At 30.1% G+C, this 45,542-nt stretch carries 40 protein-coding genes; 24 read left to right on the top strand and 16 right to left on the bottom strand.

Annotation, left to right across the window (positions count from 1 at the left end):
* Positions 1-61: 61 nt before the first annotated feature.
* A complete protein-coding gene (locus VJY32_RS13765; RefSeq protein ID WP_353678511.1) occupies positions 62-535 on the bottom strand; it encodes an aminoacyl-tRNA deacylase in 474 nt (157 codons plus the stop codon).
* 238 nt (positions 536-773) lie between these two features.
* Here VJY32_RS13765 and VJY32_RS13760 point away from each other — a divergent pair, with 238 nt between their 5' ends.
* Genes VJY32_RS13760 through VJY32_RS13740 form a run of 5 tightly spaced genes read left to right on the top strand, consistent with a single transcriptional unit; the run spans position 774 to position 6,012 of the window.
* A complete protein-coding gene (locus tag VJY32_RS13760) occupies positions 774-1,694 on the top strand; it encodes an N-acetylglucosamine kinase (RefSeq protein WP_353678510.1) in 921 nt (306 codons plus the stop codon).
* Entirely contained in the window at positions 1,691-3,490 is a 1,800-nt protein-coding gene (locus VJY32_RS13755) for an MFS transporter (protein WP_353678509.1), read from the top strand. Before VJY32_RS13760 ends, VJY32_RS13755 begins: the two co-directional genes overlap by 4 nt.
* A gap of 53 nt (positions 3,491-3,543) precedes the next feature.
* Entirely contained in the window at positions 3,544-4,467 is a 924-nt protein-coding gene (locus tag VJY32_RS13750; protein ID WP_353678508.1) for an ABC transporter ATP-binding protein, read from the top strand.
* Entirely contained in the window at positions 4,464-5,300 is an 837-nt protein-coding gene (locus tag VJY32_RS13745; protein WP_353678507.1) for an ABC transporter permease, read from the top strand. Before VJY32_RS13750 ends, VJY32_RS13745 begins: the two co-directional genes overlap by 4 nt.
* Positions 5,301-5,307: 7 nt before the next feature.
* Positions 5,308-6,012: a hypothetical protein gene (locus VJY32_RS13740; RefSeq protein WP_353678506.1), complete on the top strand. Its 705-nt coding sequence runs from the start codon at positions 5,308-5,310 to the stop codon at positions 6,010-6,012.
* Between the two features lie 140 nt (positions 6,013-6,152).
* On the opposite strand, the gene VJY32_RS13735 is transcribed toward VJY32_RS13740, so the two are convergent.
* Positions 6,153-6,788 (bottom strand): YceI family protein, encoded by a 636-nt coding sequence (locus VJY32_RS13735; protein ID WP_353678505.1) that lies wholly within the window; start codon positions 6,786-6,788, stop codon positions 6,153-6,155.
* Positions 6,789-6,972: 184 nt separating this feature from the next.
* Between VJY32_RS13735 and VJY32_RS13730 the strand changes: the two genes are divergently transcribed.
* Complete coding sequence (locus tag VJY32_RS13730; protein WP_353678504.1) at positions 6,973-8,154, top strand: HDOD domain-containing protein; 1,182 nt, start codon at positions 6,973-6,975, stop codon at positions 8,152-8,154.
* On the opposite strand, the gene VJY32_RS13725 is transcribed toward VJY32_RS13730, so the two are convergent.
* Positions 8,132-8,395, bottom strand: a complete 264-nt coding sequence (locus VJY32_RS13725) for a hypothetical protein (protein ID WP_353678503.1) — start codon at positions 8,393-8,395, stop codon at positions 8,132-8,134. The genes VJY32_RS13730 and VJY32_RS13725 overlap by 23 nt on opposite strands.
* A 131-nt stretch (positions 8,396-8,526) precedes the next feature.
* Between VJY32_RS13725 and sucC the strand changes: the two genes are divergently transcribed.
* The 6 genes from sucC (at position 8,527) to rfbA (ending at position 14,339) form a co-directional block, all read left to right on the top strand.
* On the top strand, positions 8,527-9,747 hold the full coding sequence (gene sucC, locus VJY32_RS13720) for an ADP-forming succinate--CoA ligase subunit beta (protein ID WP_353678502.1): 1,221 nt from the start codon (positions 8,527-8,529) through the stop codon (positions 9,745-9,747).
* 76 nt (positions 9,748-9,823) lie between these two features.
* The gene (locus tag VJY32_RS13715; RefSeq protein ID WP_353678501.1) at positions 9,824-10,195 is read left to right on the top strand and encodes a hypothetical protein; all 372 of its coding nucleotides are present in this window, start codon (positions 9,824-9,826) and stop codon (positions 10,193-10,195) included.
* A gap of 66 nt (positions 10,196-10,261) precedes the next feature.
* Positions 10,262-11,596, top strand: coding sequence for a cytochrome ubiquinol oxidase subunit I (locus tag VJY32_RS13710; RefSeq protein ID WP_353678500.1), 1,335 nt, complete (start codon positions 10,262-10,264; stop codon positions 11,594-11,596).
* Positions 11,593-12,612 (top strand): cytochrome d ubiquinol oxidase subunit II, encoded by a 1,020-nt coding sequence (cydB, locus tag VJY32_RS13705; RefSeq protein ID WP_353678499.1) that lies wholly within the window; start codon positions 11,593-11,595, stop codon positions 12,610-12,612. Before VJY32_RS13710 ends, cydB begins: the two co-directional genes overlap by 4 nt.
* Positions 12,613-12,692: 80 nt before the next feature.
* On the top strand, positions 12,693-13,460 hold the full coding sequence (locus VJY32_RS13700; protein ID WP_353678498.1) for a hypothetical protein: 768 nt from the start codon (positions 12,693-12,695) through the stop codon (positions 13,458-13,460).
* A gap of 15 nt (positions 13,461-13,475) precedes the next feature.
* Positions 13,476-14,339, top strand: a complete 864-nt coding sequence (gene rfbA, locus VJY32_RS13695; RefSeq protein WP_353678497.1) for a glucose-1-phosphate thymidylyltransferase RfbA — start codon at positions 13,476-13,478, stop codon at positions 14,337-14,339.
* Positions 14,340-14,352: 13 nt separating this feature from the next.
* Here the strand turns inward: rfbA and VJY32_RS13690 are convergent, their stop codons facing one another.
* The 7 genes from VJY32_RS13690 to VJY32_RS13660 all read right to left on the bottom strand — a co-directional run bounded on the left by VJY32_RS13690 (position 14,353) and on the right by VJY32_RS13660 (position 26,091).
* Positions 14,353-14,817 (bottom strand): YbhB/YbcL family Raf kinase inhibitor-like protein, encoded by a 465-nt coding sequence (locus VJY32_RS13690; RefSeq protein ID WP_353678496.1) that lies wholly within the window; start codon positions 14,815-14,817, stop codon positions 14,353-14,355.
* A gap of 70 nt (positions 14,818-14,887) precedes the next feature.
* Positions 14,888-15,637, bottom strand: coding sequence for a cytidylate kinase-like family protein (locus tag VJY32_RS13685; RefSeq protein WP_353678495.1), 750 nt, complete (start codon positions 15,635-15,637; stop codon positions 14,888-14,890).
* Between the two features lie 154 nt (positions 15,638-15,791).
* Positions 15,792-17,435, bottom strand: coding sequence for an amidase (locus VJY32_RS13680; RefSeq protein WP_353678494.1), 1,644 nt, complete (start codon positions 17,433-17,435; stop codon positions 15,792-15,794).
* A 24-nt stretch (positions 17,436-17,459) separates the two neighbouring features.
* The gene (locus VJY32_RS13675; RefSeq protein WP_353678493.1) at positions 17,460-20,684 is read right to left on the bottom strand and encodes an alpha-mannosidase; all 3,225 of its coding nucleotides are present in this window, start codon (positions 20,682-20,684) and stop codon (positions 17,460-17,462) included.
* A 334-nt stretch (positions 20,685-21,018) separates the two neighbouring features.
* Positions 21,019-21,318, bottom strand: a complete 300-nt coding sequence (locus VJY32_RS13670; protein WP_353678492.1) for a hypothetical protein — start codon at positions 21,316-21,318, stop codon at positions 21,019-21,021.
* The gene (locus VJY32_RS13665; RefSeq protein WP_353678491.1) at positions 21,315-22,913 is read right to left on the bottom strand and encodes a sodium:solute symporter family protein; all 1,599 of its coding nucleotides are present in this window, start codon (positions 22,911-22,913) and stop codon (positions 21,315-21,317) included. Before VJY32_RS13665 ends, VJY32_RS13670 begins: the two co-directional genes overlap by 4 nt.
* A gap of 97 nt (positions 22,914-23,010) precedes the next feature.
* The gene (locus VJY32_RS13660; protein ID WP_353678490.1) at positions 23,011-26,091 is read right to left on the bottom strand and encodes a ligand-binding sensor domain-containing protein; all 3,081 of its coding nucleotides are present in this window, start codon (positions 26,089-26,091) and stop codon (positions 23,011-23,013) included.
* Between the two features lie 125 nt (positions 26,092-26,216).
* Here VJY32_RS13660 and VJY32_RS13655 point away from each other — a divergent pair, with 125 nt between their 5' ends.
* The gene (locus VJY32_RS13655; protein WP_353678489.1) at positions 26,217-26,852 is read left to right on the top strand and encodes an HAD family hydrolase; all 636 of its coding nucleotides are present in this window, start codon (positions 26,217-26,219) and stop codon (positions 26,850-26,852) included.
* 79 nt (positions 26,853-26,931) lie between these two features.
* Here VJY32_RS13655 and VJY32_RS13650 read toward each other — a convergent pair whose 3' ends face one another.
* On the bottom strand, positions 26,932-27,759 hold the full coding sequence (locus tag VJY32_RS13650) for a M23 family metallopeptidase (protein ID WP_353678488.1): 828 nt from the start codon (positions 27,757-27,759) through the stop codon (positions 26,932-26,934).
* Between the two features lie 91 nt (positions 27,760-27,850).
* Here VJY32_RS13650 and VJY32_RS13645 point away from each other — a divergent pair, with 91 nt between their 5' ends.
* From VJY32_RS13645 to VJY32_RS13605, 9 genes are all read left to right on the top strand, one after another.
* On the top strand, positions 27,851-29,110 hold the full coding sequence (locus VJY32_RS13645) for a toxin-antitoxin system YwqK family antitoxin (RefSeq protein ID WP_353678487.1): 1,260 nt from the start codon (positions 27,851-27,853) through the stop codon (positions 29,108-29,110).
* A gap of 96 nt (positions 29,111-29,206) precedes the next feature.
* Positions 29,207-30,886 (top strand): hypothetical protein, encoded by a 1,680-nt coding sequence (locus VJY32_RS13640; protein ID WP_353678486.1) that lies wholly within the window; start codon positions 29,207-29,209, stop codon positions 30,884-30,886.
* A gap of 13 nt (positions 30,887-30,899) precedes the next feature.
* Complete coding sequence (locus VJY32_RS13635) at positions 30,900-31,610, top strand: GDSL-type esterase/lipase family protein (RefSeq protein WP_353678485.1); 711 nt, start codon at positions 30,900-30,902, stop codon at positions 31,608-31,610.
* A gap of 32 nt (positions 31,611-31,642) precedes the next feature.
* Complete coding sequence (locus tag VJY32_RS13630; RefSeq protein WP_353678484.1) at positions 31,643-33,058, top strand: SGNH/GDSL hydrolase family protein; 1,416 nt, start codon at positions 31,643-31,645, stop codon at positions 33,056-33,058.
* On the top strand, positions 33,059-34,792 hold the full coding sequence (locus VJY32_RS13625; protein WP_353678483.1) for an AMP-binding protein: 1,734 nt from the start codon (positions 33,059-33,061) through the stop codon (positions 34,790-34,792).
* Positions 34,792-35,025, top strand: a complete 234-nt coding sequence (locus VJY32_RS13620; RefSeq protein ID WP_353678482.1) for an acyl carrier protein — start codon at positions 34,792-34,794, stop codon at positions 35,023-35,025. The genes VJY32_RS13625 and VJY32_RS13620 overlap by 1 nt, the downstream gene beginning before the upstream one ends.
* A 28-nt stretch (positions 35,026-35,053) precedes the next feature.
* Positions 35,054-36,553, top strand: coding sequence for an MBOAT family O-acyltransferase (locus VJY32_RS13615; RefSeq protein WP_353678481.1), 1,500 nt, complete (start codon positions 35,054-35,056; stop codon positions 36,551-36,553).
* Positions 36,554-36,698: 145 nt separating this feature from the next.
* The gene (locus tag VJY32_RS13610) at positions 36,699-39,599 is read left to right on the top strand and encodes a tetratricopeptide repeat protein (RefSeq protein WP_353678480.1); all 2,901 of its coding nucleotides are present in this window, start codon (positions 36,699-36,701) and stop codon (positions 39,597-39,599) included.
* 20 nt (positions 39,600-39,619) lie between these two features.
* Positions 39,620-40,027: an acyl-CoA thioesterase gene (locus tag VJY32_RS13605; protein WP_353678479.1), complete on the top strand. Its 408-nt coding sequence runs from the start codon at positions 39,620-39,622 to the stop codon at positions 40,025-40,027.
* Positions 40,028-40,852: 825 nt separating this feature from the next.
* On the opposite strand, the gene VJY32_RS13600 is transcribed toward VJY32_RS13605, so the two are convergent.
* Positions 40,853-41,065 carry a hypothetical protein gene (locus VJY32_RS13600; RefSeq protein WP_353678478.1) on the bottom strand — a complete coding sequence of 71 codons (213 nt, stop codon included), beginning with the start codon at positions 41,063-41,065 and terminating at the stop codon, positions 40,853-40,855.
* 222 nt (positions 41,066-41,287) lie between these two features.
* Here VJY32_RS13600 and VJY32_RS13595 point away from each other — a divergent pair, with 222 nt between their 5' ends.
* Both VJY32_RS13595 and VJY32_RS13590 read left to right on the top strand, forming a co-directional pair.
* Positions 41,288-41,797, top strand: a complete 510-nt coding sequence (locus VJY32_RS13595; RefSeq protein WP_353678477.1) for a hypothetical protein — start codon at positions 41,288-41,290, stop codon at positions 41,795-41,797.
* Between the two features lie 84 nt (positions 41,798-41,881).
* Entirely contained in the window at positions 41,882-42,733 is an 852-nt protein-coding gene (locus tag VJY32_RS13590) for a DUF3078 domain-containing protein (RefSeq protein ID WP_353678476.1), read from the top strand.
* A 445-nt stretch (positions 42,734-43,178) separates the two neighbouring features.
* Here VJY32_RS13590 and VJY32_RS13585 read toward each other — a convergent pair whose 3' ends face one another.
* The 4 genes from VJY32_RS13585 to VJY32_RS13570 all read right to left on the bottom strand — a co-directional run bounded on the left by VJY32_RS13585 (position 43,179) and on the right by VJY32_RS13570 (position 45,222).
* Positions 43,179-43,733, bottom strand: coding sequence for a hypothetical protein (locus tag VJY32_RS13585; protein ID WP_353678475.1), 555 nt, complete (start codon positions 43,731-43,733; stop codon positions 43,179-43,181).
* A 258-nt stretch (positions 43,734-43,991) separates the two neighbouring features.
* On the bottom strand, positions 43,992-44,117 hold the full coding sequence (locus VJY32_RS13580; RefSeq protein ID WP_353678474.1) for a hypothetical protein: 126 nt from the start codon (positions 44,115-44,117) through the stop codon (positions 43,992-43,994).
* A 233-nt stretch (positions 44,118-44,350) separates the two neighbouring features.
* Positions 44,351-44,920, bottom strand: coding sequence for a T9SS type A sorting domain-containing protein (locus tag VJY32_RS13575; RefSeq protein WP_353678473.1), 570 nt, complete (start codon positions 44,918-44,920; stop codon positions 44,351-44,353).
* Positions 44,908-45,222 carry a hypothetical protein gene (locus VJY32_RS13570; protein ID WP_353678472.1) on the bottom strand — a complete coding sequence of 105 codons (315 nt, stop codon included), beginning with the start codon at positions 45,220-45,222 and terminating at the stop codon, positions 44,908-44,910. The genes VJY32_RS13575 and VJY32_RS13570 overlap by 13 nt, the downstream gene beginning before the upstream one ends.
* Positions 45,223-45,542: the final 320 nt, after the last annotated feature.

The following is a 45,542-nucleotide window of genomic DNA, read 5'->3' as shown; positions in this document are numbered from 1 at the left end:
CACATTATAGAAAAAATCTACTTTTTAATGTCCTATATCGGATTTTAGATTATTAGTTAAATTATAGTTTTGAAATATGAGAAAATTTCATTTTCTTTGGTTTTACAAGTCTTTCAAAATCTTCGTAAGACATTTGAATAAGTTCAACATGAGTCCCTGCATTAAATGCAATTTCTTTGTCTTCGGATAAAGTTTCGTCAACATAAACTTCCATATTATAAAGATTTCCGAAAGGCGGCATAGCACCCACTTCACATTCAGGAAACTTATCAAGGAATTCCTGCTCGTTTGCAAGCCGAACATTTTCTTGGCCTAATGCATTTTTGAGTAAATCAAAATCAACTTTATGAGTAGCAGGAAGAACAAGCATTGCCATTTTGCCGTTGATTTTAATTAATACTGTCTTTGCCAGATTCTTCCCTTTAATATGAGCCGAAGCAGCAATTTCCTGAGAAGTATAGGCAAGTGAATGTCGGATTGTTACATATTTTACATTATTTTGATCCAGAAACTCTTTTAATTTTTTTGAAGGCATTGTCCCTCCATAATTATTTATTAACTAATCCTGCAGCAAAAACAATTTCAATCATAAATAGAAAGCAACATTCTCACATTTTCTTAAGAGAATTAATATTCAAATGAGGCGAATGAAAATTAGCAACAATAATCAACGAATTCAATTATAATCTTATGTTTACAAAATTTTTATCTGTCAATTTTTTATTCTTTTTAATTTTTCCATATCTTAGCGCTTAAATATTTCTACTTAATCAATGGACTACTTCTTAGGGATAGACGGCGGCGGAACAAAAACTAAATGTGCATGCATCAATAGTAATCTTGAAGTAATATTTGAACTTGAGGGGGGTCCTTCTAACCCGTTGATTGTTGGTTATGAAAATTCTGCTTCTTATTTAATCAATTTAATCGAGAAGGTTATTAAGAAACATAAAATTTTACATTGCACATTGGGAATTTCAGGCTGCGGTAGAAAGGAAAATTCAGAAAATTTAAGAAAAGCAATGATTAAAAAATCAAAAGAGAAAAAAATCAAACTTCCTAATTTCAATATAATTAGCGATATAGAAATTGCACATGAAGGTGCATTTAACGGAAATGAAGGAACTATTTTAATTATAGGAACAGGTTCAATATTATTTTCAAAAAATAAAAATGGAGAAATATTTATTGCCGGAGGCTATGGCAGATTAATTGGTGACGAAGGAAGCGGATATTCAATTGGGAAAAAAGGATTGCAAGCAGTTACAAAATGTTTTGATGGAAGAATTAGCAATACAATTTTGACTGATATTCTAAAGAAAAAATTTTCCATTAAATGCCGCGACGAACTTATAAAAAATATTTACAACAATAAATTAGAAATACAAAACTTTGCTCCTTATGTAATTCTAGCTGCAGAAAAAAAAGACAGAATTGCACAATCAATCCTAGAAGAAGAATCAGACGAAATCATACTTCTTATCAAATCTGCAACAAAATTTTTAGGAGAAAATTTTAAGCTCTGCTTAATTGGAAATTTAATATCTGACAATAATTTTTATTCAAAATCAATTAAAGGAAAGATTAAAAAGAAATTCAAAAGAATAAAAATTATTAAACCGAAATATCCACCTGAAATTGGAGCTGCATTATTAGCTAAAAAACTGATTCATCAAAAACAGATTGAAAAATGATTATTAAAAAATCTTACAACAAAAAAATTGCAAAAACTAAAAATCCATGGTTCTGGGTCCCAACTTTGTATTTTTCAGAAGGACTTCCGTATGTAATTGTAATTACTGTTTCTGTTATAATGTATAAAAGACTTGGCATTTCAAATGCAGATATTGCTCTTTATACAAGCTGGCTTTATCTTCCCTGGGTTATCAAACCTTTATGGAGTCCATTTGTTGATATATTCAAAACAAAACGGTTCTGGATACTTTCTATGCAGCTCTTGATTGGAGCAGGATTAGCAGGAGTTGCCTTTACAATCCCGGTCCCTGATTTTTTTCAATTCACTTTAGCATTTTTCTGGTTAATAGCATTTAGTTCTGCTACACATGATATATCTGCAGACGGATTTTATATGCTGTCGCTTTCTGAAAATCAGCAATCTTTCTTTGTTGGAATTAGAAGCACTTTTTATCGAATTGCAATGATTGCAGGTCAAGGATTACTTGTTATTGTTGCAGGATACTTAGAATCAACTTTATCAGTTACACCTGCAGAAGTAAAATTAATTGTCTCTCCAGAAAAATTTTTCGAAAACACAATCCAAATTGATTCATCAAAAGTCTTGCCTGTTGAAGGTAAATTGAAAATTATTGCCAGACCTTCAATTCTCGAAATAAGCACACATCCTCAAACAAAAGAAACAGTTAATTTCTTTGTAAACTTTGCACAAAAGTTTAACATTATAAATGGATTCACTCAAGAAAGATTATCTATTCCCGATACAACAAATTCTCATGAATTAGTTGGAAATATTGGATTAATTTCTTTTCATCTTTCAAAGAAGCCGGATAAAGATAAGAATTATAAAATTACTCTTGACTTTGCCAATGGTTCTTCCGGTTTTTCTATTTTAACAGGCAGGTCAATCACTTTCAACTCAACCAACTGGAATAAATTAGCGTATGCGGTTGTTCAAATTGACCCTTTAGTTCAAAAAAAATCTGAAGCAATCTTAAAAATTCAATCAGAAAAAATTCCTATTGCATGGATTATTCCTTTTGCTTTTGTTGCAATACTTTATTTTGTATTCTTCATCTATCACAACTTTGTATTGCCTCATCCTGCAACCGATAAATCAATACTTCAAGAAAGAAGGTCATCTGTTATAAAAGAATTTTTCAGAGCATTCTTTAGATTTTTTGAAAAAGAAAATATTCTTCTGATAATCGGCTTTTTGTTGCTATACAGACTTGGTGAAGCTCAATTAGTTAAATTGGTTTCACCATTCATGCTCGATTCACGTGATACTGGAGGTCTTGGTCTATCTACTTCTGAAGTTGGATTTATTTATGGAACTATCGGAATTGTTGCATTAATTATCGGCGGAATTATTGGTGGATTTTTAATTTCTAAAAAGGGATTAAAATCAATGTTAATTCCAATGCTTATTGCATTAAATGTTCCTGATTTGTTGTATGTCTTCCTTGCATATATACAACCAACAAATTTACTTATTATAAATGCATGTGTTGCCGTTGAGCAATTTGGATACGGTCTTGGTTTTACTGCTTACATGATGTATATGATTTATATCTCAGAAGGCGAATACAAAACCTCCCATTACGCAATTGCTACAGGATTTATGGCATTAGGTATGATGCTACCTGGAATGTTCAGCGGCATGATTCAAGAAGCAATTGGATACAAATACTTTTTTATTTGGGTTTGTATTGCAACTATACCTTCATTCATCTTAGCTAAATATATTTCTATTGATTCATCTTTTGGAAAAAGAAATAATCAATCTAATTAAAACATACAACAAAAGAATTCGTCTTATGTTTATAAATTTTTGGAGACTACTAATTGCAAAGTGAAAAAGTAATTGAAGTTCATGGATTAACTAAAAAATTCGGGAATTTAATTGCGGTTGATAATCTTGACCTTAATGTTTTTCATGGTGATGTTTTTGGATTCTTAGGACCAAATGGAGCAGGAAAAAGTACAACTATAAGAATGCTTCTTTCACTTATCAAACCTACATCTGGCACAATTAAAATTTTTGGAATGCCACTTAATTCTAATCGCAGAGAAATTCTTCAAAAAGTTGGTGCAATTGCAGAAAAACCTGATTTTTATCTTTATCTATCAGCTTATAAAAATCTTGAAATACTTGGAAAAATTAGTGGAGCTGATATTTCTAAGAAAAAAATTATGGAGATGCTCGATTTAGTTGGTCTATCATCTCGATACAAAAGTAAAGTAAAAACATTTTCTCATGGGATGAAACAAAGACTTGGAATTGCACAGGCACTTTTACATGACCCTGAATTAATAATTCTTGATGAGCCTACAACAGGCTTAGACCCTCAAGGCATGAAAGAAATTCGAGACTTAATTGTTTATTTGAGTAAATCTAAAGGCAAAACAATTTTTCTTTCTTCTCATATTTTAAGAGAAGTTGAACTCATTGCTACACGAATGATTATAATTAATAAAGGGAAAGCATTAGTCGAAGGCAACGTTGAAGATTTACTAAACTCGAGTAAAGTTAATGTAACTTTTGAAGTGGATGATATTGAAAAAGCTCTAAATGTAATAAATCTTACCGCATGGAAAGATAATATTAAATCAAAAGAAAAGAATTTAATAACATTAGAAATGAACAATAAAGAAATTGCAGCTCTTAATAAATATCTTGTCGAAAATTCTATTAATGTAAGTGCAGTAATTCCAATTCGCTCCCTCGAAGATTATTTCTTGAAAATTACGGAAGGAAGCGAAAAATGAAAACTTTAATTTATATCGAACTTTTGAAAATATTTAAGAAGTGGAGAACATACATTGGATTTATTGCAATCGGTGTTTTAATTCCTATCATACAACTTGCACTTTATTTTACTGGTAATGATTATCTAAAAGTTATAACTCGCAATCTTCAAGATTCGTTTTTAATGGTTGGGAATCTTTTCAACGGTTATCTTATTGCAAATTTAGTTCTCTCTTCATTATTTATTCATATACCATTTTTAATTGTTCTTGTAGGCGGAGATATTTTAGCCGGCGAAGCTACCGCTGGGACTTATAGAATTCTGCTTACACGTCCCGTTTCTCGTTTTCAAATTGTAAGTGCAAAATATATTGCAGGAATAGTCTATGTTATTTCATTAATTGCATGGCTTGCGTTCTTAAGCTTAGGTGTCAGCGTTTTAATTTTTGGGACAGGCGAATTAATTTCTTTCAGAGGTGAAATTATAATTTTTGCATCAGATGATGTTCTCTGGAGATTTGCTTATGCTTATTCTTTCGCTATTTTAAGTATGATTACTGTCTTTTCTCTTTCATTCTTTTTTTCATCTTTAGTTGAAAATGCAATAGGACCAATTGTAGCAGCAATGGCAGTAATTATTGTTTTATTTGTTTTGTCTGCTCTACCAGTTGATTTTCTTAATGAAATTCAGCCATATTTTTTCACAACACATATGTCGCAATGGGAAGTATTTTTTCATTATCAAGTAGATTATAATGAAATTTTTAATTCTGCACTAATCTTAGGAATTTACTCTGCCATTTTATTTTTATTAACTTCTTACATTTTTATTAAGAAAGATATATTAAGCTGAGGATTTAATGAGAAACATAATTATTATTTTGCTTTTCGTTTTGTCGTTAAATTATGGACAGCAAAAAGACCCATTAATGATATTAAATGCTGTCAAAGAAAAATTTGAATTGATTCGCGATTATGAAGTAGATGCAGAAATAAAATTTGATATTACTTCTGTAAAAATGCCCGAATCTAAAATTAAAATCTTTTTTAAGCAGCCGAATAAATTCAAAATTCAATCCGAAAGTTTTGTAATGCTGCCAAAGCATGGATTAAATTTTTTTCCTTCTCTATTAATAAAAGATGATTTTGCTGCACTTTATGTTCGCTCCGAACTTCTAAACAATAAAAAGTGTGATGTTGTAAAAATTATTCCTAATTCCGATACTACTGATATAATCTTATCTACATTATGGATTGATACGAATGAAAAAGTTATTAGAAAAATTGAGACTGTAACAAAAAAATCCGGGACTATCAGAATAGAATTAACATATGATGAAAAAGCAAGTATAGTTCTGCCATCAAAAGTAAAGTTTAATTTTGGAGAAATAAATTCTCGGGCAACTAATATTCCTGAACAACAAAAAGAAAATGGTAACTTTAAACGAAAATTAAGACAACCAATTAGTGGAGTTGTGACAATAATTTATTCAAACTATAAAATAAATAAAGGTTTATCTGACAGCATTTTCAATCAAACTGAAATAAAAAGAAATCAGCAATAATTTTTGTCCCTTCGGAATTTTTTCAATGACTCTAAAAATTTTTAATAAACGACTTATTAACTCAAAGAGGTGAAATAAAAATATTTACCAAATTCATTTTATTGACTTTTGTGTTTTAGCAATAATTCTTAATTAATTATTTATTTTTTATTAGAACCAACAATATTAACACTTACTTCAATTTCTTCTGCAACTTTATTTCCGATAATCTGATTTTCCACCTTAAAATCAGAAAGCTTGATATTAAATTTTCCGCGTATACCTAATAAATCACCTGGTGCTCTTTTTCGTGTATCCTCGTTTTCATCTAAATATGTAGCTTCAACATTTGCACTAATTTCTTTTGTAACACCGTGCATTGAAAAATTACCAATTACTTTGAAAGAAAGCTTATTATCAGCTAATTGTTTCACATCTGTTACAGATTTAATATCAAAAATTATGTCCGGGTATTTTTCTGCATCGAGCCAATTTTTACTTCTCAAATGCTTGTTCCTAAGCTCTATGCCAGTATTTATAGATGCAACTTTAACAATTACTTTGCCTCTTAAAGTATTTGCAAAATTTGCTACATCAAAAGTAACAGAACCTGATATACCATTTGCTGTACCTGTTATATCTTCCAGAGGAGTTGTGCTGAAAAAAGTGGCTTGATTTCTTCCACTTTCATCTTCAAAATAAAAGGTTTGAGTTCCGCTTGCCTTTACTTTGAAACCCTGGGCATTAATAATAAAATTTATAAAGAAAATAAATGATAATAGAAAATACTTTTTCATCCTAAATCCTAATTATTGTTTACAGCAAAACAGTTCAATAAACTATAAAGTTCAGAAGAAAAATAGAAGATAAGCAATGATGCACTGTGATAACTTAAATTATTTTTACTTTTTACGATAATAGAATAGAAAAATTAAATTTTGCCTATTCATCCTATAAATCAAATTCAAGCTTGAGGTAATGATGGAATATAATATTCTTTTCATAGATAATAATCTGGAAAATTGTAAAGAAACTTTTGCTCCATTTTTCAATAATTATCATAGTTTTTTTGTAAGCAGTAGTAACGAAGCACTTTTTATATTAAAAAATATTAATATAGATGTTTGTTTGATTAATTATGACATAAAACAACCATCCGCTGCAGAAATCTTATCAAGAATAAAGAAAAGCTACCCTGAAATTGTTCGAATAATATTTTCAGATAAAAATCATGAAGAATTTTCTATTAGGTCCTTCAATTTAGCCCATCAATTTTTAGCAATTCCAGATAATATTGAAACAATTAAAGAAAAAATTGAAATCCCGCTTATACTTAAAAATTTAATTCGGAATGAAGACACACTAAAAAAACTAAATGGTGAAGATGGTATTCCTGCCTTACCAGAATTGTATTACAAGATTGAAAAAGAAATATTTTCTCCTGATACATCAATTCATCGAGTAATAAATTTAATCTCAAAAGATATTGCATTAACTACAAAAATATTTCAACTAGCAAATTCTGCTTACTTTGGGGTTGCAGCAAAAATAACTGATATTTACCAAGCAGTAAATATATTAGGCTTGAACATAATCAAATCTGTAATACTATATACAAAAGTATTTTCTCTCTTAGAAAAGAAACCTGAATTAAAAGAAATAATAGAATCCATATGGAATCATAGCTTAGTTGTAAGCAATATTTCTCACAAACTTGCCTCGCATTTTACAGGAAAAAGAGAAACAGCCGAAGAATCTTATATTGCCGGAATTCTGCATGATATCGGAAAGATAATCATCTTGAATATGATAAATAAAAATCCGTATTTCATGAAGCATGAAATAAAGAATGCTTATTTAGATGATGAAGCAGCAAAAAATATTCTGGGAGCAACTCACTCCGAAATTGGTGCTTATGCATTAGCTTTGTGGGGTTTTCCTAAGCGTATAATAGATGCTGTTTTGTTACACCACTCAACACCAATTATACAGGAAGATTTTTCAACTTCTACAATAATACAAATAAGCAATAAATTGGCAAATATTGAAGGTATTGATTCCATAATATATGATACAATTTATTCAAGTGAATCTCTTATTGAATTGCTAAATTCTTATGATGAAAAAACACGAACTAGTTCTATAAATTCTTCTTTTCCCTAAAAAGATAAATTAATAATACCCCGGTTATTATACTAAAAAGACTTAATAATAGACTTAAATCAAGTCCCCATACAAATTTATCTACCCATTTTCTTTCTGTCCAGCCAAATAATTCATCTTTAGTTTCAATCATTACCTGAGTTTTTGTAAAAATTTCTCCACCATAGATGATCCAGATAACAAATGAAATAATAATTATAGATAAGAAAACATATAACACTATTTTTTGCTTTCTATTCATAATGCTTGCCTAAAATTTTTATATTTAACAAAAAGATTCTCATATAAATTCACTAAATTGAATCTGTAAAAGAAATGACTTAATTTTTCATAAGAGAATTAAATCATAGATTTACTAATAAGGGAATTATTATGAAAATTCACGAATTTCAAGCCAAAGAATTACTGAAAAAATATGATGTCCCAATTCAGGATGGCATTCCTATAAAAAATATTTCTGAATTTGATGATGCTATTGCCAAGCTTCAATCTCGAGGAATAAATCAGTTTGTAGTAAAATCACAAATTCATGCTGGAGGGAGAGGAAAAGGAAAAATCTATAATCCGAATAATAAAGAGGAATTAATCTTAGAAGGTGGAGTAAAATTTACTACATCTGTTGAGAAAGCGAAAGAATATGCCTCAAAGATGTTAGGAAATCTTTTAGTTACTCATCAAACTGGTCCTGAAGGCAGAATTGTTAAAACGGTTTTTATTGCTGAAGGTTTAGATTACAAAAAAGAACTTTATCTTGGAATACTACTCGACCGGAGTGTTTCAAAAAATGTAATTATGGCATCAACTGAAGGAGGAGTTGAAATTGAAAAAGTAGCAGAAGAAACCCCAGAAAAAATTCTAAAAGTTTGGATTGACCCAGCAGTAGGATTGCAACCTTATCAAGCAAGAGAACTATCTTTTGGACTTCAACTCAATGGAACAGCATTTAAGAACTTTATTGCTTTCTTAATGAAATTATATAAAGCTTATGAGGAAACTGATGCTTCACTCTTAGAAATAAATCCATTAATTATTACAAATGATGACCGTATAGTTGCACTCGATGCTAAAATGAATTTTGATGATAATGCACTCTATCGTCATCCAGAAATTGCTGCTTATCGGGATTTGGATGAAGAAGAACCACTTGAAATAGAAGCTTCAAAATACAATCTTAATTACATCAAACTTGATGGAAATGTAGGCTGTATGGTAAATGGGGCAGGACTTGCAATGGCTACAATGGATATTATAAAATTAGCCGGAGGTGAACCAGCAAACTTTTTAGATGTTGGCGGAACTGCAAACAAAGAAACTGTTGCTAATGGATTTAAGATTATTCTTTCAGACCCAAATGTTAAAGCAATACTAATTAATATTTTTGGTGGAATTGTTCGATGCGACAGGGTTGCTCAAGGCGTAATTGATGCAGTAAAAGAAATTAATGTTACAATTCCTGTTGTAATCCGTCTTGAAGGTACAAATGCAGAACTTGCAAAAGAAATGCTTGAAAATTCCGGACTTAACTTTGAAGTTGCTTCTTCATTAAAAGAAGCAGCATATAAAGTAACTTCTATTCTTTCACAAAAAAATTAACAATTATGGTGTTTGAACTATTAATAAAATCTTCTGGTTACTATTAGAAATAAAATCCATCAAATGGAATTAATTTATGATTGAAATTAGAATAACAATTGAAGCCATCATTTCAATTTTGATAGAAAAGATGAAAATTGAATTAAGGCAAAGGCAAAGATGTGGATTAATTCCAATTGGATTACGGCTTGAAGATCTTAGTTACAATCAATTAATAAAAATTGTAGAAGCTTCTATATTCGATACACTCTTTATGCTCCCCATAGATTTAGTCCTGATGGAATCAAATATTGCACAATTAATTACTGAAGCAGTTAAATCACTATCCAGAATTCTTAAGAAAGAAGAATTTTCAATATTCAATAAAAGACAAACTCAAAAAATCATTAATAGAGTAACAAAGTTTTTAGCTGAATCTACAAAAACTGATAACTTTAAAAATAACTGATTATTCTTGCGACTCATTTTATTAGATAAAATACAAACAGCACATAAATAAAATTGGGGATTTAATATGGATGCACTATTATTAGCCCGATTACAATTTGCATTAACTATTGGGTTCCATTTTATATTTCCTCCTTTGAGTATTGGTCTTGCTTGGCTTCTTGTAATTATTGAAGCACTTGGCTGGAAAAGAAATGATGAGTCGTATGTAAAGCTCGGAAATTTTTTCGGGAAAATACTTGGATTGATTTTCGCTATGGGTGTTGCTACTGGAGTTGTAATGGAATTTCAATTTGGAACAAATTGGGCAGAATATTCAAAATTTGTGGGTGATATTTTTGGAGCTCCTCTTGCTGCAGAAGGCATTTTTGCTTTTTTTCTCGAATCAACTTTTTTAGGATTATATATTTTTGGAAGAAACCGTGTTTCAAAAGGTGTTCACTGGTTTTCAATCTTAATGGTTGCAGTTGGTGCAACAATTTCAGCATTCTGGATTCTTGTTGCAAATTCATGGCAACAAACTCCAGCTGGTTATATAATTAGAAATGGAAGAGCTGAGCTTACAGATTTTTGGGCAGCTGTATTTAATCCATCAACTCTTCCTCGCTTTTTTCATACTTTTGATGCATCATTAATCTCGGGTGCATTTTTAATGATTGGAATTTCTGCATATTTGATATTGAATGGCAAAGAAACAGAAACTGCAAAGAAGTCAATGAAATTAGCTTTGATTTTTGGTCTCATTGTCTCTCTCCTGGAAGTATTTCCATTTGGACATGAACATGGAAGACAAGTAGCAAGAACTCAACCAGAAAAGTTTGCTGCCATTCAAGGTTTGTATACAACACAAAGTGGAGCACCTTTAGCTATTTTTGCTGTACCTGTAGAACATCCACCCGAACTAAAAGCACCTATAGAAATTCCAGGTTTGTTAAGCTGGTTAGCATTTGGAGATATAAATGCTGAAATAAAGGGTATTAATGAATTCCCCAAAGATGAAATTCCACCATTGTTTCTAACATTTGTTTCTTATCATAATATGGTATTACTCGGAATGTATTTCATTTTTATTACTGCTTTAGGAACATATTTCTTATGGAAGAAAAAATTATGGGATAAAAAGAAACTTCTCAAAATTTATATTTGGTCTATTCCACTCCCTGTAATTGCATGCCAGCTTGGATGGATTGCAGCAGAAGTTGGTAGACAACCATGGATTGTTTATAAATTACTTAAAACAAGTGAAGCTGCTTCAATTACTGTGAGTGCTGGTGAAATTTTGTTCTCAATTATTCTTTTTGGAATAATCTATTTACTTCTTTTTGCCCTTTTCTTATTTGTACTTATTAGAAAAATTAAACATGGACCAGAACCAATTAATCCAAAGGAGGCAACTATATGATAGACCTCAACACAATCTGGTTTATTTTAATCAGTATATTAATAATTGGTTATTCTATTCTTGATGGATTCGATTTGGGTGTTGGAATAATCCATTTATTTACAAAAGACGAAAACGAAAAAAGAATAAACATAAATGCCATTGGACCTGTATGGGATGGAAATGAAGTATGGCTTATAACAGCAGGCGGAGCCCTATTTGCAGCTTTTCCAGTAGTTTATGCAACTGTATTCAGTTCATTCTATCTTGCATTAATGATTTTACTTACAGCACTTATACTTCGTGCCGTTTCATTTGAATTCAGAGGGAAAATAATTTCGGATACTTATAAAAAAATCTGGGATAATGCTTTTGGAATCGGAAGTTTATTAATTGCTGTTTTATTAAGTGTTGCTTATGGAAATATTCTTAAAGGAATTCCTATTAATGAATACGGAATTTATTCTGGCACATTTTTAAGTCTACTTAATCCATATGCATTAATTATTGGATTGACAGGAGTATCGCTATTTATAATGCATGGTGCAATTTATATGACAATGAAAACTGAAGGCAAACAACTTCAAAGAATGATTAAATGGGCAACAGGTGGCTGGATGACATTTATTGTTCTTTATATCATTGCAACATTTTTTACATTTTTCTATTCAAGTTATTTATTTGAAGGAATGAACAAAAACTATTTATTCTGGATATTGTTTTTGCTTCTTCTTGTATCATTATTCTATATTCCCTTTGGATTAAAAAGTCAAAAATATTTTCTAACTTTTTTAGCATCTTCACTTACTATAGCTTCAGCATTCGGTATTAGTGCAGTGAGTTTATATCCTCGCTTAGTGCCATCAAGTATTGATTTGAACTTTAGTTTAACAGCTTATAACGCCTCTTCTTCACAATATACATTGAACACAATGTTAATTATAGCATTAATTGGAATGCCAATAGTTATTGCGTATACAATATTTATTTATAGAGTTTTTAAAGGCAAAGTTATTATATCAAAAGACAGTTACTAAAACTTTGTGCCCGAATTAAATAATATTCGGGCACATTACTTTTATAAAAAATTATCACTTCAGTAATCATCGTAATATAAATGAGGGGAAAATTAGTCTATTCAATTGTATCATTAATTCTTCTTCTGAGCACAATAAAAATATTTTCACAAGAAATAATTTATTGCAAAGCGGTAACCGAAAACGGTGAGCCGATAGGAATTATTTCAAACAGAAAAATAGATGTGAATAGCAAAATCTATATTTTGATTAAAATCAACGAGCTATTAATTACCGAAAACATCAATCTTTTAATAGAAAAAATTAACAAAAACAATAAGCAAAATATTTTTTCTGCATCTATAAAATTCAATAACCAAAAAAACTGGGCAGCTTATGAATACAGCTTTAAGCAGGAAGGAATATATTCTATAAGTCTTGTAAATAATAAAGAGGAAAAAATTTCTACTAATTTTCTGCTGGTCGAAAATTCTCAAAATAATTTCATTGGCATAAATAATTCTGAAATATTTCCAAACTCAAAAATAATATTTTGTGAAAAGGTTATTGGAAATAAGCCTGTCAATATCATTGAAAAAATTTCACTTCATAAAAGTAGAGAAGTAATTATCTATTTTATTAATAATCGCCCATTTAACACAGATATAATTCAAGTAAGAATTTGGAAAAAGAAAAATATAAATTCACCGTATGAAGATTTTGTTGATTCAAAAAAATTCAAAATTGAACCAGAATGGTATGATACTTATTTCAAATATCAATTTAACTCCGAAGGTTATTACAGATTAGATATATTTAACGATAAAGAATTATTATTAAAAAGAGCTTATATTAATGTTGAAAAATAATCATAAGAGGTATAAATGAAAGGAATTGTTCTTGCAGGTGGTTCAGGTACAAGAATGTATCCTATTTCAAAAGTTTATAGCAAGCAGTTAACATTAATTTATGATAAGCCATTAATTTATTATCCAATGTCTGTGTTAATGCTTGGAGGAATAAGAGAAATATTAATTATATCAAATTCAGAGACAATACCATTATATCAAAAATTGTTTGAAGATGGTTCACATCTTGGATTAAAAATAGATTATGAAATTCAAGCAGCACCAAATGGAATTGCAGAATCTTTTATTATTGGAGAAAAATTTATTGGACAAGATTCAGTCACTCTAATTTTAGGCGACAATATTTTTTACGGCAAACTTGATTTCTTTTATAAAGCATTAAGAAATAATAAAAAAGGTGCAACTATCTTTGCATATCAAGTAAATGACCCTCAACGTTATGGAATAATTGAATTTGACTCAACAGGAAAAGCTATAAGTATTGAAGAAAAACCAAAACAGCCTAAATCTAATTTTGCTGTTCCAGGTCTATATGTTTATGATAATAAAGTAGTAGACATAGCTAAAAATTTAAAACCCTCAGCAAGAGGTGAACTTGAAATTACAGATGTAAATAGAACTTATCTTGAATTAGGTGAACTTCATGTTGAAAGAATTGGAAGAGGAGTAGCCTGGCTTGACACAGGTACTCCTGAATCTTTATTAAAAGCTTCTCAGTTTTTCGGAGTTATTGAAGACAGACAGGGATTGAAAGTCGCTTGTCTTGAAGAAATAGCATATCAAAAAGGATTCATTACAAAAGCACAGCTCGAAAATGTAATAGCAAATATTCCAAAATCTCTATACAGAGATTATCTTGAAAAAATTTTGGATGAATAATTTTTAAGAACAATCATCTTTTTCTTTGATATTTACCAATAAGTTGAGCTTGAGCCAAAATGTGTCCTTGCATTGCATCGAGCAGCTGCCTTTTTGTTGCACCTTCTTTTAATGATAATATATTATCAAGAGCATAAAGCTTAAAAAAATATCTATGGACACCTGAAGGTGGGCAGGGACCTCCATAACCTTTTTTATTCCAGTCATTCAAACCTTCAAGTGTTCCTTTTGGCAATAATTTTTTATTTGAAGCAGCTTCTTTTAATTCTTTTGTTTCTGGTGGAATGTTATAAACAATCCAGTGAACCCAATCTCCAACTGGTGCATCCGGGTCATCATTTATCAAAGCAAGCGATTTTGTTCCATCTGGAATTTCGCTCCAACTCAGTGGAGGTGAAATATTTTCTCCATCGCATGTATATTTTGATGGAATCATCTCCCCATCTTTAAATGCAGATGAAGTAATTTGTAATTTCATTTTACTCTCCTCGCTAATAAATAGTATTAAAACAAAAAACACTATTAGTTTTGTTTTCATACTATCAAACTCAATCATTTACAATTGTCATTTTGCTTTTAGTAAAAAATTTTGGGAATCTGCGAATTACACATTGCCCTATCATCTCTGCAATTTCTTCAGTCTTAAGGTAATTTGTATTAATTACTACATGATACAATAGTGGGTCTTCAATATCTTTATGAAAATATTTCCAGATATAATTTTTACGAGCCTCATCTTCACCTTTAATAAAATCGGCTGCAGTTTTATAATCAATGTTATAAAGTCTGCATGCATTTTCAATTCTATAATTTAATGGTGCAACTAGACGAATATGAAAAGTATTGGGTCTTTTAGCCGTAATTATATTCGCTCCTCTGCCAACAATAATTACATTGCCATAGTCAGCAAGCTTTAAGATGGTCTGTGATATTTTATGAAGCAACAAAAGTTTGTTTGGATTAATACCAAGTATTTCTCCAAACCAAGTTTCAATCTTTGGGGGCTTTTCTTCATCAAGATACTTTCTAAAGTGTTCAGGCAGATTATGGTCTGCCATAATTTTTTCAATTAATTCTCTATCAAAATAAGTCCAATCATCATATCCTTCAATTGCCCTGCTGTTAAAATATTCTGTTAATTTTTCACAAATTGCTACTGCCCCAATTCCAGTTTGTCGCGATAAAGTTATTGTTGGTCCGGGATTTAATTTTCTCTTCTGTGCTTTTGCTTCCTCAGATGCTTCATAATGTTTCTCGATATAGACGCGGGCTTTTTCGTAAGCACTCAAGACTTTCATATTCACCTCCAATAAATTTGAGTAATGGAGGAAAGGAATATTCTAACTGTAATAAGGTTTCTATATAAATGTAACAAAAAGAAATTTTAATGTGAATGAAAATTTCCCCCTCATCAAAATATTTTATATTAAATAAGAGAGGGGGTCTTATAAATTATTTAAATTCTGAAGGATGATATTTGTGAAAATCTGTTACCGACTGAAAAGCTTTTGCAAGTGAAATTAATTTTGCCTCATCAAATAGATTACCTATAAATGTGAAACTTGTAGGAGTTCCATTTTTCGAAAAGCCATTTGGTACTACAACACATGGATGACCTGTTAAATTAGTGGTTAACAAATTATTTCCTTTCCATGAAGGTGATATGTAAACATCAACTTTATCAAATATTTTCTTCATTTCCTGAATTAACATGTAACGAATTCTATTTGCATTTATATATTCTACAGCAGGAATAAATCTTGCTGCACGAAATACATTAGGCCATGCATTTTTAATTTGCCTTTTTAATAAATCATCTTGATTGGAGCGAGTAAGTTCATCAAAAGCTGCAGCAGCTTCTGCTGAAAGAATAAAAGCTAAATCTTCAGTTGAAATGTATGGAAGTTCAATCGGTATTAACTCTACACCAAGTTCTTTAAGCTTTCTTAGTGCAAGAGAATCATTTTTATGAAATGGATAATCACTATCAAAATCACTTTTTAAATATCCTATTTTCAGTTTTTTCAAATTAATTTCTGGTTTATAGTTGAATGATGCATCATAAAGAGTCTGGTCAATTCCATCGCTTCCTCTAATTGCATCAAATACAATTGCAAGGTCTTCTGCATATCTGCAAATAACTCCAATTTTATCCATAGACCAGCTTAATGCCATTGCACCTGTTCGACTTACTCTTCCATAAGTTGGCCGTAAACCTGTAACACCACAAACAGTAGATGGTGATACAATAGAGCCCCATGTCTCTGTACCAATTGCAAAAGGAATTAATCCTGCTGAAACAGAAGCAGCAGAGCCTGCCGACGAACCACTTGAACCTTTTGTTGTGTCCCATGGATTGCGAGTTGTTCCGCCAAACCATACATCTCCCCATGCTAAAGCTCCCATTGAAAGCTTAGCGACAAGAACTGCACCTGCGTTATGTAATTTTTTTATTACTGTTGCATCTTCATCTATGATTTGATTTTGATAAGGTTCTGCACCCCATGTTGTTGGATATTTTTTTGTTGTAAGTAAATCCTTGACACCATATGGAATACCATGCAATAACCCTCTGTATTTCCCTTTCGCAATTTCTTCATCAGCTTTCTTTGCCTCTTCAAGAGCTCTTTCTTCAGTAAGGTTGACAACACTGTAAAGTTTTGGACCATATTTTTTTAACCTTTCTAGAAAGAATTTTGTAAGCTGTGTTGAAGTAATTTTTCTTGTTTTTATTAAATATGCAAGTTCACCAATTGAATAAAATGCAAGGTCATCAAAATTTTCTGGAAGTTTTGCATAACTATAATCACTGTAATGAATAGGTTTTTGGTTATTGTCAATTTTAACTCCAACAGGAATTGGATTAAAAAGAATTGCTGGCGGTATGCTGTTATCAATCTTAATTTTTCTAATATTCATATAATTGTTTAACTGTTCATTTAATGCATCAAGCATTGAATCTCTTTCTGCTTCTGTAAATTCTAGACCAAGTATTTTCTCAGCATTAGCTACATTCTCTTTTGTAATTTTTTCCTGTGCAATTACATTACACTTAAGAAATAATAAAAGAAACAAAGTTATAACGATTCTTTTCATATTAAATTTCTCCGCTATAAAAAATTATAATAAAACTACTTTTAATACTTTGATTGAATTTTTCCTCAACTGAAATTTTACTGAATTTTTTTCAACTAAAATTTCTTTTACATTTTCTTCCAAAAAGTTTGATTCATAAACTTTAGATGGAGTAAAAGGTAATGTTAAGTTACATTCAGAATCTTTACCTGATGACTCATAGATTGTTAAAATTAATTCTCGTGGATTTTCTTCAGCATTTTTAATAGAAGTCAGAATTGCATTTCCGGGCATAACTTGAATGAAAGAATGCTCAACTGGTAAACTGCCTTCATGTATATCTTCAATGATATAAAGAAGAGGATAATTAAATTCGTAACCTTTATGAACTGTTTCACTTTCTTCTACTCTCTTTTGATGAGGATAAATTGAATATTCAAAAGAATGATTTCCTCTGTCAGCAGTTGGGTCGGGCCACTTTGGAGATCGAAGCAGCGATAATCTCATAACATTTCCTTTAGTATCATAACCATATTTTGATTTATTCAGTAATGCTATTCCAAAATTTTCGTCAGATAAATCTGCCCATTTCTGAGCATTTACTTCCCACTTGCCTTTGTCAAATTGAGATTTCAGTGTAGTCGAGCGCTTTATCATTCCAAATGGAATTTCATAAGTTGCTAAAGTATCATAAACATTTAACGGGAAAGATACTTTTAGCATTGTTTTATCTTCCCACCATTCTACATCTGTTTTAAAATCAATCCTATCTATTCCATTATATAAAATTATATCCTGCACAAAGAATGAATTTGGAAAATCTTCTGTAGGAAATTCTTTTACCACACCAGGTTTCAAATAATCTCGATAGCATCTTAAAATTTTTCTTACTGGACCATCTTCCATTAATTCTGTTCTGCGAAATTTTGATGGGTATTCAACACCTGTCAAACCAATATTCCATGCATCCCATGCCGAAGGTTTATCTTCCAGCAATTGAAGTTTGTTTGCTTCTCCAGAAATTAATTCCTTATTGAATCTTTTATCAAAAATGTTGCTAATCCATCCAGTCTGAGGATTAATTTTTACCTTGAAGAAATTATTTTCAATTTCATAAACATTTTTTTCTGGCAAGTATGATTTAAAGTTATTTTCATTTTTTTCTGTGCGAATAATGTAAGTTTTATAACCAAGTGCAGGAACATTTCTTGCAATAAAAATTACTTCTCTTCTAAGGTCATCTTTTTGAATAACTTGCGAAGAAATTTCATTCCCCTCAGTATCAAAAATTTTATAATGATTTTTATCACCTAATTCGAGTTCAATCTTTACTACATCATCACGCTGCCATAATAATGAATTGAACACAATTAAAGCTTTACCATCTTTTATTGAAGAAGTGTTTACTTTTTTTGCAATATTTTTTAATGATTTAATGAGTGCAAAATTTCCAAGTTCAAAAGATTTTCTGTAATCCAGTTCGGCATCAATATAAATTTCTCTAATTCCAGAACCTGGGAGTATATCATGAAACTGATTAAACAAAACATTTTTCCATGCTTCATTAATCAAACTATGAAAATCATTATCGCCAATAATTGTTGATATTGCAGAAAATTTTTCTGCATTTGTTAAAAGCACTTCACTTTCACGATTCCACTTTTTAATATTTGATTGTGTTGTTGCCGTTCCTCTGTGATATTCAAGATAAAGTTCATCATTCCAGACAGGAAGCTTTCTTAAATCTTGTTTGCGAATCCAATCTATATAACTTTGTGCATTATTAAATTCAATTTGAGGATAGATAAATAAATTTTTTAACTGGTCAATTCTTGCCATCATTTCAAGCGAAGGACCGCCGCCATGATCTCCTACTCCAAATAGAATCAGAAGTTTTGTCAATCCTGTATTTGCTTCAAATTGTCTTAACCAATCAACAAGTTGAAATGGATTATCAATAGTGTTCACATAATTGAATGGGAAGTAAGTTAAAATTTTAGAACCATCCGGAGATTGCCACCAGAATAGCCGATATGGAAAAACATTTGTATCGTTCCAGCCAAGTTTTTGAGTAATAAATGCATCAAGACCTCCAAGCAGCATTAATTGTGGTAAATTCCAGTTATAACCAAATGAATCAGGATTCCATCCAATTCGAGCATTAATTCCAAAATTATCCTTAAAGAATTTTTGACCAAATAATAATTGACGCGCCCATGAATCACCCCCCGGTAAATTACAATCAGGTTCTACCCACATACCTCCAGATATTTCCCATCTTCCAGAATTAACATAATTTTTGATTTGATTGAACAAATCTGGATAATCTTTTTTCATCCATTCATACAATGCTGCTTGACTTTGCGTATAAGTAAAATCAGAACGTGCATTGAACATGTTTATTACTGCTGAAAAAGTTCTCTTTGCTACTTCTTCAGTTTCTTTTTTTCTCCACAACCATGCAGCATCAATATGTGCATTTGAAGTAAATTGAAGTGTATATCTTTTAACAAATTCTTGTATTGGTTTTAATTTTTTTAATGCTTGATTGACTGAAGAGACAAAATTTGTTGTATCGCCATATTCCAATCCATCGACTTTAATTTCAAATGCAATTTGCTGAAGTAGATTATTTAACTTTTGCTTTTCTTTTTTATCAGCTTTTGACAAATCAATCTTTGGGTCTACTTTAACTCTTTCATTTGTTTGATAAGTATCAAAGCTTAAGAATTTTTGTGCAACTTTAAAGCTAAGAGAAAGATTTTGAATTAATTTTTGTAAAGAAGTTTGTTTTTCAAAACTCAACTTTGCATTAATTAATCTAAGTGGTCCGCCTGTATTGATTGCTTTAATTAGAACGACAATTTTTTCTCCGGGAAGTGTTTTACCTGTTAAATCAATACCTGCATCCCATATAAATTTTCCTTTATATTCACCACTAATCCAGATAAAACTATAATCATCAACTGTTGCAAAAAATTTCAAGCTATCTTTAACCTGAGTCCCTGCAATGTAAGATGGGATTTCAATAACTTTTCTAAACCAGCATGAATCGAGCTGGAGACGTTCATTGAGTGTTGCTGATTTCCAATCTGAATCATTAAATTCAATTTTTGATAATTCATCAGGAGAAAAAGTAAAATTGGTTGAATATTTCCAGTCATTAAATCTACTCTCGGCAATTAAATCTAATTTTTCTATTAGTTTATCAACATTACTTTGTGCAAGCAAGGAAGAATAAATTAAAAAGAATAAAAAAAATCTTTTCATGATGTTCTCCAGAAAATATTTAAAAATATGTCACGCCAAGACACAAAACTGCAATTTAAATTTGCAGCTTTGCACCTTAGCGTGAATTTCTACTCAATAATTCTTATTTAGAAAATTTTTTATAAAGCAGCCAGGTAAAAAATATAGAGATTGCAAGAATGATTGCAGGAAAAATTACTCCTAAAATTGGGCTGCCAATTCTCTGAGATTGTTCAATCAATAAAATCATTTTTCACCTTTCTTTGAGTGTTTGTTGTGAGAATACCAGGCTAAAATAAGTCCAAGAAAAGAAGCCACATAGGCAATTGACATTCCAATTACCATAGCCAATCCTTTATCCATTTAATTCCTCCCAGCGTGCTTGACGCTCTAATTTTTCAAGATATTCATGTTGTTTCTTTTCATATTCACTTGAAATAACCTTAAGCTTCGGGTCAATAATCCAGTGCATAAGCCATACTAAAAAAATTCCTACAGCTAAAGTTATAAATCCCCATAAGTTCAACAGAAAAGTTCCTACTGTGCCAACCATTAAAAGTATATAACAGATTGGTGATAAAATTACAGCAAACCAATCTTCCTTATGCCATTCATCTGCTTCCCATGGCGTCCAGGTTCTTCTTATAAAACTCATTTATTACCTCCATTATTATTTACAACATGAGCCAATAGACCAAGTTTTTGAGCTTCTCTTTTTACTGGTCCCCACCAACCTATTGGTCTTGCCTGAACATAATATTTTACAAGATGTTCCATTGGTTCAGGTTTAGTCAATAGAGTAACTGGAATAAAAATGACAGCCCCAAGCAACATTAAAAGCCAGAATTGTTGATAATCAGCTAACTGAGGAATAACACCCCAGTGAGGTAATATCCAAACTACAAGCCAGCTAAGTCCAAGATTAGCAATCCAAGCAGATAAATATCCCCATGCATTAAAGCGCCACCATACAACCTGCAAAATATTGGGCAGCCAAATTCCCGCCGCCATCAGCCATAAAGCAAAAATTAACCATGAAGTTATATCTTCCATCATTAATCCATAGAAAAATGAACCAAGTAATAAAATTAATGTTGCTAATCTGCCAACCCAAACAAGTTCTTTTTCAGATGCAGTTGGTTTGAAATAATGCAAATAAAGGTCGCGTGTAAAATACATTGCACCTAAATTTAAGTGTGATGCTATAGTAGAAACGTGAATTGCAATTAAAGCAGCAAAGAAAAATCCAATTAATCCTGTAGGCAGATACTCAAATCCTAATCTAAGCCAGCCCAATTCATATTCTGATTGAGAAGAGATATTGGGAAACATAACAAAAAAAGCTAAAATTGCAGCAGCCCAGATTGCATTACGTGTTAAGACAAGAGCTGTTCCCCACCAGATGCTGTAACTTGCATCTCTTACAGATTTTGCACTTTGAATTCTCTGAGCTTCTACGTACCAATCTATGCTGGTTCCCATTCCAAATCCGCCAAGAATTGCAATTACCATCATTGTAACAAACCAGGCAACTGGAAAATCTCCTTCAAACCAGCCTGTAAATGCAAATGGATTTAATCGCCATGATTGACCCATAGCAATTAATTTGTTCTGAATTTGAATGGGTCCGCCCGCAGCAATTATTCCCCAGATAGATACAAGTAAAATCATTAAGAAAGCAATTATTCCCTGTTGAAAATCTGCCATTATAACACCCCAATAACCAGCTGCGAGAACATAAATTGCACATAAAGAAGAAAATACAACAAGACCAATCCATAAATCCCAGCCAAAGAGATAATTACAAATTTTTCCCATTGCAATACCAACCCATCCGAGAATAAACATATTCATGAAAACCTGCCAGCCAGAAATCCACCCTCTTAACATTTCTGCTCCAAGTCCATGAAATCTGATTGTGTTCCATTCGGCTTGAGTGTAAGCAAGAGAACGTCTGAATATTCTTGTTGAAACAAAAGCACTTATAGCACACCATGCAGAAAAGAAAGTATACCATAGTCCTGCAACACCATACTTGTAAATAACTCCTGTAACCCAGATAGGTGTATCAGTCGCTGTGTGGGTAGCATATACAGATGAAGCTGGTAACCACCAGGGCAATCCTCGTCCAGCAAGAAAAAAATCTGCTTCTGAACGTTTCCCCAACCGATAAAATGCTACTCCAAGACTAATTGTTACCAGCAGAAATGCTACTACCCAGAACCAATCAAGGAATTGAAAAGTTACCATATGTTCTCCTGAAAAATTGATAGAAATTTTTATGTTGATATGAAATTATGGAGAGCAAATTTTGAAATCAATAAAAAAATTTGAATGTGATTAGAATTTATCTTGCTTTTTGTAATGTCAAATAAACTGATGTGCCTTCATTAATTTTACTTTCTATCCAGAGATTCCCCCCATTTTGTTCAATATGTTCCTTGCATAATACTAAACCCAAACCGGTTCCTTTTTCTCCTGCTGTTCCTACTTTTGTAAATTTTGTATCAAGTAAAAATATTTTTTCTATCTCATCTTCACTCATTCCAATGCCATTGTCTTTAATACAAACTTTTACTTCATTTTCGTTTTCTTTTGCAGAAATAATTATCTCCCCTTTCGTATATGAAAATTTAATTGCATTCGAAATTAAGTTTAATAGAACAGAATCAATAGAAGTTTTATCGGCATATACATTAATTCTTTCTGCATCAATAATAAACTCAATTTCTTTTTGATGCGCATTCGATTCAAGTAATGAGACAACACTTTTTATGCTTTCATATAAATTAAAAATCTCGAGTTTATATTCCATTCTGTTTGTTTGTATACGTGACCACTCCAATAAATTTTCAATCAAATTATATAAAGTTATTGAAGAATTCTTTATTTGAATCAACATATCATCTAATTCTTCAGACGATAATTCATTTCTGTTATTATATAAAAATTCCGAGATAGATGAGATTGAATGTATTGGATTTCTTAAATCGTGAGATATTATTGAAAAGAATTTGTCTTTTGTCTTATTTGCTTTTTCAAGTTCATCTGCATATTTCTTTAATTCATCTGTTCTTGATTTTACCATTTCTTCCAATTTCTGAGTTAATTTTTCCTGCTTGCTTACGCGCCATTTCACATATAAAAATATTAACGACAGAAGTACAACAGGTGATAAAATCTTAAATCCTAAAGTTTGATAAAAATAAGGAGGAATAACAATTTTAACTGATGATTCCTGATTATTCCATTCATATTTATAATTCGAAACTTTGACACGAAATTTATATTCACCCGGTTCTAAATTGTAATAATAAACTATTCTTCTGTTCCTAACTTCATGCCATTCTTTTTCATATCCTTCCAGAATATATTTCACTTTTAGCTTAAAAGGCTGAATGTAAGAAGCAACAATATAATCAAACCTTAGTATGTTTGTCCCTGAAGGAGCTTTAACTTCTGAAGAAACTTCCACCGGTTCAAAATTACACAAGATTCTTGTTACATAAACAGGCGGAAAGTAATTACTCGCTTTCAATTTTTTTGGATTAACAAATGTAATTCCATCTATAGTAGCAAACCAGAAATTTCCTTTAGAATCTTTTAATACTGTTCCCTGAAAACCACCATTGCATTCAGAATTTTTAAGTCCATCATTTTTATTAAATATTTCCGTGTTAATCTCAGTAATTTTTCCTGAAATAAATTTTTCAAACTCATATTTCGAAACTCGAAATATTCCATTATTAAAACCGCACCAGAAATTTCCTTCGTCATCTTCAAGTATGGTTTGTACTTCATTTGTTGGCAAGCCGTCTTTTTTAGTAATCTTATAAAATTTATTCCCGTCAAAACGCAATATTCCACTTCCGCTTGTAGTAACCCAAACAATTCCTCTTGAATCGAGATGAATAAAATAAATTATATCGCTGGGCATTCCATTTTCTTCATTGAAGTATTGATAATTTATTCCATCAAATATTGCTAAGCCCTGTCCAATTGTTCCTAAGAACAAATTTCCTTTTTTATCTTCTGCAATGAATCTTATTCTTAATGTCGAAGATTTTTCGTCATTGCTTAAATTAATAAGTTCACCTGATTTTAAATGATATAATCCGCCATTTCCGCTTCCAATCAAAAGTCTATTTTTCGAATCAACAAATAATGCTGAAATAGAAAAATTACAATTTTTGATTTTCGTTAGAATTCCATTCTTAAATAAATACAAGCCTGCTCTTGTCCCTATCCATATAGAGTCATTTTGTGCTACAATTGTTTGAATATTTGAATTCTCTTCTTTTCTTAAAAAGTAATTTTTTACTTCTCTACCTTTTATTATGGATAAATAATTATTATTCGACGCAATCCATATTCCTTCTTTGTTTTGAGTAACTGCTCTAATAAATTTTTCCTTCAAACCTTCTTCCAGAGAAAAAGTTGTAAAATTACCATCTCTCATTCGGTAAATTCCATTGTTATAACTTCCTATCCATAAATTATCTTCTCTATCAATAAATAAATCAAGAAGCAAATTCATTTCTAAGTTTTTATCGAGTGAATAAAATTCAGTTCTGGAATCAATAACTCTGCATAAACCTTTTTGAGTTGCGAGATACAAAATCCCTTTATCATCAAGAATATCCATTATCTGAATATTCAATAGGTTCTCTTTAATAGGAAACCCTTCTACTTTATTGTTAACTATCAAATCTAATCCTTTATCTGTTCCAACTAATAATTTTTCATTTTTCAAAAAGAGCGAGCGGACATAATTACTTAGCAAACCTTTTTTTGTATCGATTACCGAAACTTTATAATTATCTTTTTCAGCTGTATCGATAATTACCACACCAGAGCTTGCAGTGGCTAAATAAATTTTACCATTTCTATCCCCAATTATTTTATAGATGGTTTCACTATTCAAGAATTTTTCTTTTGTAAACTTCTTTATCTTTCCATTTTCAATGATGCTCAATCCTTCAGAAGTTCCAACCCAGATTCGTCCGCTCTCATCTTCATACAAAGAACGAATAATATTACTTATCAATCCATCTTTTGTTGTATATAATCTTGACTGTTTTTGAGAATATTTTAATAATCCATCAAAAGTACCAACCCACAAATTTCCTGCATTATCTTCCATTAAAGTTACTACTAATGAAGATTTCATTTCAGGAACAACATCTGGATTGTATACAATAAATCTAAACCCATCAAATTTTACAAATCCTTCTTCTGTCCCAAACCAAATATATCCATCTCTTGTTTGAATTATGCTGTAAGCTGAATTTTGAGGCAAGCCTTGTTCTGTTGTCCAATTATTCAGTACATGCTGCGTTAAATATTTTTCAGGATTTAAAACCTGCCCATAAAAAATTTGATAGGAAATAAAGAAGATTAAAAACCAATATTGTTTGAATATTTTCAAAATAATTAGCCCTTATAATTCAAAAGCTACTATATTCCAAAATTATTATCGAAATAAAAATAATAATGTTTAGTTTATATAAAAATAATTTTAAAGTAATTTTGTTTTGTTTAATTGGGGTTTTTATGGAAATTAAAAAATATAAGCACATAATTTGGGATTGGAATGGAACAATTTTTAATGATGTTGAACTTGGAATTGAAATAATTAATAAACTTTTATCTGAGCGTGGGTTAAAAACAATTACCATTGATGAATATCGAAATTTTTTCACAATTCCAGTTAAAGATTATTACATAAAACTTGGTTTCGACTTTGAAAAAGAAAGTTTTGAAATCATTGGCAGATTATGGATTGAAGAATACGAAAAAAGAAAATATGAATGTTTACTTTATGATGGAATTATTGAAATTCTTGAAAAAATTAACGGAATAGGGATAGAACAATCAATTCTTTCTGCTTATTCCCTGCACACACTCGAAGAAATGATAAATTATTTTAACCTGAGAAAATATTTCAAATATATTGTTGGATTGGATAATATATATGCAGCAAGCAAATTACATCTTGGAATTGATTTAATGAAAAAACTCGGAAACGGAAAAGGCGAAACTTTATTAATAGGAGATACACTACATGATTATGAAGTTGCATCTGAAATTGGAGCTGACTGTATTCTGGTTGCTAATGGTCATCAAAGCAAAAATATACTTTTGGTGAGCGGGACGAAAGTCATAGACAATATTTTAGAATTGTTGTAATTGATGATTGTAAGTTGCAGGTTAAAGATTCTATAATTTATTTAATTTACTAACAATAAATTAGTCTTTAATCTACAAATTATTCAATTTCTTTTATTTCAAGTAAACTCATCGGGTCAATTCTTTTATTATACCATTTTACTCCTAAATGAAGATGCGGACCTGTTGAGCGACCAGTAGAACCTGCAAGACCTATCACTTCTCCCTTTTTAACTTTGTCACCGTTTTTAACAAATACTTTGCTTAGATGAAGATAAATACTGCTTAATCCCTGCCCATGATTAAGCAATACAAAATTTCCATTGAAATAAAAATTTTCTTCTGCCAATTGAACTATGCCATCAGATATTGCATAAATTGAATCACCTTCATTTGCTGCAAAGTCAACTCCATTGTGAATGTTCGCTAATTTTCTGTTTAAAATTCTTTGGCTTCCAAATACTCCCGTAATTTTTATAGTATCAACAGGATATACAAATCCCGAAGAAAACATTGCGGATTTAAGTATTCCAATTTTTGAATAAGCATCTTTAATTATCTTTGCTTCTTTTTCAATTCTTGATAACTCCTTTTTAGGGGGGGTCACATATTTTTTTTGCACTGTTAATTTTTGCACTTCGTATAATCTTTTTTCAATGTCATATTCATACTTAGATATTTCCCCATTTTTCAATTCTACTTTTAAAATGAATTTACCTTTTGCATCTCTATCAAAACCAAATACAAAAATCCCTTTTTTATCAACTGTTAATTTTTTGTTGTTAAGCCATGCTGCTTTAACATTTTCTCCTTTGCCAATTATTATTCCTCCAGCTTGTGGTTCTCCATAAAATTTTATTTCCTGTGAATAAATTCTTGATGAAAAAATTAAAAGAAAAATTATATACTTCTTAATTAAAGAATTCATCTATTGCCTTTCATTATTATTTTAGGTGATAATGTTATTTTTACAAATGTATAAAAACTTTTATGTAATTTCGCAAAAAAAATATGGGCATATGATTAAAAAAATTTTTCTGTTCATTCTGATAACTTCAATTATAATTTTTTCTCAGGAAATTAAACGAGAATATTATAAAAATGGCAAATTGAAATCGGAAGGAACTTATGTTAATGGAGTTAGACACGGAATTTATAGAGAATATTATGAAAACGGGAAACTCTGGAAAGAATGGAACTTTGTTAATGGTAAAGAAGAAGGCATTTCAACCTGGTATTTTGAAGACGGCACAAAAAGTATGGAATGGCATTATCACAATGGAAAACTTGAAGGCACATCAAAATGGTATTATGAAACTGGAGAACTTTGGGCGGAACCAAATTATGTAAACGATGTTCAGGAAGGTTTCAGCAAAACTTATTACAAAAGTGGAGCACTTCAGGCAATCTGGAATTATCACAATGGGAAATTAAATGGTGTCTCAAAAATATTTTATGAAAATGGTCAAGTTGAAGTAGAAAGAAATTATGTTGATGATAAATTAGAAGGAATAAGCAGAGTTTATTATGAATTTGGCGGCATTGCACTCGAAGCAAATTTTAAGAATGATCGACTTGATGGCAACTCATATTTTTATTATCCAGATGGCTCAATAAAAGTAATTGATACTTATTCAAATGGACAAATTGTAAAACGTATTAGATACGATATTGGCGGAAAGTTCGATAAAATAGAAGAGAGTTTCAGCGAATATTATGATGAAGGAACTATAAAGGCAGAACTCAACTTCAAAGAAGGCAAAAAGCATGGTATAATAATTAATTATTATAAAAGCGGATTTGTTCAATCTATACTTAATTATTATGAAGATAAATTAGAAGGTGAATGCAAATTTTTTTATGATGGAGGTGTATTATCAGAAATTACTTTTTATAAAAATGGGCTGAAAAATGGTTTATCAATTAAGTTCAATAATAAAGGAATTAAAATTTCCGAAGATTTCTATTCAGATGATTTGCTCGAAGGAAAATCCAAAACTTTTTATGAAACAGGTGAACTTAAATGCGAAAGAAATTTCAAAAACGGGAAATTAGACGGTGTTGTTATCTCATATTATAAAGATGGAAAAATAAAAGCAGAAGAAAATTATCGTAACGGTTTAAAGGAAGGAATTTCAAGATGGTATTATCAAAATGGTAATATTTCCGACTTTATGATTTTCAAAAATAATTTACTTAATGGCAAATGTTATTCATACAATGAAGATGGAATTGTTATCAAAGAGTTAAATTATAAAGACGGAGAAATTGCAGAATGATTCGGTTTAAAAATTCTGTAAAAATAAAAAGCTATTTTTAATAAAGTTTATTATCTTTAATAAAAAGATTAAATAATTCATGGAGGGAGCATATTAATGTCTCTTTTCTCATCTAAGTCAAAAGTAGATATGCAAAAGTTAAAAGAAGAGAACGATGAACTAAAAAATACCCTCCATGCTTTCATGCAGAAGTATACAAATTTAAGTGAAATTGACTCCAAAATTAATTTTGCTAGAAAAGAACTGAATGAACTAAAAAATCAAGAAGAAGAACTTAGAAAAAACATTTCATTACTTGAATCAGAACTTTCACTTAAAAAGAAAAGTCTTGAGAATTTATCTAAAGAAATCGAAGAATTAGAAGAAATAAAAACAAGCCTCGAAGCTAAATCAATAGAGAATCGTGAATTATCAGAAAATTTATTTTACACTGAAAAAAATGATAAAGCGTATGAGGAACTATTAACCAAGTACAATGAACTTTCTGAAGCTTATAAAAAACTGAATGATGAATATCTCGAATTACAAAATAATTTTAATAACCTTAGAGAAGAGAAAGAAGTATTTAGAAATGATTTCTCATTAGAATCAGAGATTGAAATCAACAAATTAACAGAGATAAAGGATGAATTAATAAACAAAATTGAACAGCTTAAATCTGAAGAATCACAACGAAATTCCTTATTAAAAAGTCTTGAAGAAAAAATAATTGTATCCGAAGAGATAAAAACAAATCTTGAACAATCATTAAGTCTGCTTGTCAATCAACTTTCTGAAAAGGAAAAAATATATACAGAATTTATTTATAACAGAGATGCACTGCTCGAAGAATTAAGACAGATAGAAAAGCAGCACGATGAGTATGAGTATAAAATCAACTTTAACAAAGAACAAATTGAAAAATTAGAATCAGAAATTCAGGAATTAACAGAAAAAAAGAATAATCTTATTGATGAAATAAAAAATTTTGAATCAGTCAAAAATGATTTACAGGAAAGACTATTAATTCTAAAAAAAGACGAAGAAAAATTAAATGACATATTAACATCTCAGAAAAATGCAATTAATGATTATGAAAAAAGAAAATTCGAAATTGAAAAATCTATTTTAGAAATAGAAAGCAAGATATCTAACACACTAATAAAGTTTACAGAAGAAATTAATTCATCTCAAAACAAATTAAATTCACTAAAGCAAGAAATACTTGAGAAAGAGAGAAAAATTGTAGAAAAAGAACAAATACTGCTTGAAAAAGCTGGCCAGATGGCTGAATATGAAGGAAAGATTAAAGTACTCTGGAAAGAAAAAGATTCTATTGAAGAATCAATTTCGATGCTAAAAGAAGAACAGCAAGAATTAAACGAGGAAATCGTAAGTCTGAAAGATTATTTTAACAAACAAAAATCATTTCTTGAAGAACTGAAATCTGAAACTCATTTGCTCTTGAGCAAAAAAGATTCTCTTGAAAAAGAAATTAAACAATTACTAAAACAGGCGAACGAAAGTTATTCTGCACTGGATGAAAGCAAATATCATATTACTCAGGACATTATTCAAAGTCAGCAGGAACTTGATAATTTGAAAAATCAAATAAGTTCATTGAGAGAAGAATTAAGAATTCTTAAAATGGAAAGAGCAAATGAAGAAATACGAAAAGAGGAATACACAGCAAAAATTTCAGAATTGATTGCAATGGAAAATAATCTTAAATACAAAATTTCTGAACATGAAAAACAAATTGCAGCTCTTCAACAGCAAATTGAAAAACTATCATAAAAATTTTTCCTCTATGAAAAACAAACAACTTTTAATTATCTGTCTAATAATAATATTTTTTATAACTGCTCATAATACATCATCACAGCAAAAGAATGATACTGAAAAATATAAAACTAATCCTAATTATAATCTGCAGATATCAATGTTCGAGATTTATAAAACAAAGCAAGCAGACATTGTTATGCTTGGCAATTCATTGACAGCAGGAGCGAATTGGAGTGAACTCTTAGGAAGACCTAATGTTGTTGCACGTGCAATACCCGGAGATATTCTTCCTGGCTTTTATGCAAGATTAAATTACATATTTCGACTTAACCCAAAAATTGTTTTTATTCTTGGGGGGTTAAATGATATTTACAACTGGACCCCTGTTGAAGAGATTTATTATAATTACATCAGGATAATTACTGCATTGCAAACAAAAGGAATTATTCCGGTTATTCAATCAACAACTTATGCGGCAAAAGATTATGCAAAAGATTTTGGTGGAACACCAGAAATTAATGCTGGCAGAAATCGTGAAGTTGATAAACTAAACAAACTGCTTTATGAATACGCTAAAAAGAACAAAATTGATTACATTGACATTAATTCAAAATTATCAACAGGCGATAAATTTTTGCGTCCAGATGTAACATGGGATGGTGTTCACTTAAATGCAGAAGGATATAAAATTTGGGCAGAAGAAGTTGAAAAAATTCTGATTAAATATAAAATGTAATTATAATTTTGTATAAAAATTTTGAGTTAAAAATGGAAAAAGATAACAAAATAAAAGAACCACTGATAATAATCGGTTTTACAATAATTATTTTATATCTCATATCGTTCATTAAAATTGATTATGAAATTGCTGGATTTAAACTGAAAACCATTGATATTTTTTCTGACATTCGTTTGGATAAATCAAATTCTGATGAACAGAATCAATCTTATCAAAACAAATTAATGAACAATTCATGTAATTCTTTTTCTAAAACTAATTTATCACAGGCAAACTTTCTTAATTCTCTTTCATATATAATTGAAACAGTAAAAGACAATCTAAATTTTCTTTTGCCTGCACAGGGACAAAAAGTAAAACTCATTGGCAACACACAACAGCTATCTTATTTCTTCAATGCATTAAAAAATATTAAATCAAAACCAGTTAGAATTGCTCATTATGGTGATTCAATTATTGAAGGAGATTTAATCTCGGCAGATATTCGTGATGCATTACAGAAAAAGTATGGTGGTAATGCAGTCGGCTGGCTTGGTATTGTATCTCAAGACATAAATTTTAGAACTACAACAAAACATACTTTTTCTGACAACTGGGAAAGTGCATCAATCTACACTAACAATCCAAAAAAATTACCTTTTGGAATAAGTGGAGAAGTTGCCGTTCCAAAAGGAAATTCGTGGGTGCAATATGAAGTAACAGGTGCAAGAAAAACACTTAAGGATTTTTCAATCGTAAAACTTTACTACTCAAATGCAAAAAATTCTGAAATTTATTATTCATTTGATGGTGGAACAAAGCAAACAGCTCAGTTGAAATCTGGAAATAATATTCAGGAACTAATTTTAAAACCCGCCTCAAAAGCAAAATCAATTAGAATTGAGTTCCCATTAGCTGAACAGGCTTATGTTTATGGAGTAAGTCTTGAAAATGAATCTGGAATTTATGTGGATAATTTTCCATTACGAGGAAATTCTGGAGTTGATTTGAATCAAATTAATCCATCTGTTCTAAAAGAATTTGCAAAGTATCTTAATTACAATTTAATCATTCTTGAATTTGGTTTGAATATACTTGGTTCTACCAAAACAGATTATAACTGGTATGAACGAGAAATGACTAAAGTAATAAACACATTAAAATCAGTTTTTCCAAATACATCAATAATATTGATTGGTGTTCATGACAAAGCAATGAAAAAAGGCTCTAATTTTGTTACTGACCCGGCAGTTTTTAAATTACTCGAAACACAGAAAAAAATTGCATTAAACAATAACATTGCTTTCTGGAGTATGTTTGATGCAATGGGTGGAGAAAACTCAATGACTAAGTGGGTTAATGCAAATCCACCGCTTGCTTACAGAGATTTTGTTCATTTCAATGACCAGGGAGCAGCAAAAATTGCTCAATTATTTCTCGATTCACTAATGGAAGAGTTTAAATAAATGACAGATTTTTATTTCAATATTGATGAAGCAAATACTCTCTGGAAAAGGTGGAAATTAAATTCAGAAAAACACCCGGACCGAGAAGCAATTGTTCACTGGGTTGCAGGTCAAGAACCTTACCGATGGACATATAAAAACTTAATTGATACTGCAAAAAAATTTTCACAACAATTAAAAAAAATCGGTATCAAAGCTGGTGATGTTTGTGCGATTATCATAAGACATAATCCATTCTTCTATCCTCTCTATCTTGGAATTTCTCGAATTGGAGCATTACCCGCAATCTTAGCTTATCCAAATCCACGGCTTCATCCTGATAAATTTCGACAGGGATTGGAAGGAATGTCGCAACGCTCTGGTCTTGATTATATTTTGACTGAAAGAGAACTTGACCCAATAATTAGACCATTAATAGAAAACCCAAAAAGTACAATTAAATCTGTATACTTCCCTCTTGAATGGGATTTATCAAATTCAATTGATGAAAAACTTGATAAAGAAATTGAAGAGATTACAAATCAAGTTAAAGATACAGATGCTGCATTTCTTCAGCATTCATCAGGAACTACTGGACTTCAAAAACCTGTAGTGCTCTCACATCGTGCTGTTCTAAATCATGTATTAAATTTAGGAAAAGCTTTCAAATTATCTGATAAAGATAAAGCATGCAGCTGGCTTCCTTTATATCACGATTTTGGTTTGATTGCTGCATTTCATATCCCGCTTGCTTATGGAATTACAACAGTTCAACTTGACCCATTTGAATGGGTTTTAGCTCCTGTAATTTTACTGGAAGCAATTACAAAAGAAAAAGCAACAATGTCATTTCTGCCAAACTTTGCTTATAATGTTTTAGCCGACAAAATTCATGAAGATGAACTTCAGGGAATTGATTTATCAAGTTTAAGAATTATTGTAAATGCTGCAGAACCAATTCGTCACGATAGCCATCAAAAATTTGTTAATCGTTTTCAAAAATATGGATTTAATCCACTTGCACTTGCATGTTTATATGGAATGGCAGAAGCTACACTCGGAGTAACTGTAACAGAACCAGGCAAACCTATTACTGAACTTGCAGTTGATAGAAATGAATTATCAAAAGGAATTGTAAAATTTGCAGATGATAACTCAGTTGTTCGTATTTGTGTTTCTTCTGGAAAATTAATAGATGGCTGCAGTGCGAGAATTGTTGATGATAATCGAAAAGATATTCCTGATGGATTTGTTGGTGAAGTTGCTGTCAAATCTGTCTCACAATTTGATGGCTATAGAAACTATCCAGAAAAAACTGCTGAAGTTGTTGAAGACGGCTGGTATTTTACAGGTGATTATGGCTTCAGATACAATGATGAATATTTCATAATTGGAAGAAAAAAAGATATAATAATTGTTGCTGGAAAAAATATCTATCCAGAAGATATTGAAGATGCTGTAAATAATGTTCCGGGTGTTATTCCCGGAAGAGTTATAGCTTTTGGAGAAGAAGACCCTGATATGGGAACTGAATTTGTAAGTGTAGCAGCAGAAACCGAAGTTCAATCAGAAGAAGAAAAAAATAAAATTAGATTAGAAATATTAAAAGCAGGGATGAGTATCGATATTGTTATACATAAAGTTTATCTTGTTCCTCCTCGATGGCTGATTAAAAGTTCATCTGGTAAACCAAGTCGTAAAGCAAATAAAGAAAGATTATTAAGCAAAACAGAACCACAAGTATGGAGTAGATAATGATTTCACCTGAATTGAAACAAGTGATTTTAAAACAACTTAATCTTGATGACTTTGACATTAAAGATGAAACAACTGCTCCGGAAGTGCCCGGATGGGATTCATTAAATCACATAAATATTATTCTTGCAATAGAAGAACATTTCAAAGTAAAATTTAAGAGTTACGAATTACTTAGACTTAAGTGTGTTGGAGACTTGCAAAAACTTCTTGATTCAAAACTTGGTAAATAAATTCTTCCATCACTAAACCAGAATTTATATGCTGTTTAATTTTGACTTCAACAAAATTTTATATCAATTAAAATATATTCCTGAAGACCCATTAATTTTCAGCACAAGTTTATTCTTAATCTTGTTCTTCTTTTTCCTGTTATTTTACAATATCCTTTCAAGGAATAATTCTGTAAGAATAATATTCTTAATTCTTTTCTCATTTTATTTTTATTATAAATCATCAGGTTATTATGCATTAATTTTAATTATTTCAGCAACTGTAAATTTTTTATTTGGTAAATGGATTTCTTCTACCGAAAATTTTTCCACAAAAAAATTTTATTTAATTCTTTCCCTAATAATTAATCTTGGCATTCTTAGTTATTTCAAATACACAAATTTTATAATTCAGATTATCAACAACATAGCTAAAAGTGAGATTCAACCCCTTGAAATTTTTCTTCCTATTGGAATCTCATTCTACACATTTAAATCACTCAATTATGTTTTTGATATTTATTTCGATACACTAAAACCTGTTAACAGTTTTCGTGATTTTTGTCTATATGTATTTTTCTTCCCGAATATTTTAGCAGGTCCAATTGACAGAGCTTCAGAATTTCTTCCTCAGATTAATAAAGAATTATTTCTTTCAAAAGAAGATGTTGGCAAAGCAATCTTTCTCGTTATTATTGGATTATTCAAAAAAGTTGTAATTGCAGATTACATCAGCATAAATTTTGTCGATAGAGTTTTTGATTTTCCATTGAGATATACTGGAGTAGAAAATTTACTTGCAATTTATGGATATGTTCTTCAAATCTATTGTGATTTTTCCGGTTATTCTGATATGGCAATTGGTATTGCATTAATGCTTGGCTTTAGATTGATGGAAAATTTTAATTATCCATTTAAAGCTACAAGCATTGCAAATTTCTGGAGAAGGTGGCATATCTCCCTTTCAAAATGGCTTCTTGATTATTTATTCAGACCACTCCAGATGAAATATAGAAATCTCAGAGTTTATGGAAATATGATTGGAATTTTCATCACATTTTTACTTTGCGGTTTATGGCATGGAGCTGGCTGGAACTTTATTTACTGGGGTGCCATGCACGGATTTATGATGTCCTTTGCTTTACTAATTCAAAAACCTAAAACTAAATTTTTTACATTGCTGAAAATTAATAATACAAAGTTTCTTACAGTCATTCAAACAATTATCACATTTCATCTTGTTGCAATTTCTTTTATGGTTTTCAGATGTACTGATATTCAAACAGTGTTTGATATGCTTTCACAAATTTTTACTTTCTTTCATGGTGAAGTTTTCATTCAATTCGTCGAAAGACTTCCTTTAATATTTGGATTAATTGTGATTGGCTACTTTTTACACTTTATGCCTTCAAAATTAGAAACAAAAACAATTAATTTTATTTCAAAAATTCCTGCATTCGGTAAAGTTATAATTCTTGTAATAGCAATATGGATTGCAGCACAATTTAAATCTGCAGATATTCAACCTTTCATCTATTTCCAATTTTAAAAATTACACTTGTTAGTAATTTCTCATTATCACAATAATTTCATAAACTTTCCTTACACTTTATTCTCCTATTCTTTTCATTATAATTTTTATAAGATTTTTAATAAGTTTGTTTTTAACAAAACAGATAACAAATTTTCACTGAATGAATAAGAAATCAATAAGATTTTTATTCCTTATTCTTAATATCATAATTTCTTCTGTCAATTATTCTCAGAATACTGAAGTTGATATTTTGAAAAAAACTGCTCTCTCTCACATGGAAGCTGGCCGGTATGGTGAAGCAATTGATCAACTTAATAAATACATTTCAGCACTTCCGCAACAAGCTGATGGTTACAATCTCCGCGCAATTTGTTTTGAAAAAAGACAGCAATACCAAAATGCAGTCTTAGATTACAGACGAGCAATTGCTCTTGAAAAAAATTCAGTAAAAAAATCAGAATATGAAAATAATCTAAGAAGGGTTCAGGAAATATGGTATGCAATTCTAAATAAAAAAATTGAAGGACATTTAAGAGAAATAGCTATTAATCCTGAAAATCCTGTAAACTATCTTGAAATTGGAAAGGCATATAGATGGATGGAAATTTGGGACAAAGCAGAAGCATGGTATGATGAATATCTCAAACGAGATGATAATGCATCGCCTGATGAAATAATTCGTTACACAGAAATACTTGCTAAAACAGGCAGTATTTCGAAAGGAGAAAAAATTCTAAAAAAATATGTCGAACGTTATCCTGATGACTGGCGTTTATGGAGTCGTTACGGTTACTTTACGATGTGGCTTGCTAAATATGCAATTGCAAAAAAAGCATTTGAAAAATCACTGAGCATTAAACCATTTTTTAAAGAAGCTCAAGATGGATTAGATATGGTTACAAAACAGGCTTATATTACTCAGCAAAGTCCAAGAGAATTTGAAAAAGAATATCCAATAGATAGATATTACAGAATTTTAAGAAGAAATCCTGAAGATGTAGAAACCCGCTTTAAACTTGTAGATGAATTAATTGCTGCAAAAAGATACGAAGAAGCTTACCAGCAGCTGCAGATTATATCACTAACACATTCTGAAGACCAAAGATACAAAGACAGATGGACTCAAGTTCTTGAACTTAGAGAAAATATCTATCAACAAAGATTAAGTGAAGCAAAAGCAAAATTATTAATAAATGAATTTGACAGAGAAGCAGTAAAAACTGCAGCTCAGTATTATGAATATCTTCAGTATTACGATAGTGCAATGGTATTGCTTAACAAATATTTTGAAAAATATCCGGATGAAACTGACCCTCAATTAATTTATCGTTATGCAAGAATATCTGCTTGGAATCGAGAATTTGACAAAGCAATTGAAATCACAGATAAATTGCTAAAAGAATATCCAAATAATCTTGATTATCAACTTTTTAGAGCTCAGGTTTCTGTGTGGATTAATCGAGATATTGACCTTGCAGAACAATATTTACAAAATGTTCTTAAAGCAAAACCAGATAATCTTGAAGCAAATATTGCTATGGGTTCTCTTAAATTAATTCAAAAAGATTATGATGCTGCTCAAAAGTATGCTGACAAAGCAAAAGAAATAGAACCTGCAAATGATGAAGTAATAAAACTTCAATCCAATATTGATTGGCAACGAATGAGAGAAGAAGAAGAAAAATTATATGCAATACTTGAAGAAGGAAGAAAAAAAGTTATAGCCGAAGATTGCAGTGGGGCTCTTCCATTTTATGAAGAATATCTTTCTAAAGCTGAACCAAATGTTTTAATTCTCAAAGAATATGGTGATGTTCTTTTCTGTGCTAAAAAATATGAAGATGCACTCAAAACATATAATCAAGTTCTTGAAACAAATTATAACTATGATGCAGCAATGCAAAGAGCAAAAGTATATTATGCTATGGGCGATTCATTAAATGCAGTGAAGGAATTTAAAGAGTTGGTTAAACAGGATTCAACTGACTTCGAAGCACAAATGTATCTTGGTGATTCTTTTGCAAAATTGGGAGAACATGATTCTGCAAGAGTAATTTATAATAATCTTCTTGATAACTGGCAGCTCGATTCAACTCAGGTGGGAATGATTAAACTAAGAAAAAAGTGGCTGCCTGTCACCGGCTTAGCTGCAATTCTCGAAACATTTCCTAATTATGTTGGATTGGCACCACTCACTCAATTTTACAATGATAATCTTAGCTTTAAAATCTGGTCATTAGGCTCAAGAATAGATTTAGGGGTTACAAACTTTTTTACTCTTGGAATCTCATTTATTCATTCACAGCTTAAAGCAAATGCAGAAAGCTTAAATCAAGATATAATTTCTTCTTATAATTTTATTGGACAAAGAGAATTCAGAACATTAAAAGGACATTTATTATTTCGTTTATCAAAAGATTTAAATGCAGGTGCAGGATTTGGAACAACAAACGCAAAGGGCTTTTTAGCACGTAACGAAAGAGATGCTTTCATTAGATTTGAAAAGAAAGATACAATTTCAATGGCTTTTGTTTATCAAAATTCTGATGCTGCACTTATTCTCTATTCTCCTTATTTAATTGACCAGAGATATTATTCTTCTCTTTACAGACTTGAAGGATATTACAGACATAGCAATGGCTTAAAACTTAGCGGTTCATTTCAATATATTACTGTGTCAGATGGAAATGAAGGGAATGACTTGATGTTAAGAATCGGAAAATACTTTTACAGAGATTTATCAGCAGGCTATGAATATTATTACACAAATTACAAATTAAAAAAACAAAACTATTATTCACCTCAAAATTTTGAATCCCATTGCATCTGGGTTGACCACGATTTAGAAAACAGAGAAGAATTGAAAATTGTATTAGGTGGAAAAGTTGGAATTATTCCAAGAAATAAATTTTTAGCTTTAGAGGGGCACACTGAATTTTTCTATCAGCCTATAAAATATTTATTAATTAGTGGAAAAGTAGGAATGGGCAGCACTTCACGAGATGAATCAAGTTACAGATATTTTTCTGCACAACTATCAATTTACTGGAATGTATTTTAATCAATTAAGCGAGTTCAAAAATGTTTACAGTAAAAATAAAAACATATTTTTTTGATGCTGACCCTGCTGGAATTATTTTCTATGGAAATTTATTCAAGTATCTGCACTCTGCCTACGAAGATTTTATGAAAAGTATGAGCATGAAAAGAAATTATTTCTTTGATGAAGAATATGTTCTTCCAATTTTACATGCAGAAGCGGATTATATCTCTCCCATTAAAATTGGCGATGAACTAACTATTGAAATACAAGTTAGCAAAATGAAAAAATCATCTTTTGAATTAAGCTACAAAATTTATAACCAAAATAATGGCTTAGCAGCAACTGCAAAAACAGTTCATGTTTGTGTAACAAAAAGTAATTTCAAGAAAAGTGAACTGCCAAAGGAATTGAATGACAAATTAAAAATGCATTTGATAGAAAAATAAAAATCTAAATTTGAGAAAAAATTTTATCTCTTATTACATTATAACTTCGTTTATATGTACAAATAGTAAAAATAATTCACAACAATTTTATCACTTCGAAATTAATAATTGTATAACACTCCGTGGCTCTCTGTGAAAAATTCTCAGTGGAACTCCGTGTAATAAAAATTACACAGAACTAAATGCAGATAAACAATCAACGCAAATCTGCGAAATCAGCGAGAAATATTTTTTCACACTAATACACCGAATTATAAAATATCTTTTATTTAAAAATCAATTATAACCTCATCGTAGATAAGCGGTGCCACATAACAACTATACCGTTTGCATAACTACCAATATCTATCAAACTCGAATTGATTGATTATTAACAAGATGAGCTCTTTTTACAATGATGATTTTATTTATATCAACATCACATTACGAGATTTTGTACAGTGCAAAAAGCTATCAAAATAGATGTCTATTGTTCAGACAGTTCATTATAACATAGAATAATTTTTCCAAAGGATTTCCTCATAAAAATTTTAAGAAGATTGTATAGCAAAGTGAAAAATATTGATTTGTCGTTCCCATGAAAGTGGGAACCCATTTTATTTTAATTGATTTAGATTCTTGTTCCCAAGGGGAAAATATATAAAACTTTCTTTTTAGAAAGTCTTTTCTCAATTTAGAAATCTTACAGTTATTGAATTTTTTACTCATCTTCTTTTGTTTGATAACAAACAGTTGCCATTTTTTTTATTCATAATTAAATTTAACATGAATAATATCAGGATAAATAAATGTATTAAAGAAAGCATTTTTTTAAACAATTTTTATTTATGATTCATTAAGTAATTTTTTCTTTGCACAAAATTCAACTTTAATTTTTAATGAAAAACTTATAATTGAATTAAAAGGAAAAGCAGTTAATAGCATAACAAATGCATTTGTAATTTCACTTTGAGATACTTCCAATTTATTTTCTACTGCAAATGCAAAAGTTGAAATACCAAAGGGATTGAATAAGAAAATATTAAAAACAAATTTCACAATTAAATTAGAAAAGCAACTTTATTATGAGTTTGTTCTTTCTTATTTAAGAGGGAAAAGCATTTACGAAAATAAATTAGTATATCAATAAAAAACCTAATACTAAATCTACTTGATTACAAAAGATTCAAATAGGAAACACATCTAAAACAAGAGATAAATATATGGGGCAAGTTGCCCATTTTTAATTAACTATCTTAAACTAATTAACTGGGGGGCTCTATGAAAACAAAACCAATTTTCTTTCTGGTTTTATTAGTTGGCTACGTTCTTCTGAAAAGCGAAGCTTTTTCGCAAGAAACAAAAGAATCCAAAAAAGCTCTTGATGCATTTATCAACCCAACTACAAAATCTGCCGTTGCAAGCGAACCCGTTCCGGGTGCCGAGATTACTGTGGAGCAGCAACCTGGACCAATTATCATTAAAAAATGCGTTACGGATAAAAATGGAGAATTTACAGTTCTTATAGAGGAAATCGAACTAGCTTTCGAAAAGATTGAAAGAAAAGGCTCAAATAAAATTTTTATACCAAATGAAATAAACTTACAGTTTACTATCAAACCTAAGGACCCAGATAAATATCCAAGCTTAACAAATAAAGTGAAAGTTACAATTAAAAAATCCGATGGACCTAAGTTCGTTTTTGTTGTTACATACCAAAAACCAATTGAAAAATCTAGTGGTACTACTAATAAAGGTACTTTTGCTGTGAGTTCTAAAGCTCAAACTTGACATAGTTTGACAACGGGCAAAAGTAATATTCTTTTGCCCTACAACAAATTTTATTTAACAGCAAATTATTAAAAGGTTATTTTTATGAAAAAGTTAATTACCGTTTTATTATTTATTTTAATCTCAAATTCAATTGTATTTTCTCAAGAAACCAATTTCGACATTGGAGCTAAAACAAATTTTGGTGCAACTTTTACATCATTCAATACAAGTGAAGGTGATGATTCACATCTTGAATTATTGCTGACCATTTTAGCTAATGCAAATTATGAAGGAAGTAATTTTAATTTTGATTCTGAACTTTATATTCATTATGGACAAATTGTTAGAAAATATTTTCCTCCACAAAAATCCCAAGATAATTTTATACTCACATTAATACCGTCATTGAAAATTATTGAAAACCCGAGTATGAGATTATTTTGGCAAGCAAAAGCTGAAACACAATTGCGAAAAGGTTACCTTAATGATCAAGAGACAAATTTTGCTGACCCAATGTTTATTACAAATACATTATTCTTAGGTGAAAAGTCCAAATTGATTAAGCAAACTGAAACACAACAATTCAATATTACTTATGGAATAGGTTATTCATTTCAAGCTATTATTAAAAAACATTTTCAATTAACGAGTGAAACAACTCCAAACAATAATGCAGAATTTGCAGATGGACCTGCTGCGGTTTTTAATTTGAATTTTTCCAAAAGTATAAGTGAGAACATTAGTTTTAATTTTTTATTCAACTCTTTATTCCTTGCTAAAAAAGATTTTATTAAAAGTACAAGTAATTCAAGATTTAGCTCACTCTTGCTAGGCAGCTTAAATATTGGATTAATTAGTTTTGAATATAGCAATCGCATAGTTTATGATAAAGAATTAGGTAATAAGCGTCAATTAGAACAATCGTTAGTGGTTGGTTTGAAATTTAATTTATAAGAAAAGAGAATATTTTAGGGATTGAAAAAAATTGTTCGATTAATATCAGTTAAAAATCAAAATATATTTTTTGATTTGAGTGGATTTGAGAAACTTATTTTTGAGATTTCTAAAATAATTCAATCTGTCACCTATGTACAAATAGGAATTCATTGATTAGTGAGTAGAACTATTCTGATCTTTACACCGATACAATCCGGGTGAGAGTGACATACGGTAAGATATTTATTTACGAAAGTATTTTTTATTATTTCTTTGCTTGGATATATAAATAATATTTCTAAATAAATTTCAGATTTAAGTCAATCCAATTTTGTCCTATTTATCGACTTTGAATTAAAAATTACATAGTAAATTTTTATCAAATCATTTATCGTCAGTGATACTATCATCATAACTTTATTTTGAAAAATATAATCAGTCATAATTGTGAAACTAGTTACTTCTACCAAACAATATTATATCTTGACTTTATTTCCTGAATTTTGCTATATGATAAATTACCTTCCAACAAAAAATATTTTGCACCGAATGAATCTCGCTCTTTAATATTAATCCCTTTTTCATAAAAACCTTCAAGGACATTTTTAAATTCTTCAATCTGTTTTTTCTTAATTAGAATTTTATACTCACCCAAAAAATTATCTTCTGTTTCCATTTGTATTCTAATTAAAAATCCTTTAGAGAATATTCCTTTATAAACTTGACTACTTGCTTCGTATAAAAATAATTTCATTCTAATTTTCTGGTCAATTTTAATTTTTAGTACTTCTGAATTATTCGGAAGAATAATAATTTCATTTTCATTTAATTCAACTGTTCCTATTTTTTTATATAAGAAATTAGGTGATATTAATAATGGAATAAGCTGTATGAGCGGAATAATAATAAAGAGCATTTTATTTTCTGCAAGCCATAGTAAAAAACTAAGGATAAGCGTAATTAAAATGAAAATCCGGAAATAAAATGTTTCCCTTTCTTTAACTAAATCAATTTTCATTTTTGAACTTTTAGGAAATTTTTTATTTATGAAATTTCATCTTGAAATACTGATACAGCTATTATATTGTTTTATATATCATCAAAAGTTATTTCCAAATTCTCTCATTCTACAAATCTTATTTAATCATTCCACATTGTTACGGGACATTACTCGATAAATCAAAAGTTACAATTACTTGCTGATAATTTGTATCGGTTCTTTTAAGCATATCTTCAGTTCTAAAATCACGAGAATTCATATATGGCGATTATAAAGTTACTGTTCCCCTCTTAATATAATTATATGATTAAAATGTTCATCTATACAGTTTAATTTTTCTGTTGAAGCATTACTATTTTTATCATCCAATTGTTCAGCTAATATTTCTTTGTCTAATTCCATAATAACTGTTTAGTCAATTAACTCAATTGTTTTTTCACAAAAATAATAGAAGAGTGATAATATAACTTTTACAATTTATTTTATTAAAACAATTTTACAATCTATGCTAACCTTTCGCAACAAACTTGAAAAATACCGTGATGAAAATGCTGTCAATGTTGACCCGCATGTTATATTTACGCCTTAAAAAAGGGAAAGCAGAACTATAATAATCTGCCTTCATGAAATGATAACTATTTGACTAATTGCAACTTCTTTATAATTTGCTGTTTATCTGCTGTAAATCTATAAATATAAGTTCCACTAGGAAGATTACTTGCATTAAAATCCAACTCATATCTGCCAGCTGCAAATACTCCATTTGCCAACAAAGCAACTTCTCGACCAAGTATATCATATACTTTCAAAGAGACATGGCCACTACTTGGAATTGTAAAACTAATTTTTGTAATTGGATTAAAAGGATTAGGATAATTTTGATAAAGTATTAGTTCTGAAGGGAGCGTCTCTGTTTCTTCTTCAACATCAACTGTTCCGTAAGTAATACCGTCAATAATGCATCCTTGTAAAATTCTTACAGGACCGCTTTCATAATTGTATTCATAATATTCACCTATGCCGCTTACAAGCAACACATAACGTTCGTAAACAGTTTCTTCCGTTATTGTAGTATCTGTAAACGGGTAGGGCGGTCTATAAAATCCAATTTCTTTTACATATCGTTCTTGCCCAAAAATATTAGCGGAATAAATTTTATCTACTCTAGCAAATGTTCCCGGCGGGTCTGTTCTTACTCTCCACACGTTGTACCCGAATCTGCTTCCAGCTTATAGAGTTTCCAGTTAAGAGAAAATGGAAGGTAGTATACAATGCTGAAAGTATCTATTTTGAACAGTGGATTTGTTTGATAATCAGTAAATAAAAATTTACTTCCATCATTTCCTAGTGAGTCGCTATAAATCATTTGTCGTACAAATCCATGGTCGGTGCTATACTCCCAAACATTTCCAACAGCAGAAGGGAAGAAACTTGCTGGGTCTGGTTTTTCTTGTGCATTTATTATGGTTACTATTAATATGCTGATAATAATTAATAAGTTTTTCATAGTGTCCTCAAGTTATTTACCGAGTATCATTTTGTAATCCACACAAAGAATATCTATGTTTTTAACATCATATTTTTCTGTGTAAGAATAACGGCGCTGCAATTAAAGCGCTGCCCATAACAAAAATGCAACACTGAAAAACCAACGCCAATAATTATTTATAAATTTATTTTGTTCACAAAACTTAAAGAGCAATTACCTTTTTCAACGAATGCCAATAACTTGCATAATGCCGCAACTTTAAAGCAGTCGCTTTGAGTTGCGTGTTATATGGCGCTCTTATCTAAGCAATATCATCTTTTTTGTTTCTGAATATTTTC

The sequence above is a fragment of the Rosettibacter primus genome, assembly GCF_036860675.1.
Classification (GTDB): domain Bacteria; phylum Bacteroidota; class Ignavibacteria; order Ignavibacteriales; family Melioribacteraceae; genus Rosettibacter; species Rosettibacter primus.
Note: the sequence above shows the minus strand (reverse complement) of the source record. Positions and strands in the feature narration are given on the sequence as shown.

Coding starts and splice junctions, on each gene's coding strand:
- VJY32_RS13765 (WP_353678511.1), bottom strand. CDS start 535: ATGCCTTCAAAAAAATTAAAAGAGTTTCTGGATCAAAATAATGTAAAA.
- VJY32_RS13760 (WP_353678510.1), top strand. CDS start 774: ATGGACTACTTCTTAGGGATAGACGGCGGCGGAACAAAAACTAAATGT.
- VJY32_RS13755 (WP_353678509.1), top strand. CDS start 1,691: ATGATTATTAAAAAATCTTACAACAAAAAAATTGCAAAAACTAAAAAT.
- VJY32_RS13745 (WP_353678507.1), top strand. CDS start 4,464: ATGAAAACTTTAATTTATATCGAACTTTTGAAAATATTTAAGAAGTGG.
- VJY32_RS13740 (WP_353678506.1), top strand. CDS start 5,308: ATGAGAAACATAATTATTATTTTGCTTTTCGTTTTGTCGTTAAATTAT.
- VJY32_RS13735 (WP_353678505.1), bottom strand. CDS start 6,788: ATGAAAAAGTATTTTCTATTATCATTTATTTTCTTTATAAATTTTATT.
- VJY32_RS13730 (WP_353678504.1), top strand. CDS start 6,973: ATGGAATATAATATTCTTTTCATAGATAATAATCTGGAAAATTGTAAA.
- VJY32_RS13725 (WP_353678503.1), bottom strand. CDS start 8,395: ATGAATAGAAAGCAAAAAATAGTGTTATATGTTTTCTTATCTATAATT.
- sucC (WP_353678502.1), top strand. CDS start 8,527: ATGAAAATTCACGAATTTCAAGCCAAAGAATTACTGAAAAAATATGAT.
- VJY32_RS13715 (WP_353678501.1), top strand. CDS start 9,824: ATGATTGAAATTAGAATAACAATTGAAGCCATCATTTCAATTTTGATA.
- VJY32_RS13710 (WP_353678500.1), top strand. CDS start 10,262: ATGGATGCACTATTATTAGCCCGATTACAATTTGCATTAACTATTGGG.
- cydB (WP_353678499.1), top strand. CDS start 11,593: ATGATAGACCTCAACACAATCTGGTTTATTTTAATCAGTATATTAATA.
- VJY32_RS13700 (WP_353678498.1), top strand. CDS start 12,693: ATGAGGGGAAAATTAGTCTATTCAATTGTATCATTAATTCTTCTTCTG.
- rfbA (WP_353678497.1), top strand. CDS start 13,476: ATGAAAGGAATTGTTCTTGCAGGTGGTTCAGGTACAAGAATGTATCCT.
- VJY32_RS13690 (WP_353678496.1), bottom strand. CDS start 14,817: ATGAAATTACAAATTACTTCATCTGCATTTAAAGATGGGGAGATGATT.
- VJY32_RS13685 (WP_353678495.1), bottom strand. CDS start 15,637: ATGAAAGTCTTGAGTGCTTACGAAAAAGCCCGCGTCTATATCGAGAAA.
- VJY32_RS13680 (WP_353678494.1), bottom strand. CDS start 17,435: ATGAAAAGAATCGTTATAACTTTGTTTCTTTTATTATTTCTTAAGTGT.
- VJY32_RS13675 (WP_353678493.1), bottom strand. CDS start 20,684: ATGAAAAGATTTTTTTTATTCTTTTTAATTTATTCTTCCTTGCTTGCA.
- VJY32_RS13670 (WP_353678492.1), bottom strand. CDS start 21,318: ATGAGTTTTATAAGAAGAACCTGGACGCCATGGGAAGCAGATGAATGG.
- VJY32_RS13665 (WP_353678491.1), bottom strand. CDS start 22,913: ATGGTAACTTTTCAATTCCTTGATTGGTTCTGGGTAGTAGCATTTCTG.
- VJY32_RS13655 (WP_353678489.1), top strand. CDS start 26,217: ATGGAAATTAAAAAATATAAGCACATAATTTGGGATTGGAATGGAACA.
- VJY32_RS13650 (WP_353678488.1), bottom strand. CDS start 27,759: ATGAATTCTTTAATTAAGAAGTATATAATTTTTCTTTTAATTTTTTCA.
- VJY32_RS13645 (WP_353678487.1), top strand. CDS start 27,851: ATGATTAAAAAAATTTTTCTGTTCATTCTGATAACTTCAATTATAATT.
- VJY32_RS13640 (WP_353678486.1), top strand. CDS start 29,207: ATGTCTCTTTTCTCATCTAAGTCAAAAGTAGATATGCAAAAGTTAAAA.
- VJY32_RS13635 (WP_353678485.1), top strand. CDS start 30,900: ATGAAAAACAAACAACTTTTAATTATCTGTCTAATAATAATATTTTTT.
- VJY32_RS13630 (WP_353678484.1), top strand. CDS start 31,643: ATGGAAAAAGATAACAAAATAAAAGAACCACTGATAATAATCGGTTTT.
- VJY32_RS13625 (WP_353678483.1), top strand. CDS start 33,059: ATGACAGATTTTTATTTCAATATTGATGAAGCAAATACTCTCTGGAAA.
- VJY32_RS13620 (WP_353678482.1), top strand. CDS start 34,792: ATGATTTCACCTGAATTGAAACAAGTGATTTTAAAACAACTTAATCTT.
- VJY32_RS13615 (WP_353678481.1), top strand. CDS start 35,054: ATGCTGTTTAATTTTGACTTCAACAAAATTTTATATCAATTAAAATAT.
- VJY32_RS13610 (WP_353678480.1), top strand. CDS start 36,699: ATGAATAAGAAATCAATAAGATTTTTATTCCTTATTCTTAATATCATA.
- VJY32_RS13605 (WP_353678479.1), top strand. CDS start 39,620: ATGTTTACAGTAAAAATAAAAACATATTTTTTTGATGCTGACCCTGCT.
- VJY32_RS13595 (WP_353678477.1), top strand. CDS start 41,288: ATGAAAACAAAACCAATTTTCTTTCTGGTTTTATTAGTTGGCTACGTT.
- VJY32_RS13590 (WP_353678476.1), top strand. CDS start 41,882: ATGAAAAAGTTAATTACCGTTTTATTATTTATTTTAATCTCAAATTCA.
- VJY32_RS13585 (WP_353678475.1), bottom strand. CDS start 43,733: ATGAAAATTGATTTAGTTAAAGAAAGGGAAACATTTTATTTCCGGATT.
- VJY32_RS13580 (WP_353678474.1), bottom strand. CDS start 44,117: ATGGAATTAGACAAAGAAATATTAGCTGAACAATTGGATGATAAAAAT.
- VJY32_RS13570 (WP_353678472.1), bottom strand. CDS start 45,222: ATGAAAAACTTATTAATTATTATCAGCATATTAATAGTAACCATAATA.